This is a genomic window from Nocardiopsis sp. B62 (assembly GCF_018070675.1).
GTDB classification, from domain to species: Bacteria; Actinomycetota; Actinomycetes; order Streptosporangiales; family Streptosporangiaceae; genus Nocardiopsis; species Nocardiopsis prasina.
Genome location: NZ_JAGPXK010000022.1, coordinates 1 through 57,671, shown reverse-complemented (window position 1 = coordinate 57,671; position 57,671 = coordinate 1). Strand labels below are relative to the sequence as shown.

Genomic DNA, 57,671 nt, shown 5'->3' with positions numbered 1-57,671 from the left:
AGGGCCTGCTCGGGGGTGAGGCCGGTCCGGGCCTCGTCGGGGCGGTAGACGTTGGTCAGCGGCAGGGCGTGCGAGCTCGGCGGGATGTCGCCCTGGGCGACCTCCTGCACCTTGGCCACGGCGGTGAGGATGTCACCGAGCTGGGCGGCGAGCGTGTCGAGCTCGCTCTCGTCGAGCGCCAGCCGCGACAACCGGGCGAGGTGCGCGACCTCATCACGGGTGATGGCGGTCATCAGGTGAGAACCGTTTCTTCGGCGGACGGGTGATCAGGACAATCCTATTGTCCCGCCGCCGGTCCCGGTGCCGCTCTCCCTCACCTGAGGCCCATGACTCCCGCCTGACCGTCGGCCACGTACGCGACGGCCACGGCCCCGGGAACACTGATCGCGTTGATGACCGAGAGGCCTACCGCGTCGTCCCAGGTCAGCACTACGGAGTCCTCGAGTCCCTCGAAACGCGCGAACCCCTCCGGATCGGAAGCATCCTCCATCCAGTCCTCCAGGTAGAGGACACCTTCCTCCAGTCCCACTCTGTGACCCTCGACCACCATGTTCTCCTTCATGGACACGACCTGGCGTTCCAGGACCCGTTCGACGTTCCCCGAGAGATCCTCGATCCGATACTGACCGGTCTCGGTGTCCCACACGCCCAACCGGGTTCCGTCCGGGGAGGTCCAGACGAGTTCACCCGTGTCCAGATGGATCGCCGCTCCGTCCTTGATATCGAGGAGAGAGTCCCCGATACCTCGGTAGTGGAAATCGGTGTGCACGAGTCCTCCCGGACGCGAGCTGATGGTGCGTTCCAGGGATTCGTGGGGCATGCGGCCGATGGAGTGTTCCACGCGCCACAGCTCCTCACCCGTGTCCGGCGAGAGTCCGACCAACTCGGAGGTGAAATCCTGCCCCACCGTCCAGGCCACGCTCTCCTCGCCCTCAGGTTGTTCGAAGCAGGTGGTGGCCGCGACCACCACGTCCGTCTGCACCGTCAGGCTGTCCACCTGACCCGCGTCGGAACAATCCGGCACGTTCGGCACGGACCACAGCGGCTCCCCCGTGGAAAGTTCGTAGGAGCTGACCGAATCCTCCCAACGCACGATCCAGGTCTCCCCCGAGATGCCCCGCAGAGCGGATTCCAGATGGAACGGCTCGTGCTCACGTGTGTATTCGACACCGGACAGATCGGACTCGAACTCGTGAGAAACACGTCCGGTGGCCATCTCCATCAGCGTGGTGCGCGACGTGTCCTTGTCATACAGAACGACATGTTCTCCGCTGTCCGTCACCTCACTCACCAACGACTGCCCCCGGTCTCTGTATGACCAGAGCTCCTCGCCCGACTCCCCCGACAGGGCGTGGACCCCGTCCGCAGTAAGTACGGCGATGCCCTCGTCCATTTCTCGGAGACGGACGTCACGAAGATCCCCAGGAGGCTCCCAGGTCCAGGCGATCTCAGTGACGGACGACCGGTACTCCGGGGGCTCACCGGGCTCCCGCGCAGTGTGCTCCGGCCCGAGCACCGAGCAGCCGACCATGGGAACCATCAATACGAGACCGGAGAACGTCACAAAGCATCGCGCGAAGGGGCGGGCGAACAGGATGGAACCCCGAATCCTTGCAGGAAGGCTTGGGCTCCGTTTCAAGTGGCACCGAAAGCGGCGTCTTGAACGTTGACGCCCAGTTCGTGTCCAGGCATGGAGGTGCCTCCGTCACTGCGCCGGGAATGGGGCGGTGAGCACGTTATCAGCACCACTGCGGGTCACTTCCCGCCTCTGCGGGCAGGTGACGGCCCGAAAGGTCAGGCCTCCCTCTGGGCTGCGGTTTCAGCGGAGCCCCAACCCGTGGCCACCTTCGGTCAAGGCCGAAGAGCGTGGCCCACCCGGGTCACGTGGGCGTCAGACGGGGGTGCCGGTGTCGTGGGCGGCCACCCAGGTCATCACGTCGCGGGCGATCATCGGCCGGGCGAAGTAGTGCCCCTGCGCGGACTGGCAGCCGGTGTCCCGCGCGGCCTCGGCCAGTTCGCGCGACTGCACCCCCTCGGCGACAGCTCTCATGCCCAGGGCGCGGACCAGGGCGATCGCCCCGCGCACCACCGTGTGACCGTTGGCCGTGCCGTCCACCAGGCGGGCGGTGAAGGACTCGTGGATCTTCACCTCGTCCAGTGGCAGACCGGCCAGTTGGGCGAGGGTGAAGTGGCCGGTGCCGAAGTCGTCCAGCGTCAGCCCCACGCCAAGGACGCGCAGGCGTCCGACGGCCGCCGTGGCGGCGTCGGGGTCCTCGATGAGCGTGCGCTCACTGATCTCCAGGACCAACTGGTTCGGCGGGACACCGTGCTCGCGCAGGGCGGCGGCGACGGTCTCGGGCAGGTCCGGGTCCAGGAGTTCGCGCACGCCCAGGTTGATCGCCACGGGGAGGGTCTGGCCCTGGTTCCGCCACAGGGCCGCCCTGGCCAGGGTGATGTCAAGGACCTGCCCGGTGAAGGCCCGGAACAGGTTGGAGTGCTCGACCACCGGCATGAACTCGTCCGGGGTGAGCAGGCCGCGGACGGGGTGCCGCCACCGGGCCAGCGCCTCCAGGCCCACGGGCCGTTCGTCGGCCAGGTCCACCTTGGGCTGGTAGTGCATCTCCAGCGCGCCCTCGGCCAGCCCTCGGCGCAGCTCGCTGTACATGCTCAGCCGGGCGGTGGAGTTGCGGTCCTTGCCGGGGTCGTAGCTCTCCACGCCGGTGCGGTCGGCCTTGGCCACGTACATGGCGACGTCGGCTCGCTGCATGAGGAGCTCGAAGTCGGGGGCGTCGTCCGGGTACAGGGCGATACCGGTGCTGACCTGGAGGTCGAAGTCCATGCCGTCCAGCCGTACGGGTTCGGCCAGGGCGCCCTTGAGCCGCAGGGCCACCTCACGGGCGGTGGCGGCGTCGCGCACCTGGGGGAGGAGGATGGCGAACTCGTCGCCGCCCAGGCGGGCCACGAGGTCGCTCGGGCGCACGCTGTGGATGAGCCGTCGGGCGAGGGTCTGGAGGAGGCGGTCGCCGGTCGGGTGGCCGAGGGTGTCGTTGACCTCCTTGAACCGGTCCAGGTCGAGCAGCAGCAGGCCGACGCGGTTGCCGCGCTGGTGGGCCTGGTCGACCTCGCGGCGGGCGCGGACGGTGAGGAGCTTGCGGTTGGCCAGTCCGGTGAGTTCGTCGTGGTTGGCCTGGTGGTCGCGCTTCACCAACAGCAAGGCGCTCGAGTAGAGGGCTCCGAGGGGGAAGGCGAACAGCGGCACGTAGAGCACCGAGTGGGTCATCGCGATGACGATGAGCGGCGACAGGCTCAGCAGGACCGCGTTCACGTACACCTGCTGGCCCAGGCCCTTGAACATCACCTGGCGCAGGGGCACGCGTTCGTGCATGGCCACCGCGCAGAGCACCAGGACCCGGTTGACCAGGAACGAGGCGGCACCGGCGAGGGCGACCCCGACCAGTTCTCCCCCGGCTGGCACCCAGGGGGAGGTGACGATCTCGGGGAGTGTCAGGCGCAGCACGGCGTCGGCCACGCCGAGGGAGAGGACGTACTGGGCGCCGTTGAAGGCGGTGCGGTGGGGCGCGTGGCCCCGGGCCACCCCGGCGACGACGGTGGCGACGCACTGGATGAGGGCGGCGACGGGCAGCCCGTAGAAGATGACCAGCGCGAACGTGAAGGGCAGTGAGGTGGGCGCACCGCTGCCCGGCGCCTGGCCGGGCATGGCGATGGGTCTGAGCTCACCGAGGATCACCATGCACAGCAGCACCCAGACCAGCGGTTCCCTGGCCAGGTTGATCAGCTGGTCGAGGCCCAGTTCGACGCTGGACACTGCGAGCAGCGCCGCGCCCGCGGCGGTGGCTGCCGCCATGTAGAGCCACAGCGGCGTCCCGACCCGGGGACCGATGTCCCGGGTACTGATGGGGTCCTTCATCGGTGTCCTCGTGACTGATGACCGTTATCCCGGATAGGGCTCTGTCCGTATCCGGTGGTGTTGTCGCACAGCTTACGGGGTTTCGTCACCAACTGTCGCATCACATGAACTATCCGTGAAGAGATTCGCGAGCCACAAAGGGCAGGGACCCGTCTCGGGTCCCTGCCCGCGCCCCGGAAGGGGCGCTCGCGATCAGGTCCACGGCACCGGAACGGCGCCTGGTACGCGCCAGGCGCGTACCAGGGGTGTGCGGCGGAGCCTACCCCTCCGGAGCCTCCTCCACTGGGTTGATCCGCAGACTCCCGGCGGCCTCGGGGCCGTCCTCCAGCAGGACCCGGAACCCGGCCTCGTCGAGCACCGGGACTCCGAGCTTCACGGCCTTGTCGTACTTGGAACCGGGCGCGTCCCCCACCACCACGAACCCGGTCTTCTTGGAGACCGACGCGGTGGCCCGGCCGCCGCGCTCGGCGACGGCCTCCTTGGCGCCGTCCCTCGTGAAGCCCTCCAGCGAACCGGTGACCACGACGGTGACGCCCTCCAGGACCCGGGAGCCCGGCTCCTGGCCCTCGTCCTCCATACGGACACCCGCGGCCGCCCACTTTCGGACGATCTCCGCGTGCCAGTCCACGGCGAACCACTCGTGGATGGACCGGGCGATGGTCGGGCCGACCCCGTCCACCGACGCCAGTTCCTCCTCGGAGGCGGCGCGGATCGCGTCCATGGACCGGAAGTGGCGGGCCAGGTCCTCGGCGGCGCGCGGGCCCACGTGGCGGATGGACAGGGAGACCAGAACCCGCCACAGCGGCTTGTCCTTGGCCTCCTCCAGCTGCTCGAACAGCTTCTCGACCGTCTTCTTCGGCTCGCCCTTCATGTTGGCGAAGAAGGAGACCACCTTGGGTTCGCCGGTCTTGGGATCGGTCTTGGGCTCGGTGGTGTCCGGGTCCAGGACGTGCGTGCGGATCGGCAGCAGCTGATCGACGGTGAGGTCGAACAGGTCGCCCTCGTCCCTGAGCGCGGGCTCGACGGGCTCCAGCGGCTGCGTGAGAGCGGTGGCCGCGACGTAGCCCAGCGCCTCGATGTCCAGTGCACGTCGTCCGGCGATGAACGCCACCCGCTCGCGCAGCTGTCCCGGGCAGGAGCGGGCGTTCGGGCAGCGCAGGTCGACGTCGCCCTCCTTCTGCTGACCGAGCTCGGTGCCGCACTCGGGGCAGCGCTCGGGCATGACGAACTCGCGTTCGGTGCCGTCGCGCAGGTCGAGCACCGGGCCGACGATCTCCGGGATGACGTCGCCCGCCTTGCGCAGGACGATGGTGTCGCCGATGCGCACGCCCTTGCGGGCCACCTCCTGGGCGTTGTGCAGGGTCGCGAACTCGACCTCGGACCCGGCCACCAGGACCGGCTCCATCACGCCGTACGGGGTGACGCGGCCGGTGCGGCCCACCCCCACCTTGATGTCCACCAGCTTGGTGGTGACCTCCTCCGGCGGGTACTTGTAGGCGATCGCCCACCGGGGCGCGCGACTGGTGGAGCCCAGCCGACGCTGGAGGGAGAAGTCGTCCACCTTGACCACGATGCCGTCGATCTCGTAGGCGGGATCGTGCCGGTGCTCCTGGTAGTGCGCGACGTACTCGCGGACCTCGTCCATGGTGCCCACGACCTTGTAGCGGTCGCTGAGCGGCAGCCCCCACTCGCCGAGGAGGGTGTAGGCCTGCGACTGGCTGGTGAAGGCCGTCCCCTCGCCCCCTTCGGCGGGTGTGTAGGCGCCGACGCCGTGCACGATCATCGACAGCGGCCTGGTCGCGGTGACCCTCGGATCCTTCTGTCGCAGCGAACCGGCGGCGGCGTTGCGGGGGTTGGCGAACGGGGCGTGGCTGCCGTCGAGGGCGATGCGCTGGTTGAGCTTCTCGAAGTCCTCCACCGGGAGGAAGACCTCGCCGCGCACCTCCAGCAGCTCGGGGGCGGGGCGGGTGCTCTCGTCGAGCTGTTCGGGGACCACGCCGATGGTGCGGACGTTGAGCGTGATGTCCTCGCCGACCCGGCCGTCGCCACGGGTCGCGGCCCGGATCAGGCGTCCGCGCTCGTAGACGAGGTCCACCGCCAGGCCGTCGATCTTGAGTTCGCACAGGTAGGCGTCGACCGGTACCTCGGCGGAGGCGCGGTCGGCCCAGGCGGACAGCTCCTCGGAGTCGAAGGCGTTGCCCAGGCTCTCCATCCGGACGAGGTGCTCGACCTCGGCGAAGTCGACGCTGATGGGCGCGCCGACCTTCTGGGTGGGCGAGTCCTGGCTGACGAGGATCGGGTGGCGCTCCTCGATGCCGCGCAGTTCGAGCATGAGCTGGTCGTACTCGGCGTCGGAGACGATCGGGTTGCCCAGGTAGTACCGGTAGCTGTGGTCGTCCAGCTCACGGCACAGCTCGGCGTGGCGGGCGCGTACCTCGTCGGGGACGGTGGTGTTGTCGGGCGCGCTCACTGCTGCCTTTCTTGTCGCTCTCACGGGGCCGGATCGGGGGGTGTCGGACGGGGCCGGGGGGCTCTTCGGAGGTCGGGGGCGGCCGGGTCCGAGTTCCGCTGTAGCTACCTGCGGGGTTCGTCCCGCAGGACCCGTGCCCCGCCCCGGGCAGCTTCCAGGGCGGCCCTGGCGTGCCGGGGGGAGGCCCCCGCCAGCCCGCAGGTGGGCGTGGTGACGACCACCCGGGACAGCAGGTCAGGGCTGAATCCCAACCGGTTCCAAAGCTCTCTTACGGGGTCGACGATAGTCGCCGGGTCCGACATTCCGGGGGACCTGCGAGCGGCGGCCGTGGCGGCGTCGGCGGCGGTTCCGGAGGCCCCGGCGGGGCCGGGTTCGGGCTGGTCCGTCGAGGGGACGACCCCGAGGAGGAGGCCGACACCCGACTCCACGGCGTCGCCGACCATCTCGTCGTGCGCCCGCCCGAGCAGGCGCGCGTTCATGCTCAGGGCCCGGGCACCGCTTCGACGCAGGAGGTCGATGGGTGCCCCGGCCGCGCAGCAGTGCGCGGCGGGCACGGCGCCGGCACCGTCGATCGCGGCGAACAGAGTGCGCAGGACCGCCTCGACCCGGACGCGGTCCACAGCGCGCAGGACACTGAGACCGCTGGCGGTGGGCAGGCTGCCCATCAGCACGGCGGGCAGGGAGGGCTCGTCCACCTGGACGAGCACCCGGGCACCCGGGACGCGGCGTCGCACGTCGGCGACGTGCGCGAGGACCCCCTCCAGGTGGGACTCGGCGAGGTCGCGGTGGGCGCCGGAATCGGAGACCACGCGCTGCCCGTTGCGGAGCTCGATCGCGGCGGCCAGGGTCCAGGGCCCGGCCACCTGCACCTTGAGCGGGCCCTCATAGGCGTGGAGGTGCTCGGTGAGCGCGTCCAGGTCGTAGGAGAGGAAGCTTCCGGCGCGGGCGAGGTCGCGGCCGGGGGTGTCCACCACCCGCCATCCGGTGGGCTGGACCTCGACGGGCAGGTCGACGAGGAGGCCCGCGGCGCGCCCGATCATGTCGGCGCCGACTCCCCGCGCGGGGAGCTCGGGCAGGTGCGGGAGGTCGGGGAGCTCGCCGACGATGGTCCTCATGGCCTCGTCGGGGTCCTCCCCCGGCCAGGAACCGACTCCGGTTGCGGACGCGACGGGCCAGGGTTGGGGCTGCTGTTGACTCACGTTGCCCAAGGTTAGGGCAACCGGCCCGTCTCGGCTCGTCTGTGGAGTCAGGGGGTACTCAGGACCAGTTCGCCGCGGGTGGTCTCCAGCGTGCAGAAGGTGAGGTTGTCGACGAGCTCGGTGGCGCCGAGCCCCTCCAGGTCGGTGCGGCTGTGGGAGGTGGCCACGGCCAGCACGGCGGCGCCGGAGGCCAGGCCCGCGCGGACCCCGGCGGGTGCGTCCTCCACCACGAGGCAGCGTGCGGGGTCGAAGCCGAGCCCGGCGGCGGCCCGGAGGTAGCCCTGGGGGTGGGGTTTGCCCTCGGTGACGTCGTCGGCGGTGACGAGCACCTCGGGGACGGGCAGGCCCGCTGCCTCCAGGCGGGTGCGCATGAGCCTGCGTGAGCCCGAGGTGACGGCGGCCCAGCGCTCGGTGGGCAGCGCGGTGAGGAGTTCGCGGGTGGCGGGCAGGGCGGTCACGCCGTCGAGGTCGGCCAGCTCCAGCTCCTCCAGTTCGGCGGCGGCGTCCGCCACCTGGTCCTGGGGGAGGAACATCGCGATGGTGTCCTCGGAGCGCCTGCCGTGGGAGACGGCGAGGATCTCCTCCGGGTCGATGCCGTGGGCCTCGCCCCACAGGCGCCAGGTCCGCTCGACGGCGCCGGTGGAGTCCACGAGGGTGCCGTCGATGTCGAAGAGGACGGCGTCAACAGAGATACGCATGCCCCCACGCTAGAGGTCGCGGGAGGCTCGGGGGCGGCTCGGTCCCCCACGGAGTGTTCGCGGTGCGCGGGGGTCAGCGATCCCGGTTGCGCGCTCCGCCCGGACCGTGTCCGCAGAGCGCGGGGCCACGGGGGTTGTCGGAGAACGCGGAGGCCCCGGGGGTCAGTCGGTTCCGTGTTCCGCCCGAACCGTGCTCACGGGGCGCGGGTCAGGGGGGTGTGAGGGTTTCGCGGAGCGCGGAGGCCCGGGGGTTTCGCGGTGCGCGGGGGTCAGCGATCTCGCTACCGCCTTCCGCCCGGACCGTGTCCGCAGAGCGCGGGGGTTCAGGTGCGGGGGGAGTCCGGGTCGACTCGCTCGGCGGCCTCGCCGACGCGGACCGGCTCCGCGTCCGGCGTCCCCTCGGTGTCACGGGAGCGGTTGGCCACGCGCGAGCGCACCACCAGCACGGTCACCGCCACGACGGCGGCCGCGACCACGCCCACCGCCGTCCACGGGGACTTGAGGAAGAGTTCCAGCCAGGTGCCGACCAGTCCGGCGATCACCACGCCCCACAGACCCGCCCAGGCCAGACCGCCCACGAAGACGGCGGCGAAGTAGCGGGGGAAGCGCATCCGCACGGCGCCGGCGGAGAAGTTGATCGCCGTCTGCATGCCCACGGTGAAGAAGCTGAGCGTGACCACGGGCGCGCCGTAGCGGTCGATGCGCCGCTTGGCGGCGTCGAGCTTCGGGCCGAGGCGCTCACCCATGCGGCTGCGGGTGACCCCGGCGCCCAGCCCCCGGCCGATCCAGTAGGTCGCGGGGGCGCGCAGCAGGATCACCACGAGCAGGGTGCAGTAGATCACCCAGAAGGGCTGACCCTCGAGAAACGCGAACTGCGGCATGGACCGGACCCCTTACACCTTGACCCCACAACTTTGCATTGCCTTACCTAACTTCGGCAAGGGTCGCGGGCGAGAAAGCGCGTGTTATGTGTCCTACTGTGACGGTTTCGCCGGTGTTCGACCACCGAAGGTCACGCCGACGCGGCTCCCCGGGCCGCCTCCGAACGCGCGGTCGACCGGATGGTCGCCGATCCCAGCACGGTGTCGCCGTCGTAGACCACCACGGCCTGGCCTGACGCGACGCCGCGCGCGGGCTCGGCCAGACGGACCAGCAGCTCCGGACCGTCCTCGGCCTCACGCTGGACGACCGTGGCCGCGTACACCTCGCCGTGCGCCCGCAGCTGGACGTGGCAGTCGGTGGGCTCGGTCAGCGGACCGCCGCCGCTCCAGACCGGTCGCGTCCCGACGATCTCGTCGACCCGAAGAGCCTCGCGCGGACCCACGGTCACCGTGTTGTTCACCGGCTCGATGGACAGCACGTACCGAGGGTTCGGTGCGCCGCCCAGCCCGAGGCCCTTGCGCTGGCCGATCGTGAACGCGTGCGACCCCTGGTGGGTGCCCACCACGTTGCCGTCCTCGTCCTGGATCGGACCCGGCTTCTCGCCCAGGCGCCGGTTCAGGAACCCGGCGGTGTCGCCGTCGGCGATGAAGCAGATGTCGTGGCTGTCCGGCTTGTCCGCCACCGAGAGCCCACGGCGCTCGGCCTCGGCCCGCACCTCGTCCTTGGTGCAGTCGCCGAGCGGGAACATCGCGTGGTCGAGCTGTTCGGCGTTGAGCACGCCCAGCACGTACGACTGGTCCTTGCCCTCGTCGACGCTGCGCACCAGACGGCCGTCGACCTTGCGGACGTGGTGCCCGGTGGCGACAGCGTCGAAGCCCAGCGCGACGGCCCGGTCCAGCACCGCCTCGAACTTGATCTTCTCGTTGCACCGCAGGCACGGGTTCGGGGTGTTTCCCGCCTCGTACTCGGCGACGAAGTCCTGGACCACCTCGCGGTCGAACTCCTCCGACATGTCCCACACGTAGAAGGGGATGCCGATGACGTCCGCCGCCCGGCGGGCGTCGTGGGAGTCCTCCACCGTGCAGCAGCCCCGGGCGCCGGTGCGGTAGGACTGTGGGTTCTTGGAAAGGGCCAGGTGAACGCCGGTGACGTCGTACCCCGCCTCGGCCACACGGGCCGCGGCTACCGCGGAATCGACCCCGCCGGACATGGCGGCCAGTACACGCAAAGTCATAACGCCCTCCAGCCTATGCGCCCCGCGGAGGAGGGTGCCACGCACGGGCCCACCCGACGGTGTGCTCTGGGACGCGCCCGCCCCGGGGGGCGAGGGTGGTCGTCTGGTTCTGCGAAAATCATGTGCATGGCTCTGTTCCGTCGTCGCCGCTCCGCCGACTCCTCCGACTCCAACGCGTCCACGGCCGCTGTCACGGCCTTCTGGGACGCCTGGCCCACCGTGCGCTCGCCCCTGGCCGAGTCCGTCGAGTCCGACGCCCCGGCCCCCGCAGAGGTGGCCGAGCGGGTCTCCGCACTGGTGAAGGCGATCCATCCGGATCTGGACTGGGAGGTGGGGCCCGCGCCCCAGCCGCAGGGCGGGCTGGAGGACCTCGACCTGTCGGCCGATGTCGACCCGGCCAAGCTCCTGGAACAGCTCGCGGCCCTGGACGACCCCTCCAAGCTCACCGACGCTCCCTCCTACGCGCTGACCCTGCGCCCCGGTGTCTCCGAGGAGGCGCGCGTCCAGTCCGAGCGCTGGTCCCGGTCGGCCCCCGAGGATTCCGAGTGGCGGTTCCTGCCGGTCCGCCCCGCCGACCACGACCAGCTCGGCAACACCGTGCGCTGGGACGACCACGAGCTGGACCTGTCCCACGTGTCCGTGTCCATGCGCGTCAACCAGGGCACGAGCAGGATCGAGGTGGGTGTCTACCACCCGGACAACATGTTCCTGTCCGGCGAGACCCGTCAGGCGGTCGCCGAGCACGTGACGCTGCTGGCCCTGGGCGAGGACCAGTTCGTGCGCTGGGTCGGGAAGGTGACGTCGCTGGACGAGCGGCCCATGGACCCGCTTCCGCCGACCTCCATGCCGGCCGTGGCCAAGCAGATGGGCGACCTCCTCGGCGGGACCGACGGCTGGGTGACGCTGCACGGCAGACTTCCCTTGCAGGGCCCGATCGAGGTCCTGGTCCGGCACCCCGTGACCCGCCGCGACTTCCCCGCCCTGTCCCTGTTCGTCCAGGTACTGGTTCCGTACGCGGACGCCGACGCCGACCGGCTCCCCCAGGAGACCTCCCTCGTGTCGCTCGCCGACCTGGAGGCCCGGGTGTCCGGCCTGCTCGGTGACAACGGCGCGCTGTTCATGCAGCAGACCGTCGCCGGGCAACGGATGTACGTCTACTACCTCGATCCGGACTCCGGGGTGCTGCCCGAGTTCGAGCACCTCCTCATGGAGTGGCCCGAGGGCAAGGTGCAGCTGCGCACCCAGCTGGACCCCAGGTGGCAGCAGTTCGACCAGGCCAGGCGCCCGTACGTACGCAAACTGGGGCACTGAGACCGGACGAACCGCCTGCGGGTGCCAAACCTGGTTCTCGCACCTGGCGTCCGAGCGACGACAGGCGTAACGTGGCGTCCCCGCGTAGGAGGATGGTTCGGGTCTGATGGAGGGCGTGCTCACACGAGCGCCAACGGGCCGACCCCGGGTCGCCGCGGTCGGCGCGATCCTCTTCGTGTGCCTGGTGGGCGCGCCGCTGATCTCGCTGTTCCCCGTCGCCGTGTGGGAGCTGGCCCTCGGCCTGGACCTGGGACGGCCGGAACTCGAAACCCTGCTGGTCACCCCGGTGGCGGTTGGCGGCGCGGTGCTGATGGTGCTGATCGCCGCTGGCCTGCTCGGCGGCGCGGGGGTGCGTCACCCGGCCCTGTGCGCCTGTCTGGTGGCGGGGACCTCCCTGGCCACTCCCCTGGTGATGAGGCTCCTGTCGCCAACGTTCGCCCCCGTACCGGGCGACTCCCAGGTCAACGGCGCCGTGGTCAGCGCCGTCGTGGCCACGGCCGCGCTCGGTGCGTGCGTCGTGTTCGGCCGCGGACGCCACCGGCACGGTGTCCTGCCCGGAGTGGCGGTGGCCGCCGCGGGACTCCTGCTGCTGCCGATGGCCGCGGACCACACCCGTGACCGGTCCACCGAACGGCGATCGATCAGCCAGATCAGCGGGTTCGGGCACACGATCGCGGTCCTGGACCACCCGAAGTGGTCGCCGGTCCGGGTCCACGAGGTGCACGGCGGCCTACGGATGACCTACGTGGCCGGGGAGGAGGCCGACCCCCTCGGCACGGAGCCGGAGCGCAAGGTCCCGCCGCGCTCGGAGGGCGGCGCTGCCCCGGCCCTGGACGGCCCCGAGGGGTCATCGGCTGCCACCAGGGAGGTCGCGGCGGGACCGGGCATTGGCTCTGACCGGCCCGTGGAGAACTCGCCGAAGTCCCTGCACGTGCTGAGCTGGACCCCGGAGCAGCGGGCGTCGGGCATCCACGACGGCTGCGGCTTCCCCGGTGTGGAGTGCTCCGAACAGGACTCCATGGTGGTCGTCCACCGTGGCACGGACAACGGGTGCGGCCCCCACCTGAGCGAGGTCCGCACACGCCTGGACGACGGGGCCATCGCGAGCGTGCACCCCAGCGGCACCGTCGCACCGGAACAGCTGTTCGCCGTGGCCAACGCCCTGCGCGCCGAGACGTCCGGTGAACGCGACGCCCTGATCGAGGAGGTCCTCCGGGGCTGAGCCCACGGAGCGCCCAGGGGAGCGGGCGGACGCCCTCGTTCACGAAGAGTTCCCCGAAACCCCAACCGTCACCGCGAGCCTCCTTCGAACCACTGACCTGGGATAGCGCAAACGACGGGGTTGACTCCCCTCCGTGATGGGAACTGGATCGACCGAAACCCCTTTGCCCCCGGGGTTCCCGAGTCCCGATCGGGGCATACGACACGTAAGCACGCTGGGCGCGCGACTCCCTCGGACCCCGGGAAGGGTGTGGCTGTTGAGCTCTGGCCACGAACACGGCAACGGCAAGGCCGCGGAGGACCACCACCTCGGCCCACGCCCCGACCACCCCGTCCCTACGGGCACGCCAACCTCTGGAACTGACTTCCACACCAGCCGAAACCCGGTGAACTGGCCGATCAGCGTGGGGTTGGTACCGGAACCCGCCGAACACCACCGGCGGCGTGCCCTCTCCGACACCCTTGAGGAGGTCCTGGGCGGGTTCGGCTTCCCCTCCGCGCACCAGGTGCTGTCCGGTGGGAGCGGGGTCGGCAAGTCCCAGCTCGCCGCCCACCACGCCCGGTTCCTCAGCGGCCACCCCGTGCCGAACCAGCGCCCCGAGGTCCTGCTGTGGGCGGACGCCACCACCCGGGACGGGGTCGTGTTCGCCTACGCACAGGCCGCCCGGCAGCTGTTCGCCCGGGTCCCCGACGACCCCGAGCTCGCCGCCGGGCAGTTCCTGTCCTGGCTGCACGACCCCGTGGACGCCGAGGAGCACCGCTGGCTGGTGGTGTGGGACGACCTCGCCGACCCGGCCGAGGTCGAGGACCTGTGGCCGCCGCCGGAGCGCGCCCACGGCCGGATGCTCGTCACCACCCGCCACGACCTCGCCCCGCACGGGCACCCCCCGCACACCGTCCCCGGGTTCTCCGAGGCGGAGGCGGGCGGCTACCTTCGGGCCGCACTCGTGGAAGCCGGGATCGCGCACACCGGCGACGAACTGCGCCAGCTCGCGACCGCCCTCGACCACCTGCCCCTGGCCCTCTCCCAGGCGACCGCGTACATGGCCGACCTCCAGCTCTCCCCCGCCGCCTACCTGGCCCTGTTCCACCGCCGCGCGGCCGAGCGCGGGGAGTCCTTCCCCCAGTGGGACACCGACTCCCCGGTCTCCGCCACGTGGGAGCTGGCCGTGGAACGCGCCGACGCCCACCGCCCCGAGGGGGTGGCCCGCCCCCTCATGGGGCTGATCGCCCTCCTGGACTCCGCCGCGACACCGGAACAGGTCGCCGTCTCCCGCCCGGTCCGCACCTACCTGGGGCGGCGCACCTTCCCTGCGCGCACCCTGAGCCGCCACGAGGTCCGCCTCGCGCTGGCCTCACTGGAGCGCCTCAACCTCGTGGCCCGGGACACGCCTCTGGTGATCGGCGCCCACCACCTCACCCAGCGCGCCACCCTCGAACACACCCGCACCAGGCCCACCAGGGAAGCGGTCCGCGCCATCGCCGACGGGCTGGTGGACGTGTGGCCGGACACCGCCCGCGACTCCGCCCTGGGCCGCCGTCTGCGCTCGAACACCGCCGTGCTGCGCGAACGCACCACGGGACGGGTCCGGGTGTGGAGCTGGCTGTGGGAGGAGGGCATCCACCCGGTGCTGTTCCGCGCCGGGAGCGGCCTCGACTCGTCCCGGCAGGTGGAGTGGGCCGTGACGTACTGGGAGGTGCTGACCGAGGCGGTCGCGCACACCCTGGAACCCGCACCGGTCAACCGGACCGAGCAGACGGGGAACTTCTTCCGGCACGGCGGCCGGGGCGGGTCACCCGTCATCACGGACCCACTCGCCTACTGGACGGGCGCGACCGCCGACCTCTCACAGGCCCAACGCGCCTTCGAGGACCACTACGAACGCCAGCTCCGGGTCCTGGGCCCCGACCACCTGGACACGCTGCGCACCCGGCACGGGCTCGCCTACCTCCGCGCGCAGGCGGGCGACACCGCCGGGGCGATCACCCTCTACCGGAGACTCCTCGCGGACCTGGACCGCGTGGTGGGCTCGGACCGGGTGGAGACCCTGAGCACGCGGGGCAACCTGGCGGTGTGCCAGGCCGAGTCCGGAGACCTGCCCACGGCGGTGCACGCCTCCCGCTCGCTCCTGACCGACCAGCGCGAGCACCTGGGACCCGACCACCCCAACACCCTCAGCACCCTGCACAACCTCGCCCACTGGCGCGGTGTCGCGGGGGACCCGGAGGGCGCGGTGAGCGATCTCCGCGAACTCGTCGAGGTCCAGGAGGAGGTGCTGGGCGCGGACCATCCGGGCACACTGACCAGCAGGCACAACCTGGCGTGCTGGCAGGCGCGCGCGCACGACACCGGCGGTGCCGTCCGCGCTCTGGAGGACCTGGTGGCGGACCGCCGCCGCGTACAGGGACCCGAACACCCCGACACCCTGTCCAGCCTGCGTCAGCTGGAGAGGCTGCGCCGCGAGCTGCGCTCCCGCGCGCGGAGCCACCCCAGCGACCGCGACCCCGACAGCGGCGCGCGCGAGGACGGGACCAACGGAAACGGAGGCAACCACGAGGTCGACCCCAACGACGAGCCCACCGGCCCGCAGGCCCTCAACCAGTCCTGGATCTGAGCGCCTCAGTCATGCAGGGGCGAACCGACCACGGTGAAGCGATCCCCGCTGGTCCGGCCGCTCAGCAGGGGCCGGGCCTCGGCTATGGCGGCCCGGACGCTGGACAGCTCGAGGGAGGCGCGGTGCGCGCGCTCCGACTCCCAGAGTTCGATGACGAACACCGTGTCCGGGGCGGCGTCGTCGACGCCCACCTCGTACGACAGGCAACCGGCCGCACGCAGTTCGGGGTTGGGGCGGGTCAGGACGGCCACGACCTCGTCCCGCCTGCCCGGGGCGGTCTCCAGGGTGCCGACGTTCGCGAAGGTCATGGACGGCACACTACCGACGTCCCCCTCGCGTCTGCCCGGGCGACACGGGCCCGGCGCGCTCAGAGCCGGTACTCGGACCTCAGTTGCGCGGCGAGCCTCGGGTACTCCTCCAGGATCTGGTCCTGTTCGGCGGCGGTGAACTGGGAGACGGTCTTCTCGACCTCTCCGTGGTAGCGCCAGAGCCGGTCGAACTCGCTCCACTCCAGGGAGCCGCGCTCGGCGCGGTGCCGCAGGCCCTGGTAGATCAGCCGCACGTCGGTGACGCAGCTGTCGAGCCGGTCCCGGCGCTGGACTCTGGCGACGTGCTCCCGGTACTTGCGGTCCCGGTCCCGTTGCCTGGAGGTCCGGCCGTCGTCTTCGGGCTCAACGTGCATCGATGTCGCTCTCTCTTCAAGCAGGGGCACACAGCGGCCCGCTGGCCTTCCGTCCCCGTCGTTCCTATACCGCTTTCGCCTCGGAGAACAGAGAAAACCCAAGATCGAGGCCGACCCAGAACCTTCTCGCCACCAAACAGACGCCCAGCGCTACACAGGATGTTCCCACCCTAAACGGACACTCCGATCGGCGCCCCCACCCCGGACCGGTTCGGGCTCTGTCCGAGAGCGCTCAGTGAGCCCGTTCTCGGGTTCGGTCCGGGTGGGCGGTCCGGAGCTGGGGCCGCCCACCGGGGCCCTTGACGGGCCGACCGTGCGCTGCTCGGTACGTGCGGTGCTCGGGCGGGCATCACGAGGCGCGCGCCGGGGCGCGGGTTCACCGGAGGTCCGTGTCCTGCCACGTCGTGCGACCGACGGAGGACGGTTCAGAAGGGGCTTCGGGGGTCCAAGGACACTCCCTGCCACTCTCAACTTATAGCTCACCCCGGGGCTTGCCGCAAGACCCCCTTCTCCCCTCAGAATGGTCGACCGTGAGCAGAACCAACGACACGGGGGACGTTGTGAAACAGCAGGCCAGAAGCGTCTTCGAGCTGCCCGACCACCTCTCTCCCAAGGCCGACCCGGCCCTGGTGTCCGACGACGAGCGGCACCTCGCGGCCATCCGGGACACCCTCGAACGGTCCGTCGTCGACCTCTCCGACCGACTGGACGAACGACGCAGGGCACCCACGGGCAAGGTGCGCGAGGTCATGGACCGGGACATGGAGGTGCACCGGCTCTCCTCCCGCCTGCGCACGCTGCGGCGGTTCGGTTCGGACCTGTGCCTGGGACGCATGGTCGGCGCGGACGACCTCGAACCCGTCTACGTCGGGCGGCTCGGTCTCACCGACGAAGAGGGCGAGCGCCTGCTGATCGACTGGCGCTCCCCCGCCGCCGAACCCTTCTTCGCGGCCACCCACGCCAACCCGATGGGCCTGGCCAGCCGCCGCCGGTACCGCTGGAACCTCGGCCACGTCAGCGACTACTGGGACGAGGTGTTCACGGAGGACGGCTTCGAGGGCCACGCCGCGCTCGACGACCAGTCCGCCTTCATCGCCAGCCTGGGCGCCAACCGTTCGGGCCGGATGCGCGACGTGCTCAGCACCATCCAGGCAGACCAGGACGCCATCGTCCGCGCCGGGGCGAGCGGCGCCCTCGTGGTCGACGGCGGCCCGGGGACGGGCAAGACCGTGGTCGCCCTGCACCGCACCGCCCACCTTCTCCACTCGGACTCGCGTCTGGGCCACCGCCGGGGCGGTGTCCTGTTCGTCGGCCCCCACCAGCCGTACCTGGCCTACGTCGCCGACGTCCTGCCCAGTCTTGGCGAAGAGGGCGTCCAGACCTGCACGGTGCGCGACCTCGTACCCGAGGGCCGCACCACGAGGACCGAGACCGATCCCGAGGCAGCGCGGCTGAAGGAGTCCGTGGACCTGGTGGGCGCGATCGAACCGGCGGTCCGGTTCTACGAACGGCCGCCCAAGGCGGGGATGACGGTCTCGACCCCCTGGTGCGACCTCTGGCTGAGCGCGGCCGACTGGGCCGAGGCGTTCGGGTCGGTGGACCCGGGCGTCGCGCACAACGACGCCCGGGAGCACATCCTCGACGAGCTGGTGGAGATCCTCTCGGACCAGGTGGCCGACCGGCACGACGAGGAGATCAGCCCGCCGATGCTGAAGGGGACGCTGCTGCGGGACGGCGAGCTGCTCGACACCCTGCACCGGTCCTGGCCGCTTTTGGAACCGACCGACCTCGTCGGGGATCTGTGGTCCGTCCCCGCCTACCTGCGGCTGTGCGCGCCCTGGCTGGAGACTGACCAGGTCAGGAGGCTCCAGCGCGAGGACGCCCAGGCCTGGACGGTCTCCGACCTCCCCTTCCTCGACGCGGCCCGCCAGCGGCTCGGCGACCCGAAGGCCTCCGAACGCAGGCGCCGCAGAGCGGCCTCCGTCGCCGCCGAGCACGAGCGCAGGTCGTCCGTGATCGAGAACCTGCTGGAGGCCGACGACGACGGGGAGGGGCTGGTGACGATGCTGAACCACCGGGACCTCCAGGACACCCTCATCGACGAGGACGGGCTGCCCGGCACCGACCCCGACCTTCTCGCCGGGCCGTTCGCGCACATCGTGGTCGACGAGGCCCAGGAGCTGACCGACGCGGAGTGGCGGATGCTGCTGCTGCGGTGCCCGTCCAGGAGCTTCACCATCGTCGGCGACCGGGCCCAGGCCCGGCACGGTTTCACCGACGGACAGGGCCGGGCCGAGTCGTGGCACGAACGCCTGGAGCGCGTGGGCTTGGACCGGGTCACCCTCGCGTCCCTGAGCGTCAACTACCGGACCCCGGAGGAGGTCATGGCGGAGGCCGAGCCGGTCATCCGCGCCGTACTGCCGGACGCCAACGTCCCGACCTCCATCCGCGGCGGCGGAGTGCCCGTCCAGCACGGGCAGCGCACGGAACTGGACGCGGTCCTCGACTCCTGGCTCGCCGAGAACGCCGAGGGAACCGCCTGTGTCATCGGCGACCCCGCGTTCCGGGCCACGGCGAGGGTCCGCTCACTCACCCCGCAACTCGCGAAGGGGCTCGAGTTCGACCTGGTCGTCCTTGTCGACCCGGAGCGCTTCGGGGAGGGTGTGGAGGGGGCCGTCGACCGCTACGTCGCGATGACCCGAGCGACCCGGCAGCTGGTCGTCCTGACCGGCCCCTGACTCAAAGCGGCAGGAGCGCCGGTCGGGCGGCTGGGTACCGCCCAACCGGCGCGGGTCGCGGTGGGCCCGGGGCGGTTCACCCCGGGACATGGGCTATTCGCGGTTCCAGGGTTCGGGGAGCGGAGCGCGTTCCGTCAGGGCCCTGTCCAGCCGCTCCCAGGCCCGAGCCGCCGCACGGAGCGCCCGCCACGCGACGACCACTCCCCCTGTCTCCCTCAACTCCTCGCTCACCGTGTCGTAGCACTGGGTCGCGTACTCGTGAGCGATCCCGTGACGCACGCGGGCCTCGAAGGGGTGCGAGGACGCCCGCCAGGTCGTCGGCAGGAGCCCACCGGAGATGACCAGGCGATCCAGTTCGGAGAACAACAGATCCGCCCGCGCGAGGGTGCGGGTCGCGTGCGCGGGCCGCCCCGGGTTGTCGAGGACCCTTTGGATCTCCGCGACCAGATCGTCGGCGCTGGGGCCGGATCCAGAGCGGAGTGACTGCCGCGAGTGGTGCTTGGAGGCGGTGCGCTGCGGGAGACGGTGACGGGTTCCGGACCCGAACGGGGTGGGGGCGTTCACGCGCAGCACACCCTCACGGCCTCGGGGAGGGTGTCCGCGTACCGACGCACCCGTCGGGAGCGTCGTCGCAGTTCCGCGACCACTCCCCGGGTGAAGCCGTAGGGGGAGGTGTGGAGGCCGCGCGTCGGGCGTGCGAGCCGCACGGGTACGGCGAGCACGGCCAGGAGGCCCAGTAGGATCTGCATGTCGTCCTGCTTTCTTCAGGTCGGCCATGGCCCCGGGGCGTGTGTCCGCACGTCGCCGGGGTTTCTAGTTCAGGTGCATGTAACCATACCTTGACCATGCCATGCCTGGCCATAGCCTGCCCCAGACAAACTAGCTTGACCACTGCATGCCAGCCTCGGGTACATGGCAGAAGCGAGCATTCCCGCTGGTTACAACGCCGATAGCGAGTTGGACTACGAAGGTCCAGATCCTGTGTGGCTACAGCTGGCCGCCGTACTGATCGCGCGGATCGAGCGTGGCGACTATCCACCAAACAGGCAGATCCCGAGCATCACCGGACTCGTCCAGGAGTTCGGCCTGGCACGAGGGACCGTCCGAAAGACGACTGGCTTTCTCGAGGAACGCGGCTATGTTCGCATCGTCAACGGCAAGGGAGCCTTTGTCCTCCCTCGCGACTGACAACGTCAGGAGGTGAGGGAGCGGAAGGAGATTGGGACGGATCTCCAAAAATCTCCCCCTGACGCTCCGGCCCTTCCATCGCTCAAGGCGAGGGTGCCAACACGAACCACCGCCCTGACCTGACCGGGAGCGGAGCCGGGTCAGCCCGAGCCGCCCCCCGAGGACTCCTGGCCGGACGGTGGATCCCCGCCGTCCCCGACGGAGACCTTGGCAGTGGCGTCCTGAGCGTCGCCGCCCTCCGCCCCGAGGCGGTCCTCGAGTCGGCGCACCTGTTCGCCCAGCTCGGCGAGGCGGTCCATGACCGCGTTGTGCTGCACCAGTTCGAGTTCCTGGTCCTCCGCCCAGCGACCCTTGCTGAACTCCTGCTCCATCGACGTGACGATCACACCGATCACCAGGTTCAGGATGATGAACGCGGTGAGCACGATGTAGATGACGAAGAAGATCCAGGCGGACGGATGGTGCTCCAGCACCGCGTCCGAGACGTCCGGCCAGTTCTCCGTGGTCATGAGCAGGAACATCGTGTACAGGGTGGTGCCGAGGTTCCCGAAGAACTCCGGGACAGTCTCACCGAACATCTGCTGGGCGAGGATCGCGGACGTGTAGACGACGATGAGCAGCAGCCCGATCACCGTGCCCATGCCGGGGACGGCCTTGAAGAGCGCGCCTATGATCTGGCGCATCTGCGGGACCGCGGTGACCACGCGCAGAACGCGCAGGACCCGGAGGATGCGCAGCACCGCGAAGGGACCGGTCGCCGGAATCAGCGAGATCACGACCACCGCGAAGTCGAACCAGTTCCAGCCGTCCCGCCAGAAGCCCCCGCGCCAGGCGTACAGCTTGAGGAACATCTCGACCACGAACAGGCCGATCACGAACCGCTCGACGCCTTCGAGATACGGAAGGGCAGAACCCCCATAGGTTGCCCAACCCAATATGACGGCATTGGCCAGAATCACGGCAAGCATGGCGTTGGAGAACCCACGGCTTTCCACGAACTGGGTGACCTGATCCCGCCGCAACGTCACTTTCCCCCTCACACCGGCACCTTGAATGAGTACCAGGCGCGCCCAAATATATCGAAGCCGTTTCGGACGCTTCCAAGCGCGTCCATACTTGGCGCGGAATCCCGAACCACCACAACCAGGGAGCGCCGATGGTGACCGATCGGGCCCCGCAAGGGAACCGCGCACCCCAGGACGGTACTCTCCCCCGCCTTCCGCCTCGTCACGAACCCACATCCACGCGAGCGCACCCACCGCGTGCTACTTCCCACAAGCAGAGTCAGCCGGTTTCGGGCCGGTCCCAAGGCGGAGCGCACAAGCCCCGCAACAGCCCGTGAAACCCACACCGAAACCGCGATCACGAGCGGTAGGAGCCCGGACGGGTGTGAACGGCCCCCGCTCCCCGCTGGTATCTTCGCTGCTGGCCTCGGCGGCAGTCCGGGCCTCCCCCAAGCAGCGCCCGCGACCGAGGAAGAGACATGGCGGAGCTGAAGTACTTCACCGGTTCGATGAACTCGGGCAAGAGCACCATGGCACTCCAGGAGCACCACTCCCGCGGGGGTGAGGGCGTCCTGTACACGAAACAGGACCGCGCGGGCTCGGGGATCATCTCCTCCCGACTGGGCCTGACCTCACCGGCCGTCGAGGTCGGCGACTCCCTGGACCTGTACGACGACGTCGCCGAGCGCAAGGCGTCCTACGTCATCTGCGACGAGGCCCAGTTCCTGTCGTTCAAGCAGGTGGGTCAGCTGGCGGGCGTCGTGGACGGCATGGGTATCGACGTGTACTGCTACGGGATCCTGACCGACTTCCAGGGCGCCCTGTTCCCGGGGTCGAAGCGTCTGGTGGAGCTCGCGGACAAGATAGAGATCCTGCCGGTCTACGCGCGCTGCTGGTGCGGGAACCGCGCCACGCACAACGCCCGCGTAGTCGACGGAGTCATGATCTACGAGGGCGAGCAGGTCCACATCGGCGGGAACGAGTCGTACACGACCCTGTGCCGCCACCACTTCATGGCAGGCGTGGCCTAGGGGCACGCTGGACAGCCCCGATCAACCTCAGTCGTCGCGCCCCGGGATCCAAAGCTCGAATTCGATCACCGATATTCTCACCAGCTTCTCGGCTTCCTTTTGCATCGGAATCAGAGGAACCAGCACATCACCCTCGGCGGAGTCGCCTTCGGCTTCCAGTCGAATTTCGTAGACGGCACTTCTGGTTTGCGCGAGAAGCACATAACCGCTCACTCCTGGCCTGACTTCGCCGTAGACAAACTCCGAACGGTCAGCGAATCCCGCTTCACCTCGGTCCTCAACACGATCAAAATCCGACCCAAGCCCACCCACAGCGTCATCAAATTCCGCCGAGGCCACCGCAACTCGATCCCCCTCCGGAGAATCGATCACCGCGTTGTATGAGTAGATCAGATCCCAACGTTGTGTGGCATTGTACTCACTGACCATTTTCCACTCACAACGATCTCGGACTCTGCGCTCTCCATTCTCCACAGAGTCGGTGTACTCTTCTGCACTGTCACTTCGAGTCAGATTGACCTGCGGAGACGAAGACAGATTTCTTGAGCAGAGATCCAGATCCCCTGGGTCAATGGAAGCCTGAGGTTCTCCGATCATCTCGATCGGGCTCTCACCCTTCGTGGATTCGGAGACGCCAGTGGCAGCCGTTCCTATAATCAGACTTAGAACGCCGACGATCACACCGAAAACACCGAAGGCCGCGAGCGTGCCGCACCCGAAGACCGCAAGCGCTGCCTTCCAGCCGTGTAGGCCCTTCTTCGCTGGCTTCCCGCGCTTCGAATCCGTTTCCTCGGTCTCCACCACGATTACGCCTGCGCCTCCAGCTGAGCCTTCACTTCGGGGTGCTCAAGCGGACGGGTGAACCCCACGATGTCCGCACGATTGGGGTCATCGTACTCGCGCACCGCGATCGGTCCACAGTTGGTGCACCAGGCCTCGACCATCAGGCCGTCCCCGATCACCATTGCCATGTGGCCGGGCCCAGGCGGCTCTCCAGCTCGGGTCACGTCAAAGAAGACCAGGTCACCGGGTTGTTCCTCACCCAGGGGAATCTTCGGCCCGAAGTTCCACTGGTCCTGGGAAACACGTGGAACCGTCACACCGATGCTCTCGTAGGCCTTCATCGTCAGACCGGAACAGTCGTAACCGTCCGGCCCGGTCCCTCCCCAGATGTACGGCTTTCCACGCTGGTCAAGCGCCCAGTCCACAACCGCCTGGGTCAGGTCGTCCGGTGCCCGCCCGATCGGCACTCCGTCCTCGTCCAGCTCACAGAGAACCGCGGTCCGAATGGAGTCCGAGGTGTTGAAGTCGCCGTCGGCATACCGTTCCGCCCACTCCATCACATCGTCCACGTACCACCAGGCATGGTTGTAACCGAAGATCGCCTGGCGAACGTCGTCCTCGAGGCCGTGCGCCAGGAGGTAGTCGGCGGCTGCGGGAATGGCGTCGGCAGGGTCGTAGACATTGACGACCCCGTCGTCGTTGCCGTCCACTCCATAGCCCACCTCCGGCCGCTCCTCAACCGGCTGGATCGGCTCGCCGCCCCAGCTGTTCCCCGCCGCGGAACCGTCCAGCGACCCGAACTGCATGGGCCCGGAGGCTCCCCAGTCGTTGTGGCCCTCGGTGATCCCCGGCCCCTCCCAACGACCGTGGTGGGACTCCACCTGCCCGATGCCCGCAAGGATGTTCCACGGAACCCCCCGGTCCTCCCCCGCCTCCTGGTACAGCTCCAGGTAGTTCTCCGGGATGGTGTCCATGGCGTAGGCGCTGCTGTCCGGCTGGTCTGCGTCGGCGTTGGGTGCGCAGACCACACCCGAAGCCAACCAGGAGGCCACCTGAGTGTTGTTGGTGAGGGCTGGAATCACCATGAGTGTCAGGAACACCAGACCTGCCACACCGATGGCCGCCAGTACGGCGACCCTGGTCAGGCAGGAACCCGTCCGACCGTCGGGGGCGGCGGTGCGAAAAGCGGAGATCAAGCGGTCACTCCTCCCCGAACTGTCCGGCGTCGGCTGGCTGGAAGTCGAAGACCGCCCAGGTTCCGCCGTCGCGAACCACCGTGACGGCGAAGTCGCCGAGGTCCTCGTCGAACTCGGAGTCACCGGTCTCGGTGATGGACTGAGTGGTGACCACGAAGGTGAGCGAGTCAGTGCCGAAGGTGCGGATCTCCTGAACCTCCGCGCGTCCCTCCGCGACCGCCTCGGCCTCGCTCATCTCAGCCCAGAAGGCCCCCACCCGGTTCGCGTCGGAGAGCACCTCCGCGTACTCGTCGGTCGCCAGCGCCTCCATGGACGCGTAGTAGGTCTCGGGGTCCTGTGAGTAGTCGATGGTCCCGTAGGCCTCAGCGAAGGCCTGCGCGGTCGCCCCCGCCGCCTGGAGCTCCTCTTCGGCGAACGGAAGCCAGTCAAGGACCTCCAGGTCCTCTGCGGCGGTGGTCGGAATCGGACTGGGCGGGACGGTGGCCAGCCCTCCCGGGTTGGAGGAGGGTGGCTCGGCCTCCCCTTGAGCGGTCCCGGGTTCACGCGGTGGACCAGCGGGGTCCTCCGTCTGGTCGCCTCCGAACCCGCCGAGGCTGAAGTAGATCCCGAACCCGGCCAGAGTGGCGATCAGGCCGATGACGACCAGTCGCTGGGTGCGTTCGGGGAGAGGGTTGGGCATGGTGGTCGGTTGCCTTGTCGTTTGCTCAGTGACCGGGTCACTAGTCGTCGTTCAGCCAGAAGGGGACGTCTCGCTTACGGTCCCGTGTGCTGGAGGAGCCGCCCTCCCCCCAGAAGGGGGTGATGGGAGCGTTGTCCTTGCTCTTGCCGGACCCGGTCAGCCAGCCGCCCTCACCGTCGCCGCGCCTTCCGCGATCAGCGGGGGCCGGTCGTGCGGGGCGCTGCGGAGCGGGCCGCTCACGCTTCTCCTTCGGACCGCCCCAGCGCGAACCCCGGCCGAGGTTTCCGTGTGCCGGGGTGTCCTCGCGGCCGTTGAAGATGCCGCGCCCCGTGCTGGGCTCGGCGCGATCAGCACTCGCCGCTCGGGAGTTGCTCGTTCCGCCACCGAACACGCCGCCTCCGGAGCGTGTGCCGGAGCCGGCGCCGTCGTTGCGGTTCGGGCCGTTGCCCCCACCGCCGGTACCGAAGACGCCCGCCCATCCACTGTCGCCGGTGCCGGTGTAGCCGCCAGCAGGCCGGGGCGGAATGGGGCCGCCGCTGCCTGCACCACCGCCGGTGCCCGTGCCACCGTTCCCAGAAAGACTCGGCGCCTGGTCACCGCTCCGGGCACCGGTGGTGGGGCGCTGCGAACCGGGCCCACCGCTCCGACTGACGTTGAGTGGCGGAGCGTTGTCGTTTCCTCGGACCCGTCCGTAGCCCGCAGTCCCTCGGACACGGGCGCCCTCGGCACGGGTGCTGCCACCGCTCTCCGGAACCTCTTCCGCGGTTTCGGTGGCGCCTGCGGAAACGCCTCCGCCAGCGGGAACCCCTGCGGCCGCACCAGCGATCATGGCGCCGTGACGGCGGCCCCAGTTCTGCGTCTTGAGGTAGGCGACCGGGGGAAGAACCATCGCGCTCTTGTCCAGTGCCTGGCTACGAGCCGCGTCGGTCACGATGCGCGAGGTGAACGTGTTCGCGTTGACCGAGGCGAAGAGGTAGGCGAACGTCTTGCGATAGATGAACAGCGCCAAGGTGAAGAGGGCGAGCAGGATCATCTGCAATCCCCACCCGAGCGGAGTCGACATGACCATGCCGTAGCTCATGACCAACAAGGCAATCAACAGAACAACAAAGATCTGTTTGAGCAGGAACCCAACCATGAGTTCCACCCACCTGAGGAGCACCATCCGACCATAGCCCGGGTGAATACCAATCAGCAGAAACACAGGCGACAGCATGAAGAGCAGCATGAAACCGATCTTCAACACGATAAGCGCCACAGAACCCGCAAGGATCAGCCCACCAGCGAAGAGCGACGCAAAGAGCGCCAGAGTTGCAACCCCAAGACGACTACCCTGGTCGTCGCCCGAGAACAATGGGTAGACACTCGGGTAGGAGGATTCGACACTCGATGCGATCTCTTCGTAAGATTCCTGCTTCTCCGCGATCAGAGCATTGGCCTCAAGGTCACCATCAGCGATTTGCTGTTGTTCGATCCGACTGATCCCCTGTACAGCAATGAGGTCGCCTGCGTGGTGCATAGCCGCATTCTCAGCGATCTCCCCACTACCAAACTGGCCCGCTGTCCAGGGCTGACATACCAGACTCGACCACATCATGTCCGCGTTCCTGCGAACCTGGAAATCAGCTTCAGACTCCCAACTGGCACGTTCTGGAGGCTCAGCACCTGCGGGGCATGCTCCCGACCCACCCCCATATGGAACCTGCCCTACAGCGCTGGTTACTAGCTGAGTTCCGGAGTTGACCAACGTACTCCCCAGACCCATTACCTGGGATGGGTTTACAAGGATCCACATTCCGAGCGCCGTTGCGGCAACCATCCACACTGAAGACTCAATCGTCAGAGTCATTCGCTTACGGATGAGCCCATACCAGCCAAGCCAAATAGCGCCAAGGATAACGATCGTGGGGATCAGGGGACGCCAGATCCCCTCCCGGAGGGCGACAACCACGTTCTCTACCGTTTCCGTAAAACTGGCGAGAAGGCCGTCGGATGTCGCCGCTTGGTAGACAGTGATGGTGGACTGATTGATGGTCTTCGACAGGTCCCAGGCGGAGTTCGCGATCGTGGCCTGCGCACCCAGTCCCATCTTGTCCACGCAGGATTCAGTGATCATGTGCCACTGTTGACCAGCGGTGCCGTACTGGCCGTACATACTGGCGTCCGGAGGCATTCCGTCAGGGGATCCCTCAATCGCGGAACGCGACTGCGGCGGCACCAGGAGCCCGTCCGAGCCGCTGCCAGCGGACTCCGGGAGCGGTGCCGGGTTGCCGGGGCACATCGGGTTCGCCTGCGCGGAGCTCAGCGGGATGAGGATGAGTCCACACAACATCAGGAACGTCATCAGTATGCGTCGCCAACCCCGCCGGTGGACGTGCTGATGAGTCATCTGCTGAGCTCCTGCGTCGTGGTTCGTGCGGGGAAATCGTTGGCAGACACCAGGGCCTCCCGACCGCACGCCCGCCGCGACACCACCTGGCGCGCGACCGCACACGGCCCCAAGGCCCCCGCATGTCTTTACCCCATCCTCTATGGTGCGTCATCACGGGGTTGGGAGATGGCTGCAACGCGACCGGTTTTTCGGTCGTCGCCCCCGAACGGGCCGGAGACTCATGGCCAAATGCGGGTGTTCTCCTCATTTGTGCAGGTAACAGGCTTCTCGGGGCGGCCGTAACACCCAAAATCCTCAAGGCCACAATTTCCTCACCAGATGTGGACTATGAGGGGCGTCACAGAACCTTTCGCAGCCAAAAGTGGACATACAGCAATCAAGCGGACTGAGACCCGGTACCAACCTGGTCTTACGCGGAACCCGCAGTCCCTATTGGAGGAGGACCGAAACGGAGCACGGTCCACGTGCCCGCCTCGGCCGAGCGCCAGCGGCTTGACCCTCACGCGGCGTGAGGCTCCACGATCAGCCTCATGAGCGAAACCTTCCACGCGTTCAGCGTCAGCCCCGTACCCCAGCCCGGCCCCGACTCGGCACCCCCCGAACTGTTCCGGGGCATCTACGGCATGCCGATGTTCGTGACCGTGCCCACGCACGACCTTGAGGCCTCCAAGGAGTTCTGGATCAACGGCCTCGGGTTCTTCGACCTCTTCTCCGTCCCCGGTCAGGTCGTCCACCTGCGGCGCTGGGCGTTCCAGGACGTCCTGCTCGTACCGGGCGAGCGCCCCGAGCAGACTCCCTCAACGAGCGTGAGCTTCTCCTGCGTGCTGAACCAGATCGACGGCATCGTGGCGGCCTGCGAGGAGCAGCTGCCCGGGTCCACCACCGGTCCTCGTCGGATGCCGTGGAACTCGGTGGAGGTCGAGATCCGCACCCCTGAGAACGCCCGGGTGATCATGACCGCGGCACGCCCGTACGACCCCCAGGACCCGGAGACCGCCCGGTACCTGCGGGAGAACGGGATCGAGGGCCCCGAGGTCCGGAGCCGCGAGAACTAGGGACAAAGACCGAGAGCCGGGGTCCTGGTTCCCAGCTGTCCGGGAAGCAGGACCCCGGCCCCACGGGTCCTCAGGGACCTGCTTCGGTCTGTGGATAGCGTGGATCAATGAACTACGGCGCGAGGACGGTCGGCGCGGTGGCCGCGTTCGTCGGGGTCACCGTCAGGACCCTGCACCACTGGGACGAGATCGGTCTTGCCGGTCCGAGCGAGCGTTCCGCCGCCGGTTACCGGCTCTACACCGCCTCGGACGTCGCCCGCATCCAGCGGGTGCTGGTCTACCGCGAGCTCGGCGTCTCGCTCGAGGAGACCGCGAAGCTCCTGGAGGCGGACGCCGACGAGGCCGCCGACTCCCTGGTCAACCAACGCGACCAGCTGCGCGCACGCATCCACAGGCTGGAGCGCATGGCCGACGCCCTGGACCGCCTCGCCGAGGCCAGGCGGGAGGGCGTCCTGCTTCCGCCCGAGGAGCAGGTCGAGATCTTCGGTGACACCTGGCGGCCCTCCTGGGCCGCGCAGGCCCGCGAGCAGTGGGGTGACACCGCCCAGTGGGCGGAGTTCGCCGAGCGCGCGGCCGACCGCTCCGCCGAGGACTGGCGACGGATCGCGGCGGGGGTCGAGGCCCTGCACGCCGACCTGGCCCAAGCGGTGCGCGAGGGTGTCGAGCCGGGGAGCCGAAGGGCCGACGCCCTGGCCGAACGGCACCGGGAGGCGATGAGTGAGTACTTCGACTGCACCCACTCCATGCAGGTGATCCTCGGCCGCACGAACGTGGACGACCCCGGGTTCCGGTCCAACTACGAGGCCATCGAACCCGGCCTGTCCGTGTGGCTGCGCGACGCCATCGACGCCAACGCCCGCGCCCACGGCGTCGACCCGGAGACGGCCGCCTGGGAGTGACGTGGTGGTCGCGGGAGTGGCCACCTCACGCAAACGAAGCCACCTCCCACCAGACCATCTGGCACCCACCGGGCCACACCGGAACACAGCGGCCCCACCAGCCCCAACCGGGTCCAGCCAAGCCCCACCGGGCTCCCTGCTCGTTTCCGGATGCGGGACGACGAGGTCCTTACGGGGTCCCGGAAATCCGACCCACACGGGAAAGCGCCGGTGCTGTTTGTGACTCTCGGCACTAAAGGCGTTCCTCTCCGTCCCCGTCTGCGGACTCGGTGCCGTTTCTCCGGGGGGCGGAGTGGGCTTTGACCGCTATCGGTCACCTTCTTCGGCTCTGGTACGAGGGGTTGTGGGCAGGCTTACTCTTGGAGTTCGCCGGACCTTCCGCATCGATCGGCCCCCGCAGGCCCGGCTCGTACCCACGGCGTCCCCTTTCCGCGCTGCGGAACGGTTCCCCCCCACACCGCCAGAAGGGAAGCACCCCCATGCCGACCCCCGGGCGTACCTCCGTCGGCCGCTACGAGTTGCGCGAGAGGTTGGGCGTGGGCGGCATGGGCACCGTCTGGCACGCCTGGGACCCCGCCCTGCAAAGGGACGTGGCGGTCAAGGAGGTCCTCCTCCCCCAGGGGATGTCAGCCGAGGACAGGGCCGAGGCGCACGCCCGCACGCTCCGGGAGGCCCAGGCGACGGCGCGCATCAGCCACACGGCGGTGGTGACCATCCACGACGTGCTGGAGCACGACGCCAGCCCGTGGATCGTGATGGAGCTGCTGAGCGGGACCTCGTTGCAGCACCACATCGACGCCGGGGGGCCGATGCCGGTCGAGCGGGTCGAACAGGCCGCCCGCTCACTGCTGGGCGGGTTGGCGGCGGCGCACGCGGTGGGGGTCACCCACCGGGACGTCAAGCCCGCCAACATCATGTTCACCGCGGACGACCGGACGGTTCTCACGGACTTCGGGATCGCGAACGTGGACGGCGGCGCGGCGCTCACCCAGACCGGTGTGTTCATCGGCTCTCCCGAGTACATGGCCCCGGAACGGTTCGAGGGCGAACGGGCCCTGCCCGCCTCGGACCTGTGGAGCCTCGGGGTGACCCTGTACTGCCTCATGGAGGGGCGTTCACCGTTCAGGCGGGACAGCATCACGGGGATGATCAGCGCGGTGATGACCGCCCCGGTGCCGAGGCCGTCGAGGAACGAGGCCGCGAACTCCCCGAGAAGCCTGGCCCTGCTCGCCCTCATCGCGGCTCTGCTCACCAGGGACGCCGCGGCCCGGCCGAGCCCTCGGGAGGCCCTGGAACTGTTGGAGCGGGAGCGTCACGCGACACAGGGGCTCGTGGAGACGCGCCGGGGCCCGTCGCCGGGCCCGGAGGCCTCGGGGGCGCGTCCCTCGTTCGGTCCCACCGGCGGCACCCAGCCCGCGTACCCCAGGAGCGGGACGGCCGGTGGGGGCCATCCCACGCCGAACCCGGTACTGCCGACCAACGGCGCCCCCTCCGGCCCTCGACCGCACCCGAGCGGACCCCCGGTGGTGGGGTATCCGGGGTCGACGGCCGCCGCGCCCGCGCAGAACTCCAGCACCCGGTTCGTGCACAGCACCGGGCACACCGGCGCCCGCCCCGCCGAGCGGAACCACCGGGAGAAGCCCACCGCCGTCCTCACGGTCATGGCCATGCTGGCGCTCAACGCCCTGGTGTTGTTCGTGCTCACGGCGGTGAACCTGGGGCGGGTGGCGGACGACGACACCGCCGCTGGCTGGGGCACCGTGGCCTACCTCGGGGTGTGGGGCGTGCTGTCGGCCTTCGCCGCCTTCGGTCTGCTCACGAGGTCACGCCTGGTGTTCGGTCTGGTGGTGGTTGTTCAGGGGATCGGCGCGGTGACGCTGGCGATGAGCATGTTCACGGTGTTCATCTACACGCCCGAACTGATGGTCATCTACGCGTTGATGCTGATCTACACCCTGACGATCGGTGGGCTGCTGCTCGTCCCCGCCGGGTCTCGGGCCTACTTCGGCCTCGGTTAGTGCTCGGGGAGTTCGGCGAGGCCGGTGGTGGCGGCGTGGACCCTGGCGACGCTGTCGTCGCGCACCCGGCGTGCCACCTCGGCGGTGTCGGCGAGGTCGGCCACCTCCGATGACGGGACCGACATCAGGGAGGCCTCGGCCCGTAGGTCCGCGTAGGCGTCCGTGGCGGCCAGGGCCTCCTGGCACTGTTCCCACTCGCGGTGGGCCAGGACCGACTCGTCCACCAGGCGCCCGTATTCGGTGATCTGGTCGACCCTGGCGCGGATGTGCCCCTCCACCGCGGTGAGGTGTTCCCGCTGGGGGCGCAGGACCTCACGCACACGGGGTGAGGAGGCCTGCTGCCAGCGCCGGACGTACCCCCGCCGCAGTTCGCGCTGGCGGGCCAGCAGGGAAGCGATCCGCCACTCCTGTTCCCGCAGGACCGAGAGACCCCGCGCGGTGTCCAGGGTGTCGGAGGAGCCCAGTTCCACGCGGGCGTCGGTGACCCTGTCGATGGTCTGTTGGACCGCCACGAGGAGACCGTGGTCGGTCGCGCTGATGTCGTCCGGTAACAGGACGCGGTCCCGGTATTGCTCCTCCGGGGGTTCGGGCACCTGGGCCGTGAGCGTGTCGGCGGTGACCAGGCCCACCAGGAGGCCGAACAACAACCATGGGACGCCGCCCGGCGGGTCCTGCGGGAGCAGGTCGAACAGCCACAGGGGCGCGGCCGCGAAGGCGCCCGCGCCGATCGCACCGCCGACGGCCCGCACCAGCGGGTCGGCCTCCTTGCGTACGGCCAGCGCGCCCACGTAGGCGATCAGGCCGATGCTGACGATCACCATGCCGAGGTACCAACCGGCGGTGAGCAGGGCCAGGACGAGGGTGAAGCCGACCCCCAGCAGTTGCACCCCGCCCTCACGCAGGCGCAGGGCCCGGCTGGCGGCCTGCCCGTCGTCGCGCGCGTGTCTCGACTCCGGGGCGACGGCCTCCCGGAGGAGGTCCTCGCGAAGTTCCTCGGGCAGGCTGGTGTCGACGACGGGGCGCGGCCGGATGACGTCCTCACTCATGGGCGATCCCTCGTGAGTGTCGGTCGGGGGGTGCGGGGAGGCTGGTTCAGCGGGCCGGGATCGGAGGGCTGGGGGTAATCTCCTTGATCCCCATCCTCGTCATGCCCGAACCCGACTTCCCCGCACCCTTTGTCATCCGATGTCCGCCCGTGGTCGCGGTGGCCGCCGCTGACCTGCTTCGGAGCCGCGTGCTACTGCTCGCGGCCGTTAGCGGACACCAGGGGGTCCCCGGCGGGCCGCTCGCGGGTGGGGTTGGTGTCCAGCCAGCGCAGCAGCCCCTCGGAGACCAGGTCGACGCCGATCCGCCCGGAGCGGCCGTCGAGGTCGCGGAAGAGGCACTCACCGTTGCCGAGGTTGCGCAGCACCGCCATGTGGTCCTCGTTGACGTCCACCCCGAGCAGCGCCATGACGTCGGCGACCTCGTGGGCCTCGCTGGAGCGGAAGGCGAACACCGAGGACAGACAGTTGGTGACCTGCTCGTTGAGCATGTCCCCCGCGTTCTGGGACACCAGGATGAGCGCGGTGTTACGGGAGCGGCCCATCCTGGAGACCTCGGGGACGAGCTTGGCCCCCTCGGGGGTGGAGGTGACCGCCCACGCCTCGTCGAGGAAGATCGCCTTGGGCAGGCGCCGGTCCAGACCGTTCATCAGACGCCGGGCGAACTGGGACACCAGGTAGAGGAGCGCGACGGACAGGCGCTGCTCGTAGGAGTAGTCGTCGCGGTTGACCCCGGAGTCGGGCAGCGTGAGCCCGCCCAGGGTGAACACGGTGGTCCACCCCTCGGTGTCGATGCGCGCCTCCCCCTGGGGGTCGAAGCACAGCGACGCCAGCCGCATCTCCGCCATGGAACCCAGGACCGCGCCCAGGTTGCGGGAGGCGGCGTCCTCGGCGGAGACGAGGTGGTCGACCACCTTGGCCAGGGACGGCTGGGGCTGGTTGGCGACGGTGGCGACCGCCTGGATCATGGCCGACTCGCGCTCCTCGCTCATGCGGGGCAGCAGGAGCCGCAGCGTCTCGGTCGCCATGGTCTTCTTCGCGGCGAGGTCGTCCCCGAACGCGAAGGGGTCGAGCAGGCCGGGCTGGGCCGATCCGAGCGACATGACACGGGCCTTGCGTCCCCGGTGCTTGAGCAGCTCCACGAGGGACTCGGCGTCGCCCTTGGGGTCGATGGCGGCCACGGTGACCCCGCGCAGGGCCAGCTGGTAGATCATCAGCAGCGCGAGGGTGGTCTTGCCGCCGCCGGGCTCGCCGGTGATGGCGATGGCGGTGGGGCGGTTGCGGGCCGCGGCGACCATGGGGTCGAAGTGCACGATGGACCGGGCCCGGCCGATGGTCTCCCCCACGTACGGGCCGACCCAGCCGCCGCCGTGGTGGTCCGTTCGGTCACCCACGTCCACGGTCGCGGTGGGCATGCCGCCCGCGATGGTGCGCAGCGGCTGGCGCTGGGCGTAGGCGTTGAGGCGGATGCGGTCGCCGGGAAGCGACTCGTTGAAGAGGGAGAACTGGTCGCCGGTGGAGTTGATGACGTCGATGCCGATGTCGCGGTAGTGCTCCACCACGGCCTCGACGTGCTGGCCCAGGAGGCGCTCGGTGGGCGCGGACACCATGAGCCGGTGCCACCCGTAGACGAACGGCAGGCGCTCCTTGGTGATGCCGTGCTCCAGCATGCGGGCGGCGTCGATCTGCTCGGCCAGCGCGATGGGCGCCTCCACCCCGGCCTCGCGGATGTGGGCGTCCATGTCGCGGGCGTGCGCGAGCTTTCGGCCGACGTCCTTGGAGGCCTTCGCGGGCGGGATGAGCTTCATCCGCAGGGAGATCTCCACGGGGAACGGCAGCGCGTCCGCGTGGTGCAGCCAGGGTTCGCCGTCGGGGAAGGGCATGAGGTCCGGGAAGCGCGCGAACGACAGGAACGCCACGTGGGTGGAGCCCGCGGGCTGTTCGAGGCGCAGCGTGGAGCGGCCGTTGTGGATGACCCCGTCCACGAGCTGCTCGATCTCGCCCCGGCCCCAGGTGCGGCGGCCCGTGGCCGAGGGGCGGATCTCCTCGGCGGTGCCGCTCACCGCGTGCCGGATGAGCCAGGCGATCTCGTCGGAGGTGGCGTGCCGGGCGTGCAGGGAGCTGGCGGCCAGGGCGCGGCCGAGGCGCTCGGACTGGTCGGTCCAGCGCGCGATCTCCTTGTCGTCGATCGCGTCGTCGTTGATCCCCAGGACCTGCTCGGTGCGCTGGTAGGCACCGAAGAGCTGGGAGAACAGACCCAGGCCCGCGCCGGCGTTGCGCAGCCCCAGGCGTACGCCGAGGTAGACCTCCTTGGTCCAGAAGTCCTTGGCCCACACGTGCCGGTACATCTCTTCGAGGTAGTCGTACCAGCCGGGCCCGGCGTCGGCGGTCTCGTCCAGTCTGGTGGCCCACTGGGCGGCCGGGTAGGTGCGGTGGGCGACGCGCAGGTGCACCTCGGCGTCGTTCATGCGGATGGCGGCGAGGGCGATGGTGATGTTGGTGGCCAGTGCCTGGCGTTCCTCGGGAGTCGTGAACTCGTAGGACACCGTGGGGAGCCGGAAGTAGGCCCAGGCCTCGTTGTCGCTGAAGAGCACTCGGTCGTCGAAGTAGCGGACCGCGAGGCGGGTCGCGCCCCGGGTGCCCCTGGTACCGGTCATCTGCTAGCCCTTCCTCGTGACGGCGCTGACGAGTTCCGCCCCGTAGCCATCACCCATAGTGCTGCATGAGGCCGGGGGGTGAGAAGCGGAGGCGTCGGTGTGCCAGAAACCGGAGGCGGTGCGCGGCCGGGGGGCGCGGGCGCGGCCCGGCCCCTTGCGGGTGCCGGGCCGCGTCACTCTCCGTCGTGTCCACGGAGGTCAGCCGACGTCGCCGACTAGCAGGCGGTGTCGAGGGTGCTCTGGAGGGTGGACTCCTCGGTCGAGGTGATCGTGAGGTCGTAGACGTGCTTGACGTTGATCCAGGACTTCACGTAGTCGCAGTGGACGGCCGTGTTGGTGGGCATCCACTCCGAGGGGTCCTTGTCGCCCTTGGCGCTGTTGCTGGAGGGGGTGGCCAGCCACAGCTGGGAGCTGGTGACGTCGTTGGCGAAGTCGGCGCGCTGGCTGGTGGACCAGTCGGCGGCGCCGGTCTTCCAGGCCTCGCTGAGCGGGACCAGGTGGTCGACGCTGATGTCGCCGGGGACGTCGTTCACCCACTCGTCGTCGAAGGCGCTCCACCAGCTGCCCGCGGTGGGCTGGCAGTTGGAGTCGGTGACGACGTCCTGTCCGTCGCGCTTGAGCACGACCTGGCGGGCGGTGCAGGGGCTGTCGACCACGTTCCAGTGCGGGAACAGGCTTCGGTCGTAGCCGGACTGCGGGCCCTTGGCGGCGACGGTGAGCGAGTTGAGCTGGGTCTGGGCCGCGGAGTCGCTGGGGATGTTCGGGGGCAGGGTGTCGGCGGCGGCGGGTGCGGCCCAGACGAGGACCATGGCCACCGCGGCGGCCGAGACGGTCGCGGCGGTGCGTGCGAGCACACGGGGGAAGGGGGGCACTGTGTTTCTCCTCTTGAGCGGGTCGAGGAAATCCGGACCCCACTACTGTGGAGTAACGAAAGCCCGCACGCCAGCCCCCACGCGAGAATTCCGGGTGAATCGGAGGTCACTTGGGAATAACGACCGGAGCGCGGCCGTGTTACGTTGCACCGAGCCCTGCGTCAAATGCTCGTGAAATAGATCACACGATCTCGGCCCGACCAACACACAAAGGGTTGAGCGATTCGTCGAGCAAGGCGATGAGCTGCAATGATGGCGCTCCGTGAGGGGAACTCGGCGACGCGCGGCCCAGGCGGGGGATCGCGCAGGTGAACACCCGAGAAGAAGCCAACCAGCGATTCGGAGCCCGAAAGCGTAATCTCCGGGTCGCCGTTTTTCGCCCATATAGTAGACGAGTAATACCCAGATGGTGAACTCGTAAACACGGCGGAAGGAACTCGACCCCCTTTGTGAAATCCGGGTTTGTTAGGTTCACATGTCGTACGAGGAACCCCGAGCCGAGAGGAGCACCCCAGCCGAGGGGAGCGCCATGACTCTGCAAATGGAACTTCCGACCGCGGACGACTACCCCACCCGTAAGGCCCCCGAGCCCGCGCTGCTCTACCGCCGGGACCCCGTCGTCTGGCCCGGTGCGGCCGACGGCCCCTTCACGACCGAACAGCTCGACGGCTACGACCGCCGCGGCTACACGCAGGTCGAGTCGATCGTCAATCCGGTGGAGATCGAGGCCTACCGCGCCGAACTGCGACGCCTCAGCGCCGACCCCGCCCTGAGGGACGACGAGCGCGTCGTCGTCGAACCGACCTCCGACCAGGTGCGCTCGGTGTTCGAGGTGCACAAGGTGAGCCAGGTCTTCCACGACCTCGTGAACGACCCCCGTCTCGTCGACCGCGCCCGGCAGATCCTCGGCTCGGACGTGTACGTGCACCAGAGTCGCGTCAACTACAAGCCCGGCTTCGGCGGCGGCTCGTTCTACTGGCACTCCGACTTCGAGACGTGGCACGCGGAGGACGGCATGCCCCGGATGCGCGCGGTCAGCTTCTCCGTGGCGCTCACCGACAACTACACGCACAACGGCGCCCTGATGATCATGCCCGGGTCCCACCGGACCTTCGTCTCCTGCGTGGGCCGGACTCCGGACGACCACCACCGCTCCTCGCTGAGGAGCCAGCACGTGGGAACACCCGACCAGGCGTCACTCAACCTGCTGGCCGACCGGCACGGCATCGACGTGCTCACCGGCTCGGCGGGCGACGTCACCGTGTTCGACTCCAACTGCATGCACGGGTCGGGCGGCAACATCACGCCCTACCCGCGCTCCAACGTGTTCGTCGTGTTCAACAGCGTGGACAACGCGTGCGCGAAGCCGTTCAGCGCCAGCCGGGCCCGTCCGGAGTTCCTCGCCGCGAGGGATACCACCCCCGCCGGACGCTGACCCCGGGGCGACACCGTGGCCCGCACCCGACAGCGGATGCGGGCCACCGTGTCAGGTGGCGGGTGCGAGGGCGTTGACCAGGACCCCGCCCAGGGCGCCGTGGGCCCGCTTGGTGGCGGGCCGCAGGGCGCCGACGTCGATCTTCGTGTACGAGGAACCCAGGTGGTCGTCCCAGGGGATGCGGACGATAGCCCGGCAACGGCCGCGCGCCACCCGCTCGGCGGCGTCCACGTCCTGGAGGCTGCGCTTGCTGACCCCGTTGACCACCAGGATCGAGTTGGCCCGCAGCGTCGCGTACCCGTTGCCGTCCAACCACTCGAAGGTCATCGACACCGCGCGCTCGGCGTCCGCGCTGGCCGGAGCGACCAGGACGAGGCCGTCGGCGACCGGCAGGGCCCGGGCCACGCCGGTGGCCGCCGGGTCCAGCAGCGTCACACCGTAGAACCCGCCGAGCAGCCCGGCGAGCTGCCCGTAGTCGCGGTCGTCCAGGGTCTGGACGTAGGGGTCGTCAAGTGTCTGCACGACCTCCAGTCCCGTCCCGGCGCGGCCCGCGTAGGCGCGCATCCGGTCGTACTCGTCCACGGAGTCGGCGTTGGCCAGCAGCGCGGTCAGGGTCTCCGGTGCCTGGGCGCCGACGCGGCGGGACAGGCCGTTGGGGCCGGGGTTGACGTCGACCGCCACCACCCGGTCGTCACGGTGCGCGGCGAGGGTGTGGCCGATCATCAGAGCGGTGACCGTCTGCCCCGCGCCTCCCGTGCAGCCGAGGACGACCAGGGACCTGGGTTCGGCCAGCGGGGTGCGCAGCCGTTCGATGTCGCTGGTGGGCAGGTCCGATCGGACCGGCGTCGCGCCCCCGGTGACGACCTTGGCCAGTCGGCGCCAGCCCCGGGTGCCGCCGGAGGTGCTGGGGTCGCCGGACTCGTGGTCCACCTCCTCCGCACGCGGAACCGGTTCGGGCCGGGGCCGCTGGGAGGGCACCCCCTGGGGGGTGTCGCCCAGCCGGGCCTGTTCACCGGTGCCGTGGTCCAGTTCGAGGTCGGGTTTCGTGGTGTCCTCGGAGGACCCGGAGTCGCCGCTCGCGCGTGGCTCGGGCTCCTCACCCGGGGTGGGCTGTCCGAAGAGCTGACCGATCCGACGAGCGTTCTGGGCGACCCGGTGGAAGACCCCGTCGTGGGGGTCGTGGGTCTCCGTGCCGCCAGCGGCCTCGTTCTCCCGCTCGGACGGCTCCGGGGCCGACGCTGCCCCGACGGGCTCTTCCCGAGCGGCCTGGGCGCGGCGGGACCGCAGTGCCGCTGCTTCGGCCTCGGCCAGTTCGGTCTCGGTGGGCCGGTCAGCGGAGTCCTTCGCCGAGGGACGCGGGGTCGGGCCGCGGGGGTCCTTGCGGACCTCCACGAAGCTCACGAGTTCACCCGTGCCGTGGTCCAGTTGGGTCGGCGGCTTGGGCCCCTCGGTGAGGACCACGGAGCGTGGTCCGGGCTGCACCCGCGTCCCGGTCTCCCCAGCCCCGTGGGGAGTCTGTGCAACTCGGTTGGCGGCCTCGGCCCCCGCACGGTCAGCCCGCTCGGGGGTCTCCCGAACTCCCTGGGCATCCCGCGACGCGTCAGCAGCAGGAGCCGCCTCCGCACCCTGGAACTCCGCAACCTCACCAGCAGCCTCGGCCTCACGCGCCTCGGCACTCCCGGTCTGCTCCGGCTCCCTCTGGGTCACCTCAGTTCCCACTGACCCCTGGGGCTCAGCAGACTCGCCGGAGGTACCGGGCTCGGTCCGCCCCGACGTCTCCTCAACTCCCTGGGCAACCTGCGCCACGTCAGCAGCAGGAGCCGCCTCCGCACCCTGGAACTCCGCAACCTCACCAGCAGCCTCGGCCTCACGCGCCTCGGCACTCCCGGTCTGCTCTGGCTCCCTCTGGGTCACCTGAGTTCCCACTGACCCCTGGGGCTCAGCAGACTCGCTGGAGGTACCGGGCTCGGTCCGCCCCGACGTCTCCTGAACTCCCTGGGACCCCGCAGCCTCACCGGCAGCCTGGGCCTCACGCGCCTCCGCGCTCCCAGCCCGCTCGGGCGTTTCCTCAGTCCCCAGAGTTCGTTCGGCCTCTCGGGTCACCGAGGCGTCGTGCGCACCTTGAGACTCCAGAGCCTCTTCAGCCGTCTGCGCAGCCTGGGCGGCCTCCGGAGTCACAGAAGCCTTCTCCGACTTCTGGGTCTCCTCCACATCCTGGGATTCCTGAACCCCATCAGCACCATGTGGATGCGCAACGTTCGGCGCCGTGTCGCCCGCAGAAGCCGTCTCCGTCTCCTGGAGCTCCCCGACCTCTCCGGTGGACTTGGCCTCGCGGGCCTCAGCACTCCCAGCCCGCTCGGGCGCCCTCCTGGTCTCCTGAGTTCCTACCGCTCCCTGGGACTCCTCGGGCTCCTCGGGCGCCTGCTTCCCGGCTTCCCTGCGCCTGGCCTCCTGGCGGGCCTCGGCGGCGGCGCGGCGCTCCTCGCGGAGCTCGCTGACCACGATCACCGGGTTGTCGCGGTCGCCCACCTTGGGCTGGTCCGGGTGGCGGCGCTTGCCGTCGTCGAACCAGTCCGCCGGGTCGCGGCGCTCGCTGTCCCGCTCCTTGCTCGGCACGGCGTCGGCGAACTTGGGCCGGGGCGGAGCCGGGGTGTCGGCCTTGATCAGGTGGCGGTCGAGCACGGACATGTGCTCGTTCCACCGGGTCCCGTGCTCGGCCGCCTGCCCGCCGCTCTCCACCGGCATCGCCTCGTGCTCACCGGTGCCGTGGTCCAGCTGCAACGGCGGCTTGGGCGCGTCCTCGGTGGCCGGACGCACCAGGCCGTGGGTGGCGTGGGAGACCTGGGGTCCCGCCTCGGAACGGCCGATCGGCTCCTGCTCCTCGGGGCTCTCGGGTTCCTCGGGGGTCGCCGCGGCCGGCGGCAGCCACGGAGCGGCCGACACGCTCCCGGCCGACGAGGGACGGCCCGTCGCGGCGGCGAAGCGGGCGGCGTAGTCGGACAGGTCCGGGTAGTCGGTGCGACTCCCGCCCTCGGGTTCGAGCGCCCAGGGGGTGGCGTGGGGCCGCCCCTCGCGGCGCTGCCGGGCCGGGCGGTCGTCCTCGGTACCGGCGGTGTCCGGCAGGGCGGTCCCCCGGGCACGCTCGGGCCTCGCGGGCGGGGCCTGCCGGGCGCGTTCGCGGGCGGGCTCGGGCTCATCCCGAACCCTGCGGTCGGCGTGGTCCCTGGCCACCTGGATGCCCTGGGTCCGTCCGCGCAGTCGGCGGGCGGCGGGCGACTCCTGCTCCAGTGACGCGGCCGTCATCTCCTCCGCGCGGCGCCGGGAGGGGTCGGGCTCGCGGGGCCCGACCGCCTCGGCGAGCTCCGCGCTGCTCATGGCACCGGTGTCGCTGTCGGAGTAGGCGCTCTTGGAGGTCAGTCCCAGGGGTGTCTCTCCAGAGGAGGCGCGCAGTCGGGCGAACCACTCGTCGCGGTCGCGCTGCTCGTCCTCCTCGGTGACGTACAGGGGCTCGTCGAAGGAGTCGCGGGGTTCGCCCGCGCCCTGTTCGGAACGCGCTTCCTCCTCGGCGGGCGCGGCGGACAGGCCAAAGCCGAAGTAGTTGAGGACACGGCGGCCGACGCCCCTGCGGGGCTCCTCCGAAGTGTCACTGGCCATCGCAGGGTGCTCGGACCGGCCCTCGTGCTCCGCCACGGCGTCGTCCTCCTGGGTCGAGGCGGTGTCGGTTCCGAGTCCCGCGGCGACGGCGACCGGAACCTTCCGCGCGGGGGTGTACTCGACGGAGTCGTCGTGTTCGACGACGGGGGCGGTCTGGCGTGCGGGCACGCCTCGCAGCGGAGGCGCGGCGCGGGGACCGCTCTCCGGGACGGGCGCCTCCTCGACCTCGGTCGCGGGCGCGGCCTCCAGGACGGCGGCCTGCTCGGCCTGCGCCCTACGGGCCGCACTCCGGGTCAGCGGCAGCGGCCCGGCCTCGGGGTCCCGGTGCCACACGCGCACCGAGACCCTGATCTCGGCGGGCTCGTACTCGGGTGCGAGCCGGGTGAACACGCGGGCCTCGGTAAGGAACCGGGCCTGCGAGATGAGCAGCTCGGTGAGGCGCTTGCCCTCGATCACCGGCCGGGTCGCCAGCACGGTGATCACCCCCGGCGGAACGACCCAGAGCACCAGGTGCCAGCCGTTGCCGAAGTCGAACGGGGCGTTGAGGATGCTGAGCAGCACCACCCACAGCGCGAACACGCCCAGGGCGACCCCGAAGGTCCCCACCGGGAGCGGCATGGGCAGCCGGAAATCGTAGAGCTTGTACAGCCGCTTCTCGATACGCCAGATGTTGGTGTACGTGGGCAGATCCACGATTCCGGCCTCCCTCGCCTATTCCGTCGATACGCCCATCGCTCGGGCGAGCGCCACCGCGATGACCTCGATGATGCCGGGCACGTAGAACACGATCCCGATGAAGATGGCCAGGATGATGAACTGCATGAAGCGGGTGATCTCCCTGGTGAACAGGAAGAAGATCGCCACGATGGACACGATGACGAGGAACAGCGGCCCGAAGAAGCCACGCAGGAAGTCCGCGAGTCCGCCGGTGTCGGGGGCGTTCTGCGCGGGGGTGGCCTCGACCGCGAGGGAGATCGGGTCGGCGGCGCCGAGGGCCGTCATGGTGTCGGCGGTGGCGGACAACAGGGGGAGCATGTCAGGCGCCTTCCTCCGCTGTCGTTACTGGTGTGCGCATGGTTCGTCTCGTCTCCTTGCCTACAGGCCCCGTCATCGGTTAGTCACCGAACGAGTGCGGGGCGCCCTGGATGTCACGCACGTACCACTCGTTTCCGGAGTTCACGACCGTGACCAGGTAGTTCTGCACCATCTGTCCGGCTTCACCCGCGCCGTCGTCGGCGTCGGCGGAAGGGAGGCCCCAGACCACGGTGGTCGCCACCTGTCGTACGTCATCATCCCCGGTCGAGGACTGGGATGGCACCGGCATAACGGACAGTTCGCTGAATTCGACACTGTTCGCCGGAAGTGGGGTGACAGTGGCACCCGGTTCCACGTAGCGGTCGAGGTGGCCGGCTTCCTCGGCGTAGGCCTCGAAGAAGCCGGTCAGCACGTCGCCGAGCTGCTCGGCGGCCTGGGGGTCGGTGTCGAAGGAGGGGCCCGGGGGCAGTTCCGCCTGGCTGGGCGCGGCGAGCAGCGCGGGGCGTCCGGAGAGCACCAGGGAGGCCCCGTCGCTGTACACGGGCACCTCCAGGCTCATGGCCTCGTCGTTGACGTCGGCGCGGATGGCCACGACCGCGTTGTGCTCGTCGCGCACGTCCACGGCGATGACGGTGAGGTTCTCACCGGCGAGGCTGTCCGCGGGGAGGTTGAGCTGGCTGACCTGTCCGTCGGGGACGAAGGCCGCGAGGGAGGTGAGTCGGGCCTCGGGGTCGGAGGTGTCGAGGTAGGACTCGGCGAAGCGGAGGGCGAAGGCCGCGGCGGAGGCCTCGGGGAAGTCGAGGCCGTCACTCACCTCGGGTTCGGCACTGCTGCTGGGAAGGGAGAAGCCGTTGCGGATGGGGAACCAGATGCCGTTGAAGATGACGACGATGATGAACGCCCAGAGCAGCACGCGGCCGACGCCGACCCACCAGCGGCCGCCCGCCCCGGCGCGGGGCCTTCGGGGGCGCGGAGCGTCGAGCTCGTGCTCGACGTCGTCCACCCGGTCACGCACCGCGGTGTCGCGCCGCGCCGTCTTGGCCATCCCCGCCTCCTGGTCCTGCACACAGTGACGCGTCGGCCATAGTGCCGACGCTCGGACTTCCGCGCGCCGTCGCCGACGCCTTCCGCCATGCCCTTGTCTACCCCATCCCTATAGTGAGGCATTGTGCGGGTTGGGAGCGGCCAGGACGGGTCCGTGTTTCCGGACCGGGACCACATTGACCCGGGTGAAGAAACCGCCTAAAAGGTGCAGAGTACGGCAATTCACCACTGACCACTTCCTAAGGATGTGCACGTCAGAGCCTTTCTGGCCGGACCGTAAAGGGATTGGTCACCGCTTGGTGAGCAAGATGTGTCCTGAGTGGTCAGGAAACCGTTGACCGGATGTAACCAGCGACACTCGGGCCCCACGCGGGTCCGCCCAGCGCCGAGGCCCGGGCAACGGGCCCCAGGGCACGTCCGCCGACCGCCGGGACCGGGCAACGGACCGTCCCCCGACCGCCGGGACCGGGGCAACGGGCCCCACCCCACTACCCGGGATGGCGCGCGATGACCCCCCACGCTCCCCTGGCGCGGGCCGCGCTTGTCCCGTTCGCCAACCTCGACGCGTTGGGCCGAGTCGCCCGGACCAGCGGCTCCGCTCACACCCAACGGGACCGGGGCGAACACGAAGGGGGCGGGCCGAGAGAACTCGGCCCGCCCCCTTGGGGTTCGTGCGGGTCAGACGTTGAAGCGGAACTCCACCACGTCGCCGTCGGCCATCACGTAGTCCTTGCCCTCCATGCGGACCTTGCCCGCGGCGCGTGCGGACTGCATGTCCCCGGCCGCGATCAGATCGTCGAAGGAGACGACCTCGGCCTTGATGAATCCGCGCTGGAAGTCGGTGTGGATGACCCCGGCCGCCTCGGGGGCGGTGTCACCCTTCCTGATCGTCCAGGCGCGGGCCTCCTTGGGCCCGGCGGTCAGGTACGTCTGAAGGCCGAGAGTGGCGAAGCCCACCCGCGCGAGCTGGGCCAGGCCCGACTCGGTCTGGCCGAGGGACTCCAGCAGCTCCTGGGCCTCGTCGTCCTCCAGCTCGGCCAGCTCCGCCTCGATCTTGGCGTCGAGGAAGATGGCCTCGGCCGGGGCGACCAGGTCCTGGAGCTTGCCGCGCAGGGCCTCGTCGGCGAGCTCGTCGCTGTCGAGGTTGAACACATAGATGAACGGCTTCACGGTGAGCAGGCTCAGCTCGCGCAGCCGGTCCAGGTCCACGTCCTTGGCCTGGGACAGGGAGACGCCCTCGTCGAGGATCTCCTGCGCCGCCCGGGCGGCCTTGAGGAGCTCCTGGGAGTCCTTGTCCTTGGCGTTGCGCTTGGCGTCCTTCTCCAGGCGCGGGATCGCCTTCTCCAGGGTCTGGAGGTCGGCGAGGATCAGCTCGGTGTTGATGGTCTCGATGTCGCGAGAGGGCTCGACGTCGCCGTCGACGTGGGTGACGTCGGCGTCCTCGAAGGCCCGGATGACCTGGCAGATCGCGTCGCTCTCGCGGATGTTGGCGAGGAACTTGTTGCCCAGGCCCTCACCGGTGGAGGCGCCGCGCACGATGCCCGCGATGTCGACGAAGTCCACCGTGGCGGGCAGGATCTTCGCCGACCCGAAGATCTCGGCCAGCTTCCCGAGCCGGGCATCGGGCACGCCCACGACTCCGACATTGGGCTCGATGGTGGCGAACGGGTAGTTCGCCGCCAGAGCGTCGTTCTTGGTCAGCGCGTTGAAGAGGGTGGACTTGCCAACGTTGGGCAGGCCGACGATCCCGATAGACAGACTCACAAGGTCAGAGTCTATGCGGACCGGCGGGTGGGCCGACCCGGGCACGTGCGGCCAATCATGGAAACAGAGTGCGCTGGAGCGGACACGCAGAGTAGGTTCGGGGTGCGGCCGGGCACCACGAGCAGGGATCGAGCCGACAGGACAGCGTCGAGCAGCTCCCGGCAGCAGTCATCACGGCTCCGTTCTCTTGGGGGGAAGACACCGTGGTCCAGGACCAGTTGCGCGCACTCGTTCACCGGTATCCGCTCGTGCGCTTCGCCACCCGACAGCTCCGCGTGCACCTGCCCAGGCGGTTGGGCGGCCTGGACCCGGCCCGGGTGCCGCCGCGCAACCGCAGGTTCACCCTGGACCTGCCGCGCCCCGAGGACGACCGGCGCCGGGTGGGAGCGGACACGATCACCCTCCAGCTGTCCGGCGACCTCACGGTCCCCCGCCGCCTCGCCGCCTCGGGTCTGTCCGGACACGAACCCGACAGCCTCGCCAGCTTCATGGCGATCCTCGACCACACCCGCCCCGGGGCCGTCCTCGACGTCGGCGCGGGGGTCGGTGTGTACTCGATGCTCGCGGCCGCGCGTACGCCCCGGCCGGTCTTCGCGTTCGAGCCCACCCCGGAGCTGGCCGCCGCCGCGCGCGCCGTCTCCGCCTCCGGCGACCTCGGTTTCGGCGTCGTCGACCTGGCCCTGAGCAACCACAACGGCAGCGGGCACCTGCGCCGCGCCCTGCACAACGACATGTGCAACCGGCTGGTGAACTCGACCCGGATGGGGCTCTCGCACATCACCGTGCGCACGGCCACCCTGTCGCGGTGGAACGAGACGGCGACGACCTTCCCGACGGTGGTCAAGATCGACACCTCCGGAACCGAGCCGGACGTGATCGCCGGGGGGCTGGAGGTGCTGCGCCGCTTCCGGCCCTGGGTGATGGCCAAGGTGCGTCCGGACCGGGGCGTGGAGGAGCGGCTGATGGCCCTCATGGACCCGCTGGAGTACCTGTGGTTCCCGATCAGCGGCGACCCTCCCTACGAGGCGCGCTCGGAGATCTCCGGCCGGGCCTCGCCCGCGTGGGAGCGGATGTGGATGTTCGCACCCGAGGAGCCGACCAGCGGGTTCTGGGACTCCGTCACCGTGTGGCGTACGGCCCTCGGTTCGTGCCGGGGAGCCCCCGCGGACCTGTGAGACCGCCGCTCAGATCCAGCCTTCCAGGGCCGCGAACAGCCCCGGGAGGTCGTCGCGGTGGACGTTGTGCCCGGCGCCCTCCACCGTGCGGACGGTGAAGCCGCGCTCGGCCAGGGTGCGGGCGCCCTCGGGACCGATCGGCGAACCCACCCCCGCGATCACCGCGAGGGAGGGCACCTCGGCGGCCTTGGGGAAGTTGTCCACACCGGCCAGGTGGTCGGTCACCCACGCGTGGAAGTCGGGGTCGGTGGCGGCGAAGCCCGCCAGCTCGATCCGCACGTCCTCGTCGCTCCACCCCGGGTGGAGTTCGCGCACCTGGTCGGCGTCGGCGGTGGCCAGCACCGCGCGCAGCCGATCGCCGGCGCCCTCGGGCTGGGGCGGGACGCGGAAGGCCGGGTCGACGTGGACGGCCTTCGCCGGGCGCAGGTGGTCCAGGGCCAGGGACAGCGCGAGACAGCCGATGGCGTGGCCCACGACCAGGTCGGCCCCCGTCGGGAAGGTGTCCACCAGGTCCTGGCGCAGGGCCTCGGTCGTGTACTCGCCGCGCGGGCTCTCGCCGTGGCCCCGCAGGTCCACCCCGGTCACCCGGTAGCCGCGCCGGACGAGCCGGTCCTCGACCGCGTGCCAGGTCCGGTGGAGGGACGTGCCGCCGTGCACGAGGAGGGCGAGGCGCTCCCCGGTTCCGCTGGTGTGGGTGGCGAGGCGCATGTGGGTGACCTTTCTCGGGGCGCCGCGTGGTGTGCGCGGTTGCCCCCGGTGTCGCGCCCCCGACGTCACCGGGGTTCCAAGCGTGGGTGTTGGCTCCCCCTCCGACAACCCCCGCCCGTGGCCGGTTCCGGTCAGGGCCCGCCGGTGGTCGGGCCTCGGGTTCGGCGCCCCGCCCGTGGAGGCGTGCCGTGGATCACCGCACGGTTGCGGTCCTGCGCGTTGGCGGGCACACGACCCCCGGGGGTTGAGAGCATGGCGCCATGGACGCCCTCGCACTCGTACTCGTTCTCGTCATCGGTCTGGTCATCGGCGCCGCCGTGGGCTGGCTGCTCGCACGCGGTCGCGACGCCGAGGCCCGCGCGGACGCCCGGGCGGCGGAGGAGCGCGCCGCCTACGTGGAGGAGCAGCTCGCGGACCGGTTCCGCGCGCTGTCCGCGCAGGCTCTGGACCAGACCAACCAGCGTTTCCTCGAACTCGCCGAGGGCCGGCTGCGTGCGGTCAGCGCCGAGGCCGGGGGCGACCTGGACGAGCGGCGCCGTGCCGTGGAGCGGATGGTGGAGCCCCTGACCGCGACCCTGAACCGGGTGGAGACCCAGCTCCGGGAGGTGGACGCCGGTCGGGCCGCCGCGCACGCGGAGCTGGCCAAGCAGGTCGAGTTCGTGCGGGAGGGCTCGGAGCGGCTGAGGGACCAGACGCAGTCTCTGGTGACGGCGTTGCGTAGGCCCGAGGCACGCGGCCGGTGGGGTGAGCTCCAGCTGCGGCGGGTGGCGGAGCTGGCCGGGATGTCCGCGTACTGCGACTTCGAGGAGCAGGCGGTGTCGGGGGCGCAGCGGCCGGACATGGTGGTGCGGCTGGCGGGCGGCAAGAACATCGTGGTCGACTCCAAGGTGCCGCTGGCGGCCTACCTGGACGCGGTGGAGGCCGGGGAGGGGGCGGCCTCGGAGCAGCGGCTGCGGGCGCACGCCAAGCACGTGCGCACCCACGTGGACCAGTTGGCGGCGAAGTCGTACTGGTCGGCGTTCACCCCGGCGCCGGAGTTCGTGGTGCTGTTCATCCCGGGTGAGGCGTTCCTGGCCCCGGCTCTGGAGTACGACCCCGGACTGCTGGAGCACGCGATGGGGCGGCGGGTGCACATCGCGACTCCGACGACGCTGATCTCGCTCCTACGGACTGCGCAGTACGCGTGGCAGCAGGAGGCGCTGAGCGAGAACGCCCGTGAGGTGTTCGACCTGGGCAAGCAGCTGTACTCGCGGCTGGCCAAACTGGGCGGGCACGTGGAGGGGCTGGGCCGGGCGCTGAACCGGACGGTGGGCGCCTACAACCAGACCGTGGGGTCGTTGGAGAGCAGGGTGCTGGTGACCGCGCGGCGGTTCGGTGAGCTGGGGCTGGTCGACGGTGACCTGGACCGGCTCTCCGGGGTGGAGGAGCGGCCGCGTACGGTGGCGGCACCGGAGCTGACGGAGGCGTCGGCGGGGATCGCGGAGCCGGAGGCGCGCGACACCGAGGTGTCGGACCTGAAGGTCGCGAGCGCGGCCGAGTACGGCGGTATTCGGCATGGGGATAACGGCCACAACGGTTCGACCCAAAAGGAACCAGAGGGAGTCGTTCGCGGCGAGTGACGCTCGGCCACCTCTCCGGAACCAGCCGGAACCAGGAGGGGAGATCTCGGCGTCCAAGGGGTGGAAGCCACGATCCCCCCGGAAGGGGCAAGTGGCCGAAATGGCGACACGATCCCAGGAATGACCCCCGAAGTTTCACGAGAAGTGACAGACTGAACACTGTGAGTAACAAACTGGGGAGGCGCACGACCATGCCCCCGCGCAAGTCGGACGGTCCGGAACCCGGACAGGCCCCGTACTTCGTGCGGTCCAACGGTCGCGGTCGGGAGGCGGCGGGCGCGGACAGGCCCGCGCGCAGCCACCCGAACCCGGACAGGACAGCGCGCAGTCACCCGAAGACGACGGCCGCCCCCTGGCGCCCACCACGGCTGACCGGCCGGGGCGGAGTGCTGCTCATCGTCGTGTCCAGCTTCGCCGGGACCATGATCGCCCACCTGATGTCGACCCCCGCGGCCCCCGGGCTGGCCTTCACCCTCGCCTGCCTGGTCACCGCGGCCCTGGTCAGACCCGGCGACCTGCTGTCGCTCTCGGTGAGCCCGCCCATCGCCTACTTCGTCGCCGTGGTCGCCGCCGAGAGTCTGCTGGCCCTGGGCAACGAGGGGTTCGCCCGGGTCCTCATCCTCGGCCTGGCCTCCCGGCTGGCCGACGTCGCCCCGTGGCTGTTCCTCGGCACGGCGCTGGTGTTGGTGGTCGCGGTCTTCCGTGGCCTGCCCGGCAACCTGCGCAACCTCGGCGACGAACTCAACGGCCGCAAGTAGGTCCCACCCGGGCCCGCGACGCCCACGGAGGCCGGAGGCGGCACGGCACCGGCGGACCGCTCACGAGGCCGGGACTCCGCCCCGGGACCAGTGGCGGAACGGACCTCAGAACGGGGTGTCGTCGTCCCCCGGCTCGTCGGCGCGGCGTTCGTCCATGGCCGCGGCGAGCTTGGCGCGGGCCCCCTCCAGCCAGTGCTCACAGACACGCGCGAGCTTCTCGCCGCGCTCCCACAGCTCCAGGGACTCCTGGAGGGTGAGGCCGCCCGACTCCAGTCTGCGGACGACGTCGTTCAGCTCCTCCCGGCTCTCCTCGTAGCTCAGTTCCGGGGCCTCGCTCTGGTCGGCCATGCCTACTCCCCCTCTGTGGTGGCTGCGTTGTCCGTGGTGTCCTCGGCGGCGGGCGCCGCCTTCTTCTTCCTGCCGCGCGAGCCGCCGGTGGCCGGCTTCTTCCCGGCCGGGCGCGGTTCGGGCTCCGCCTCGCCGTCCAGGGCGTCGACGGTGGCCCTCAGTCCGTCCTCGGCGAACCGCACGCGCAGGGTCTCCCCCAGCGCGGGTTCGGTGGCGGAGCGGACCACGGAGCCGTCCTCGCGCTGCACGATCGCGTAGCCGCGCGCCAGCGTGGTGGCCGGGGAGAGCGCGTGCAGCCGGGCCTCGGTGTGGACCAGGGTGTCGGCCGCGCGGTCCACCGAGGCGGCGAGGCTCCGGCGGGCGCGGTCGCGCAGCTCCAGCACCTGTTCGGTGAGGCGCTCGGTCTCCCGGACCGGATCGGCCAGGACCGGGCGGGAGCGCACGCTCGCGAGCCAGGCCAGCTCACGGTCCACGCCGCCCCGGATCACGCGGCGGGCCCGGTCGCGGAGCTGGCGGATGATCTCCAGCTGCTCCCCGACGTCCGGGACGGTGCGCTTGGCGGCGTCCGTGGGGGTGGAGGCGCGCACGTCGGCCACGTGGTCGAGCAGCGGCGCGTCCTGTTCGTGGCCGATCGCGCTGACCACAGGGGTGCCCGCCGCCGCCACCGCCCGGACCATGGCCTCGTCGGAGAAGGGCAGCAGGTCCTCCATGGAGCCGCCGCCCCGGGCGATGACGATGACGTCGACCTCCGGGCGGGTGTCCAGGTCGCGCAGGGCCTCGATCACCTCGCGGGTGGCCCGGTCGCCCTGGACCGCGACCTGGCGCACCTCGAAGCGCACGGCGGGCCAGCGGCGGCGGCCGTTCTCCAGCACGTCGCGTTCGGCGGCGGAGTCGCGGCCGCAGATCAGGCCGACGGTGTTGGGGAGGAAGGGCAGCGGGCGCTTGCGGGCGGGGTCGAACACGCCCTCAGCGGTCAGGGTCCGGCGCAGCTGCTCCAGCCTGGCCAGGAGTTCTCCGATCCCCACGTGCCGGATCTCCCTGGCACGCAGGGAGAAGGTGCCCTTGAGCTGGTAGAAGTCCGGCTTGGCGTGGATGACCACGCGGTCGCCCGGGCCGGGGGCCGGTTCCTGGCGGCGCAGGACGGAGGTCTCGCAGAGCACCCGGATGGAGGCGTTGGCGACAGGGTCGCGCAGGGTCATGTAGGACATGCGGCCGCGCGAGTTGAGCTCGGCGATCTGCCCTTCGACCCAGATGGCGCCCAGTCGGTCGATCCAGCCACCGACCGCCTGGAGTACGGTCCTGACCGGCTGCGGGGACTCCGCCGAACTCTCCATACCCATGGCTCCAGAGCCTAGGCCAGGGTGCGGACACTTCGGTGAAGGAGGGGGCGCGCGGCCCCGGAGACGATGCGTTCCCGGACGTGTGTCCGGACCTCGGCCTCCGGGGCTGGCACGGCGGGGGTGGTTCGGGACGCGCCCACGGACGCGACCCCGCTCAGACCTCGGACTCCAGCTTGGCGATCCGGTTGTCGTACATCTTGATGAACTCGGGGCGGGCCTCGTGCGCGACCTCGTAGGCGCGCAGGTCGCGGACCTGATCCATGGTGAGCTTGCGCAGGCGGGCCCGGATGGACGGCAGGCTGAGCTCGTCGTAGGTGGGCACGGCCAGGTCCTCTGCGGCGGGCGCGGCCTCCTTGCGGACCCGCTCCAGGACGTCGTCGCTGGCGACCGTGGTGTGGGCCTCGGCGGCCTCGAGCTCCTCGGCCAGGGCGGAGCCGTCCTCGGGGAGGTCGGCGGTCGCCGGGACGGAGGGCTCGTCCCTGGGCTCCTCGACCAGCGGGGCGGCGTCGGAGGTGGTCTCGGCGGGGGTCTTCGGGGCGGCCTCCGGGGCTGCGTCGGCAGCGGTCTCCGAAGAGGTCTTTGCGGGGGTCTCCGGGACGGCGTCCACAGGGGTCTCGGCGGTCGCCGCGGGGGCGGTCTCGGCCTTCTCCTCGGCCTTCTCGGCCTGCTTGACCGTGTTCTCGGACGTCGCGTCCGTGGCCGCGGGGGTCTCGTCCTTCTTGTCCTGCACGGTCGTGACGACCGGGTCCTTGCGCCCGAAGATGCCCCTGACGAGGGTGGTCAGCTTCGTGACGATGGTCGGGTTCGACATAGGACGGGGGCTCCTGGTGCTCTCGGCGTGGGCCGGCGGCGCGCGTCCAGCGAACAAGGCAAGGCCGAGTTGAGGGCGAACCGCCTCATAACAGATGCGATGGTGACCCAGGATAGAGGAGGGAGGAACAGCATGAGCGGGCGAGAAGTGAACGATTTCGCCACTTCGACGCCGGATCGCGTGCGTTCGGTCGCGCCGACGTCACCTGCCTGCGGTCCCGCCGTGGATGTACCCACGTCGGTGCCCTTTCCCACACCCGGACCCACGGCGCCGGATCACACCTAGGATGTGTCCCATGAGTGCGATGACGACTGCCACGAACCAACGCCGTGTGCTTCTCGCCAACCCGCGGGGGTACTGCGCCGGAGTCGACCGGGCGGTCATCACCGTCGAGAAGGCACTGGAACAGTATGGCGCCCCGATCTACGTGCGCAAACAGATCGTGCACAACACGCACGTCGTGCGCACCCTGGAGGAGCGCGGCGCGATCTTCGTCGAGGAGACCGAGGAGGTGCCCGAGGGCGCCATCGTGGTCTTCTCCGCTCACGGTGTCTCGCCCGCCGTCCACGAGCAGGCCCAGCGGCGTCAGCTCAAGACCATCGACGCCACGTGCCCCCTGGTCACCAAGGTGCACAAGGAAGCCCAGCGCTTCGCCTCCGAGGACCGCGACATCATCCTCATCGGCCACATCGGCCACGAGGAGGTCGAGGGCACCAGCGGTGAGGCCCCGGAACACATCCAGATCGTGGAGAGCCCAGACGAGGTCCACAAGGTCGAGGTCCGCGACCCCGACAACGTGTCCTGGCTGTCCCAGACCACCCTCTCGGTGGACGAGACCAACCAGACCGTCGACGCCCTCCGCGAGCGGTTCCCGAACCTGCTCGACCCGCCCAGCGACGACATCTGCTACGCCACCTCCAACCGCCAGGACGCCGTCAAGGCCATGGCGCCCGAGTGCGAGCTGGTCATCGTGGTGGGCTCCGACAACTCCTCGAACTCCGTGCGCCTGGTCGAGGTCGCCCTGGACGCCGGCGCGAACGCCTCGTACCTGATCGACAACGCCACCCTGATGGACGAGGCCTGGCTGGAGGGCGTCACCACGGTGGGCGTGACCAGCGGCGCCTCGGTGCCCGACATCCTGGTCCGTGAACTGCTCGACAAGCTGGCCGGGCACGGTTTCGGCTCGGTGAGCCCGGTGACGACCGCGGACGAGACCCTGACCTTCTCGCTGCCCAAGGAGCTCCGCCGGGACCTGCGCGCCGAGTAGGCGCCTCCCGACGCTCCCGACATCGAGGGCCCCGCCGAACCGGACGGTTCGACGGGGCCCTTCGTGTGCGGGGTGGACCGTGGGCTTGGGGGGTGTCCTTTGGATCGCTCCGCCCACCCGTGGCCACCTCAACGGACTCCTGCGGCGAGGTGTTCTCGCGTCACCACCAGGCTGCTCGCCGCACCGATGAAGCTCGCGCAGCGCACAGTGGGCGGGCCCCGCCGTGCGGCTCCGCGGAGCCTGCGTGGCAGCGCACAGTGGCGGCGGTCCCGCTCCACCACCTGCGAGAGATGGCGGCCCCCCGTTGTGCCTGCGTGGCAGCGCACATCAGGGGACACGGCCGCTCGCGGCGGTGGGGCTCCGCCGCCACCGGCGAAGGCATCCGAAACGCCCTAGGAGTCGGCGTCCGCTGCCTCGGAGGCCTCGGCGCCGTCGCCCTCCTCGGTGTCCTCGGTGTCCTCGGGATCCGGGACGGGGAAGGTCTCCAGGTGCTCGGCCAGCTCGGCGAACTCGTCGACTCCGGCGCTGCCAGCGACGACCAGGGTCCGGTCCTGCCCGCGCAGCACGAGCGCGCCCCAGTCATCGGACTCCAGGTGCTCCCACTCCTGGTCGCCCACCATGACGGTGCCCACCGGCTCGGCGTCCTTGACGCTGTCGCGCACCACGGTGTCGGGGTCGTCGTCACTCTGGACCAGCCTGGCGTGGCTGTCCTTCGGGGTGGCGAACCCCACCGTCCACTCGACCGGGCCGTTCAGGTCCAGGGTGGAGCTGGTGGGCGTCCAGCCCTCGGGGAGGTCCTCGTCGGGGGCGGTCACCGGATACTCGGCGCTGCTCCTGAGCACCTCGATGTCCGGGCGGAACTGCACTTCGGGGATGCGTTCACCCGATCGTGTGGAGACCACGAACGCCATCACCAGGATGATCGCGACGACGACCCCGAGGGAGATGGCGTAGTTCTTGAAGGTGGCGTTGGCCCGGCTGTATGAACTCATGACAAGACCAGCTTGCCCCAGCTCCCGGGCCACTTCGACCTGGGGTGCGGTTAGCGGGCGCGAGCGGCGACCGGCCCCGGACGGGAACCGGGGTCGGCTGTCCGGGCTTCATCGGCGCGGCGGGGCAGCCTGGTGGGTGACGCGAGGGCACCGCGCCGCAGGCGTCCGTTGAGGGTGGTGGAGGGTGACGAAGAGGGCGAGCACCGCGCCGCAGGCGTCCGTTGAGGGTGGTGGAGGGTGACGGGCGGGCGGAGGGAGCGAAGAAACCCGCCCTAGTCCCGCTGCCGGTGGCGCGGTTCGAGTTCGGTGAGCAGCCCGGTGATCTCGTCCGCGAGCCGGTGGGCGTCGGCGTCGTCGCGGCGCACGACCTCGGCGACGGCGAGGAGCATGGAACCGCTCACCACGATCAGCAGGGCCTCGTCGACGGGCTCGTCCGCCTTGCGGAACAGGGCCACGTTGCGGTCGGTCCACTGGGTGAGCCTCGACCGCAGCTGGTAGTCGAACCCGGGCGGGCCGTCGCCGCTGAAGAACAGCCGCGCGGTGTCGCGCTCCTCGATGCACCCGAGGAGGTAGGCGTGCGCGGCGATGTTCATCAGCCGTGTGGGATCACTCTCACCATCGGACCGGGCGTCGCGGACCGCCTGGTGGGTGCGTTCCTGCTGGCGCTGCTGGAACTCCTCGTACAGGGCGACGTACAGGTCCGCCTTGCCGGTGAAGTGGTGGTAGAGGCTGCCGACGCTGGCCCCCGCGACCGAGACGACCTCGCTCACACCGGCCTTGGCGAACCCCACCGTGCGGAACACCTGGGCCGCCGCCTGCAGCAGGGCACTGCGGGTGGCCGCGCCACGCGGCGAGACCCGCGCGGGCCTGTCCGTCTTGTCCACTGTCACGCCCTCACTCCTGTCCGGGTCCCCACGAGCCTGGAGCGTTCCCCCGGGAGGCCCCGGGAACTCCCCCCTGCCTCGCGGCGACGGGCTTGACGCGACCGGCGCGCCTGACGACTGCTCTCCCGGCAGCCGGGACCGCCACGGCGTGGCCGATCCGGGTCAGGTGCACGATGTTACGGGCCACGTCGCGCTCGGTGATACCCGACCACCCGCACCCGGATCAGCCGGGCGCGCCCGTGATCGGCCCCCGCTCGGGCGTTCGTCCGGCCGGGTGGCGTCCGACACGCGCGCCGTGCTCCCCGGGGACCGCGATAAACGGAGGTCACGTCGGGTGACTACCCTAAGAGAGAACCCCACCCTGTTTCCTGACGGAAGGTGTCACGTCCATGTCGCAGCCCAGTAACCCGTCCGCGCAGCACTCGGCGCCCGACCGTAACCTCGCGCTGGAACTGGTCCGCGTCACCGAGACCGCCGCGCTGGCCGCGGCCCGTTGGGTCGGCAAGGGCGACAAGCTCGGCGCCGACGGCGCGGCCGTGCGAGGCATGCGCCACATGATCAGCACCGTGTCGATGAACGGCACCGTGGTGATCGGCGAGGGCGAGAAGGACAACGCCCCCATGCTCTACAACGGCGAGCGGGTCGGCGACGGCGGCGGCACCGACTGGGACGTCGCGGTCGACCCGATCGACGGCACCACCCTGACCGCCATGGGCATGCCCAACGCCATCGCGGTGATCGCGATGAGCCCGCGCAACACCATGTTCGACCCGTCCGCCGTGTTCTACATGGAGAAGCTGGCCACCGGCGCCGAGGCCGCCGACGTGGTGGACATCGCCGCGTCGCCCGCCGAGAACATCCGCGCGGTGGCCCGCGCCAAGGGCAAGTCGCCGCAGGACGTGACGGTCGTGATCCTGGACCGTCCGCGTCACAAGCAGCTGGTCCAGGACGTGCGCGACGCGGGCGCCCGGATCAAGTTCATCAGTGACGGCGACGTCGCGGGCGCCATCATGGCGGCGCGCCGGGGCACGGGTGTGGACCTCATGCTGGGCATCGGCGGCACGCCGGAGGGCATCATCACCGCGTGCGCCATGAAGTGCCTGGGCGGGGTCATCCAGGGCCGTCTGTGGCCCAAGGACGACCAGGAGCGCCAGAAGGCGGTCGACGCGGGCCACGACCTGGACCGCGTGCTGCTCACCGACGACCTCGTCTCCTCGGACGACGTGTTCTTCGCCGCGACCGGCATCACCGACGGCGAGCTGGTGGGCGGGGTCCGCTACGAGTCGACCGGTGTGACCACCGACTCCCTCGTCATGCGCGGCCGCAGCGGCACCGTACGCCAGGTCCGCAGCGAGCACCGGCTGAGCAAGCTGTCGGCCTACAGCGGCGTGGACCTCACCTCCGCCCCGGAGTAGTCACCGCGCGACGGCGGTGCCTCGTCCTCCTGGACGGGGCACCGCCGTCGTGCTCTCGCGGTCCTGTGTGAACAACTCGGTGTTTCCCCGCATCAGACTCGTTGTTGGCCCCGCGCCCGCGCCTGTCCCGAACACCCTCGTCGGAGGTCCGATGTCCTACCCAGATCCCCCACAGCAGCCCCAGTGGCAGCCGCCGCAGCAGCCGGGCCAGGGGTTCCCCCAGCAGCAGGGCCCCGGCCAGCCGCACTTCGCCCCGCACCAGCCCGCTCCGCAGCCTCCCGGCGGCCAGTACCCGGGGCAGCAGTACCCGGGCCAGCAGTACCCGGGCGCGGGTGGACCGCCCCAGCAGGGGCCGGGCACTCCGATGGGACCCGGCGGACCCGGCGCCCCCATGGGCCCCGGCGGTCCCGGTCAGCCGCCCTACGGCGGCCAGTACTCGGGCGGCCAGGTCCCGCCCTCGGGCGGCGGCCGCAAGTGGCTGATCCCGGCTGCGGCGGGTGTGGCCGTCGTGGTCATGGGCGGCACCCTGTGGGCGGCCGTCTCGCTCGTCGACTTCGGTGGACCGCAGCCCGAGTCCGTGCTGCCCGGCAACTCCGTGGCCTTCGGCAAGGTCGACCTGGACATCGACGGTTCCCAGGTCATGGACCTCATCAGCTTCTCCCAGAAGCTCCCCGCCGAGGTCACCGAGGAGACCGGTGAGGTGGAGGAGGACACCACGGGTGTCTTCGCCGGGGCGTTCGCCGAGACCTTCGAGGTCGAGGAGTCCGAGGTGGAGGAGTGGATCGGGCAGAAGGCCGGTGTCGCCGCCTGGCCCGCCAGCGACCCCGAGGCCGCCGTGGAGGACGACATGGCGCTCGTGCTGGCGCTGTCCGTGACGGACGCCGGTGCCGCCGAGGGCACGCTCGGCGGGCTCCGCGAGGACGGTGACCTCGACTACACGATGGTCGACGACTTCGTGGTCATCGCCGAGGACGAGGTCCAGATCTCCGAGTACAACGACCAGATGTCGGCCCACGGCGACCTCGAGGGCAACGACACCTACACCGGAGACCTGGGCGACGTTCCGAGCGGCAGCATCGCGCTGGCCTGGATGGACCTGGGCGCGTTCAGCGAGCTGACCGGGATGGACCAGGAGCTGGCGGCCGAGTTCGGCACCGGGCTCGACTCCGCCGTCGAGGGGCGCATGACCGCATCCGTGCGAGTGGACGGCGACTACCTCGAGGCCCGGATGGACGTCTTCGGCTTCGAGGTGGAGGACGAGGCCCTGACCTGGCTGGCCGACGCCCCCGGCGCGAGCATGGAGGCCATGGGCGGGCTGCCCTCCGGCACCGTGGCGGCCTTCGCCGGAAGCGGCATGGACCAGTCCCTGAGCACCGCCTGGGAGAACGACGACCTCCCGTTCCTCAACGAGGGCGACCGCACCGAGATGGAGTCGTTCTTCAACTCGGTCGGCGCTCCGCTGCCGGACGGGTTCACCTCCCTGCTGGGCGGCTCGACCGCCTTCGGCCTCACCTCGTTCGACCCGGACGGGTTCTCGGATCCGTCCTTCCAGTACCACGCTGTCGGCGGGGACCAGCAGGCGATCGAGGGCTTCCTGGACGAGGCCTTCGGTGGCCCCTACTCGACC

General features: G+C 70.3%; 46 protein-coding genes (1 of these 46 running past the window's edge). 16 read left to right on the top strand and 30 right to left on the bottom strand.

Annotation, left to right across the window (positions count from 1 at the left end; genetic code table 11):
• The 8 genes from gatC to mnmA form a co-directional block, all read right to left on the bottom strand.
• On the bottom strand, window positions 1-233 hold the 5' portion of the coding sequence (gatC, locus tag KBX21_RS20500) for an Asp-tRNA(Asn)/Glu-tRNA(Gln) amidotransferase subunit GatC (protein WP_017545799.1). 67 nt of this gene lie to the left of the window's left edge; the window shows 233 of its 300 coding nt (coding positions 1-233); it begins with the start codon at window positions 231-233; the stop codon falls past the left edge of the window.
• 80 nt (window positions 234-313) lie between these two features.
• On the bottom strand, window positions 314-1,540 hold the full coding sequence (locus tag KBX21_RS20495; protein WP_247666063.1) for a PQQ-binding-like beta-propeller repeat protein: 1,227 nt from the start codon (window positions 1,538-1,540) through the stop codon (window positions 314-316).
• A 351-nt stretch (window positions 1,541-1,891) separates the two neighbouring features.
• Entirely contained in the window at window positions 1,892-3,928 is a 2,037-nt protein-coding gene (locus KBX21_RS20490; RefSeq protein WP_049568457.1) for a bifunctional diguanylate cyclase/phosphodiesterase, read from the bottom strand.
• 259 nt (window positions 3,929-4,187) lie between these two features.
• Window positions 4,188-6,398, bottom strand: a complete 2,211-nt coding sequence (gene ligA, locus KBX21_RS20485) for an NAD-dependent DNA ligase LigA (protein ID WP_210843105.1) — start codon at window positions 6,396-6,398, stop codon at window positions 4,188-4,190.
• Between the two features lie 104 nt (window positions 6,399-6,502).
• Entirely contained in the window at window positions 6,503-7,606 is a 1,104-nt protein-coding gene (locus tag KBX21_RS20480) for a methionine synthase (protein WP_210843103.1), read from the bottom strand.
• A 38-nt stretch (window positions 7,607-7,644) separates the two neighbouring features.
• On the bottom strand, window positions 7,645-8,295 hold the full coding sequence (locus KBX21_RS20475; protein WP_049568810.1) for an HAD family hydrolase: 651 nt from the start codon (window positions 8,293-8,295) through the stop codon (window positions 7,645-7,647).
• Window positions 8,296-8,618: 323 nt separating this feature from the next.
• Window positions 8,619-9,176: a DedA family protein gene (locus KBX21_RS20470; protein ID WP_049568806.1), complete on the bottom strand. Its 558-nt coding sequence runs from the start codon at window positions 9,174-9,176 to the stop codon at window positions 8,619-8,621.
• A gap of 131 nt (window positions 9,177-9,307) precedes the next feature.
• Window positions 9,308-10,411, bottom strand: a complete 1,104-nt coding sequence (gene mnmA / locus KBX21_RS20465) for a tRNA 2-thiouridine(34) synthase MnmA (RefSeq protein ID WP_247666062.1) — start codon at window positions 10,409-10,411, stop codon at window positions 9,308-9,310.
• Between the two features lie 126 nt (window positions 10,412-10,537).
• Here mnmA and KBX21_RS20460 point away from each other — a divergent pair, with 126 nt between their 5' ends.
• The 3 genes from KBX21_RS20460 (at window position 10,538) to KBX21_RS27155 (ending at window position 15,558) form a co-directional block, all read left to right on the top strand.
• Window positions 10,538-11,722, top strand: a complete 1,185-nt coding sequence (locus KBX21_RS20460) for a DUF695 domain-containing protein (RefSeq protein WP_049568801.1) — start codon at window positions 10,538-10,540, stop codon at window positions 11,720-11,722.
• Between the two features lie 106 nt (window positions 11,723-11,828).
• On the top strand, window positions 11,829-12,944 hold the full coding sequence (locus KBX21_RS20455; RefSeq protein ID WP_210843101.1) for a hypothetical protein: 1,116 nt from the start codon (window positions 11,829-11,831) through the stop codon (window positions 12,942-12,944).
• Window positions 12,945-13,329: 385 nt separating this feature from the next.
• Window positions 13,330-15,558, top strand: coding sequence for a tetratricopeptide repeat protein (locus tag KBX21_RS27155; RefSeq protein WP_210843099.1), 2,229 nt, complete (start codon window positions 13,330-13,332; stop codon window positions 15,556-15,558).
• 5 nt (window positions 15,559-15,563) lie between these two features.
• Here the strand turns inward: KBX21_RS27155 and KBX21_RS20445 are convergent, their stop codons facing one another.
• The gene (locus KBX21_RS20445) at window positions 15,564-15,866 is read right to left on the bottom strand and encodes a putative quinol monooxygenase (RefSeq protein WP_210843097.1); all 303 of its coding nucleotides are present in this window, start codon (window positions 15,864-15,866) and stop codon (window positions 15,564-15,566) included.
• A 59-nt stretch (window positions 15,867-15,925) separates the two neighbouring features.
• Window positions 15,926-16,240 (bottom strand): hypothetical protein, encoded by a 315-nt coding sequence (locus KBX21_RS20440; RefSeq protein ID WP_049568789.1) that lies wholly within the window; start codon window positions 16,238-16,240, stop codon window positions 15,926-15,928.
• A 560-nt stretch (window positions 16,241-16,800) separates the two neighbouring features.
• Here KBX21_RS20440 and helR point away from each other — a divergent pair.
• Window positions 16,801-18,978 (top strand): RNA polymerase recycling motor ATPase HelR, encoded by a 2,178-nt coding sequence (helR, locus tag KBX21_RS20435; RefSeq protein WP_210843127.1) that lies wholly within the window; start codon window positions 16,801-16,803, stop codon window positions 18,976-18,978.
• A gap of 93 nt (window positions 18,979-19,071) precedes the next feature.
• On the opposite strand, the gene KBX21_RS20430 is transcribed toward helR, so the two are convergent.
• Both KBX21_RS20430 and KBX21_RS20425 read right to left on the bottom strand, forming a co-directional pair.
• On the bottom strand, window positions 19,072-19,542 hold the full coding sequence (locus tag KBX21_RS20430; RefSeq protein ID WP_307869243.1) for a hypothetical protein: 471 nt from the start codon (window positions 19,540-19,542) through the stop codon (window positions 19,072-19,074).
• Window positions 19,539-19,727: a hypothetical protein gene (locus tag KBX21_RS20425; protein WP_210843093.1), complete on the bottom strand. Its 189-nt coding sequence runs from the start codon at window positions 19,725-19,727 to the stop codon at window positions 19,539-19,541. The genes KBX21_RS20430 and KBX21_RS20425 overlap by 4 nt, the downstream gene beginning before the upstream one ends.
• Before the next feature lie 163 nt (window positions 19,728-19,890).
• On the opposite strand from KBX21_RS20425, the gene KBX21_RS20420 reads away from it, so the two are divergent.
• Complete coding sequence (locus tag KBX21_RS20420) at window positions 19,891-20,166, top strand: GntR family transcriptional regulator (protein ID WP_026129477.1); 276 nt, start codon at window positions 19,891-19,893, stop codon at window positions 20,164-20,166.
• Window positions 20,167-20,306: 140 nt separating this feature from the next.
• Here the strand turns inward: KBX21_RS20420 and KBX21_RS20415 are convergent, their stop codons facing one another.
• Window positions 20,307-21,134, bottom strand: a complete 828-nt coding sequence (locus KBX21_RS20415) for an ion transporter (RefSeq protein WP_156208033.1) — start codon at window positions 21,132-21,134, stop codon at window positions 20,307-20,309.
• A gap of 515 nt (window positions 21,135-21,649) precedes the next feature.
• Between KBX21_RS20415 and KBX21_RS20410 the strand changes: the two genes are divergently transcribed.
• Window positions 21,650-22,201: a thymidine kinase gene (locus KBX21_RS20410; RefSeq protein ID WP_017545815.1), complete on the top strand. Its 552-nt coding sequence runs from the start codon at window positions 21,650-21,652 to the stop codon at window positions 22,199-22,201.
• Window positions 22,202-22,228: 27 nt separating this feature from the next.
• Here the strand turns inward: KBX21_RS20410 and KBX21_RS20405 are convergent, their stop codons facing one another.
• From KBX21_RS20405 to KBX21_RS20390, 4 genes are read right to left on the bottom strand one after another with little or no spacing between them, the layout of a single operon-like run.
• Window positions 22,229-23,005, bottom strand: a complete 777-nt coding sequence (locus tag KBX21_RS20405) for a hypothetical protein (RefSeq protein WP_156208032.1) — start codon at window positions 23,003-23,005, stop codon at window positions 22,229-22,231.
• A gap of 2 nt (window positions 23,006-23,007) precedes the next feature.
• Window positions 23,008-24,180, bottom strand: coding sequence for a bifunctional lytic transglycosylase/C40 family peptidase (locus tag KBX21_RS20400; protein ID WP_049568774.1), 1,173 nt, complete (start codon window positions 24,178-24,180; stop codon window positions 23,008-23,010).
• Window positions 24,181-24,184: 4 nt separating this feature from the next.
• On the bottom strand, window positions 24,185-24,859 hold the full coding sequence (locus KBX21_RS20395) for a hypothetical protein (RefSeq protein ID WP_199776485.1): 675 nt from the start codon (window positions 24,857-24,859) through the stop codon (window positions 24,185-24,187).
• 40 nt (window positions 24,860-24,899) lie between these two features.
• Window positions 24,900-27,248, bottom strand: coding sequence for a type IV secretion system protein (locus tag KBX21_RS20390; RefSeq protein WP_049568770.1), 2,349 nt, complete (start codon window positions 27,246-27,248; stop codon window positions 24,900-24,902).
• 533 nt (window positions 27,249-27,781) lie between these two features.
• Here KBX21_RS20390 and KBX21_RS20385 point away from each other — a divergent pair.
• The 3 genes from KBX21_RS20385 (at window position 27,782) to KBX21_RS20375 (ending at window position 31,223) form a co-directional block, all read left to right on the top strand.
• Entirely contained in the window at window positions 27,782-28,306 is a 525-nt protein-coding gene (locus KBX21_RS20385) for a glyoxalase/bleomycin resistance/dioxygenase family protein (protein ID WP_049568767.1), read from the top strand.
• Between the two features lie 107 nt (window positions 28,307-28,413).
• Complete coding sequence (locus KBX21_RS20380) at window positions 28,414-29,205, top strand: MerR family transcriptional regulator (protein WP_049568764.1); 792 nt, start codon at window positions 28,414-28,416, stop codon at window positions 29,203-29,205.
• A 479-nt stretch (window positions 29,206-29,684) separates the two neighbouring features.
• The gene (locus KBX21_RS20375) at window positions 29,685-31,223 is read left to right on the top strand and encodes a serine/threonine-protein kinase (RefSeq protein ID WP_053107254.1); all 1,539 of its coding nucleotides are present in this window, start codon (window positions 29,685-29,687) and stop codon (window positions 31,221-31,223) included.
• Here KBX21_RS20375 and KBX21_RS20370 read toward each other — a convergent pair.
• From KBX21_RS20370 to KBX21_RS20360, 3 genes are all read right to left on the bottom strand, one after another.
• Window positions 31,220-32,269 (bottom strand): hypothetical protein, encoded by a 1,050-nt coding sequence (locus tag KBX21_RS20370; RefSeq protein WP_049568761.1) that lies wholly within the window; start codon window positions 32,267-32,269, stop codon window positions 31,220-31,222. The genes KBX21_RS20375 and KBX21_RS20370 overlap by 4 nt on opposite strands.
• Before the next feature lie 191 nt (window positions 32,270-32,460).
• Entirely contained in the window at window positions 32,461-34,923 is a 2,463-nt protein-coding gene (locus KBX21_RS20365) for an ATP-binding protein (RefSeq protein WP_049568758.1), read from the bottom strand.
• A gap of 215 nt (window positions 34,924-35,138) precedes the next feature.
• The gene (locus KBX21_RS20360; RefSeq protein WP_049568755.1) at window positions 35,139-35,795 is read right to left on the bottom strand and encodes an HNH endonuclease family protein; all 657 of its coding nucleotides are present in this window, start codon (window positions 35,793-35,795) and stop codon (window positions 35,139-35,141) included.
• A gap of 529 nt (window positions 35,796-36,324) precedes the next feature.
• Between KBX21_RS20360 and thpD the strand changes: the two genes are divergently transcribed.
• Window positions 36,325-37,230, top strand: coding sequence for an ectoine hydroxylase (gene thpD, locus KBX21_RS20355; protein ID WP_234003851.1), 906 nt, complete (start codon window positions 36,325-36,327; stop codon window positions 37,228-37,230).
• A gap of 51 nt (window positions 37,231-37,281) precedes the next feature.
• On the opposite strand, the gene KBX21_RS20350 is transcribed toward thpD, so the two are convergent.
• From KBX21_RS20350 to ychF, 4 genes are all read right to left on the bottom strand, one after another.
• Window positions 37,282-41,577: a TcpE family conjugal transfer membrane protein gene (locus tag KBX21_RS20350; protein WP_210843091.1), complete on the bottom strand. Its 4,296-nt coding sequence runs from the start codon at window positions 41,575-41,577 to the stop codon at window positions 37,282-37,284.
• Window positions 41,578-41,595: 18 nt separating this feature from the next.
• A complete protein-coding gene (locus tag KBX21_RS20345) occupies window positions 41,596-41,919 on the bottom strand; it encodes a hypothetical protein (RefSeq protein WP_049568747.1) in 324 nt (107 codons plus the stop codon).
• 79 nt (window positions 41,920-41,998) lie between these two features.
• Window positions 41,999-42,964, bottom strand: a complete 966-nt coding sequence (locus KBX21_RS20340) for a conjugal transfer protein (protein ID WP_049568744.1) — start codon at window positions 42,962-42,964, stop codon at window positions 41,999-42,001.
• Window positions 42,965-43,641: 677 nt separating this feature from the next.
• On the bottom strand, window positions 43,642-44,727 hold the full coding sequence (gene ychF, locus KBX21_RS20335) for a redox-regulated ATPase YchF (protein ID WP_049568742.1): 1,086 nt from the start codon (window positions 44,725-44,727) through the stop codon (window positions 43,642-43,644).
• 203 nt (window positions 44,728-44,930) lie between these two features.
• On the opposite strand from ychF, the gene KBX21_RS20330 reads away from it, so the two are divergent.
• Window positions 44,931-45,902 carry an FkbM family methyltransferase gene (locus KBX21_RS20330; RefSeq protein ID WP_049568739.1) on the top strand — a complete coding sequence of 324 codons (972 nt, stop codon included), beginning with the start codon at window positions 44,931-44,933 and terminating at the stop codon, window positions 45,900-45,902.
• A 9-nt stretch (window positions 45,903-45,911) separates the two neighbouring features.
• On the opposite strand, the gene KBX21_RS20325 is transcribed toward KBX21_RS20330, so the two are convergent.
• Window positions 45,912-46,610, bottom strand: a complete 699-nt coding sequence (locus KBX21_RS20325; protein ID WP_049568737.1) for an alpha/beta fold hydrolase — start codon at window positions 46,608-46,610, stop codon at window positions 45,912-45,914.
• 260 nt (window positions 46,611-46,870) lie between these two features.
• Between KBX21_RS20325 and KBX21_RS20320 the strand changes: the two genes are divergently transcribed.
• Both KBX21_RS20320 and KBX21_RS20315 read left to right on the top strand, forming a co-directional pair.
• Window positions 46,871-48,229: a DNA recombination protein RmuC gene (locus tag KBX21_RS20320; protein WP_210843090.1), complete on the top strand. Its 1,359-nt coding sequence runs from the start codon at window positions 46,871-46,873 to the stop codon at window positions 48,227-48,229.
• A 191-nt stretch (window positions 48,230-48,420) separates the two neighbouring features.
• Complete coding sequence (locus tag KBX21_RS20315) at window positions 48,421-48,987, top strand: DUF6542 domain-containing protein (protein WP_049568732.1); 567 nt, start codon at window positions 48,421-48,423, stop codon at window positions 48,985-48,987.
• A gap of 105 nt (window positions 48,988-49,092) precedes the next feature.
• On the opposite strand, the gene KBX21_RS20310 is transcribed toward KBX21_RS20315, so the two are convergent.
• The 3 genes from KBX21_RS20310 to KBX21_RS20300 all read right to left on the bottom strand — a co-directional run bounded on the left by KBX21_RS20310 (window position 49,093) and on the right by KBX21_RS20300 (window position 51,486).
• Window positions 49,093-49,335 carry an exodeoxyribonuclease VII small subunit gene (locus KBX21_RS20310; RefSeq protein WP_049568729.1) on the bottom strand — a complete coding sequence of 81 codons (243 nt, stop codon included), beginning with the start codon at window positions 49,333-49,335 and terminating at the stop codon, window positions 49,093-49,095.
• A gap of 2 nt (window positions 49,336-49,337) precedes the next feature.
• On the bottom strand, window positions 49,338-50,675 hold the full coding sequence (gene xseA, locus KBX21_RS20305) for an exodeoxyribonuclease VII large subunit (RefSeq protein WP_210843088.1): 1,338 nt from the start codon (window positions 50,673-50,675) through the stop codon (window positions 49,338-49,340).
• 154 nt (window positions 50,676-50,829) lie between these two features.
• Window positions 50,830-51,486 carry a hypothetical protein gene (locus KBX21_RS20300; protein WP_210843085.1) on the bottom strand — a complete coding sequence of 219 codons (657 nt, stop codon included), beginning with the start codon at window positions 51,484-51,486 and terminating at the stop codon, window positions 50,830-50,832.
• Between the two features lie 295 nt (window positions 51,487-51,781).
• On the opposite strand from KBX21_RS20300, the gene KBX21_RS20295 reads away from it, so the two are divergent.
• Window positions 51,782-52,753, top strand: a complete 972-nt coding sequence (locus KBX21_RS20295; RefSeq protein ID WP_199776484.1) for a 4-hydroxy-3-methylbut-2-enyl diphosphate reductase — start codon at window positions 51,782-51,784, stop codon at window positions 52,751-52,753.
• A 392-nt stretch (window positions 52,754-53,145) separates the two neighbouring features.
• Here the strand turns inward: KBX21_RS20295 and KBX21_RS20290 are convergent, their stop codons facing one another.
• Together KBX21_RS20290 and KBX21_RS20285 are read right to left on the bottom strand one after the other, a co-directional pair.
• Window positions 53,146-53,745 carry a DUF4245 domain-containing protein gene (locus KBX21_RS20290; RefSeq protein WP_049568718.1) on the bottom strand — a complete coding sequence of 200 codons (600 nt, stop codon included), beginning with the start codon at window positions 53,743-53,745 and terminating at the stop codon, window positions 53,146-53,148.
• Window positions 53,746-54,017: 272 nt separating this feature from the next.
• Window positions 54,018-54,629 carry a TetR/AcrR family transcriptional regulator gene (locus KBX21_RS20285; RefSeq protein WP_049568817.1) on the bottom strand — a complete coding sequence of 204 codons (612 nt, stop codon included), beginning with the start codon at window positions 54,627-54,629 and terminating at the stop codon, window positions 54,018-54,020.
• Between the two features lie 389 nt (window positions 54,630-55,018).
• Between KBX21_RS20285 and glpX the strand changes: the two genes are divergently transcribed.
• Window positions 55,019-56,044: a class II fructose-bisphosphatase gene (gene glpX, locus KBX21_RS20280; RefSeq protein ID WP_049568715.1), complete on the top strand. Its 1,026-nt coding sequence runs from the start codon at window positions 55,019-55,021 to the stop codon at window positions 56,042-56,044.
• A gap of 151 nt (window positions 56,045-56,195) precedes the next feature.
• On the top strand, window positions 56,196-57,671 hold a 1,476-nt coding region (locus KBX21_RS20275), incomplete at its 3' end, for a hypothetical protein (RefSeq protein WP_247666061.1).

Coding starts and splice junctions, on each gene's coding strand:
- KBX21_RS20495 (WP_247666063.1), bottom strand. CDS start 1,540: ATGGTTCCCATGGTCGGCTGCTCGGTGCTCGGGCCGGAGCACACTGCG.
- KBX21_RS20490 (WP_049568457.1), bottom strand. CDS start 3,928: ATGAAGGACCCCATCAGTACCCGGGACATCGGTCCCCGGGTCGGGACG.
- KBX21_RS20475 (WP_049568810.1), bottom strand. CDS start 8,295: ATGCGTATCTCTGTTGACGCCGTCCTCTTCGACATCGACGGCACCCTC.
- KBX21_RS20470 (WP_049568806.1), bottom strand. CDS start 9,176: ATGCCGCAGTTCGCGTTTCTCGAGGGTCAGCCCTTCTGGGTGATCTAC.
- mnmA (WP_247666062.1), bottom strand. CDS start 10,411: ATGACTTTGCGTGTACTGGCCGCCATGTCCGGCGGGGTCGATTCCGCG.
- KBX21_RS20460 (WP_049568801.1), top strand. CDS start 10,538: ATGGCTCTGTTCCGTCGTCGCCGCTCCGCCGACTCCTCCGACTCCAAC.
- KBX21_RS20455 (WP_210843101.1), top strand. CDS start 11,829: ATGGAGGGCGTGCTCACACGAGCGCCAACGGGCCGACCCCGGGTCGCC.
- KBX21_RS20445 (WP_210843097.1), bottom strand. CDS start 15,866: ATGACCTTCGCGAACGTCGGCACCCTGGAGACCGCCCCGGGCAGGCGG.
- KBX21_RS20440 (WP_049568789.1), bottom strand. CDS start 16,240: ATGCACGTTGAGCCCGAAGACGACGGCCGGACCTCCAGGCAACGGGAC.
- KBX21_RS20425 (WP_210843093.1), bottom strand. CDS start 19,727: ATGCAGATCCTACTGGGCCTCCTGGCCGTGCTCGCCGTACCCGTGCGG.
- KBX21_RS20420 (WP_026129477.1), top strand. CDS start 19,891: ATGGCAGAAGCGAGCATTCCCGCTGGTTACAACGCCGATAGCGAGTTG.
- KBX21_RS20415 (WP_156208033.1), bottom strand. CDS start 21,134: ATGCTTGCCGTGATTCTGGCCAATGCCGTCATATTGGGTTGGGCAACC.
- KBX21_RS20410 (WP_017545815.1), top strand. CDS start 21,650: ATGGCGGAGCTGAAGTACTTCACCGGTTCGATGAACTCGGGCAAGAGC.
- KBX21_RS20395 (WP_199776485.1), bottom strand. CDS start 24,859: ATGCCCAACCCTCTCCCCGAACGCACCCAGCGACTGGTCGTCATCGGC.
- KBX21_RS20390 (WP_049568770.1), bottom strand. CDS start 27,248: ATGACTCATCAGCACGTCCACCGGCGGGGTTGGCGACGCATACTGATG.
- KBX21_RS20385 (WP_049568767.1), top strand. CDS start 27,782: ATGAGCGAAACCTTCCACGCGTTCAGCGTCAGCCCCGTACCCCAGCCC.
- KBX21_RS20380 (WP_049568764.1), top strand. CDS start 28,414: ATGAACTACGGCGCGAGGACGGTCGGCGCGGTGGCCGCGTTCGTCGGG.
- KBX21_RS20375 (WP_053107254.1), top strand. CDS start 29,685: ATGCCGACCCCCGGGCGTACCTCCGTCGGCCGCTACGAGTTGCGCGAG.
- KBX21_RS20370 (WP_049568761.1), bottom strand. CDS start 32,269: ATGAGTGAGGACGTCATCCGGCCGCGCCCCGTCGTCGACACCAGCCTG.
- KBX21_RS20365 (WP_049568758.1), bottom strand. CDS start 34,923: ATGACCGGTACCAGGGGCACCCGGGGCGCGACCCGCCTCGCGGTCCGC.
- thpD (WP_234003851.1), top strand. CDS start 36,325: ATGACTCTGCAAATGGAACTTCCGACCGCGGACGACTACCCCACCCGT.
- KBX21_RS20345 (WP_049568747.1), bottom strand. CDS start 41,919: ATGCTCCCCCTGTTGTCCGCCACCGCCGACACCATGACGGCCCTCGGC.
- KBX21_RS20340 (WP_049568744.1), bottom strand. CDS start 42,964: ATGGCCAAGACGGCGCGGCGCGACACCGCGGTGCGTGACCGGGTGGAC.
- KBX21_RS20325 (WP_049568737.1), bottom strand. CDS start 46,610: ATGCGCCTCGCCACCCACACCAGCGGAACCGGGGAGCGCCTCGCCCTC.
- KBX21_RS20320 (WP_210843090.1), top strand. CDS start 46,871: ATGGACGCCCTCGCACTCGTACTCGTTCTCGTCATCGGTCTGGTCATC.
- KBX21_RS20315 (WP_049568732.1), top strand. CDS start 48,421: ATGCCCCCGCGCAAGTCGGACGGTCCGGAACCCGGACAGGCCCCGTAC.
- KBX21_RS20310 (WP_049568729.1), bottom strand. CDS start 49,335: ATGGCCGACCAGAGCGAGGCCCCGGAACTGAGCTACGAGGAGAGCCGG.
- xseA (WP_210843088.1), bottom strand. CDS start 50,675: ATGGGTATGGAGAGTTCGGCGGAGTCCCCGCAGCCGGTCAGGACCGTA.
- KBX21_RS20300 (WP_210843085.1), bottom strand. CDS start 51,486: ATGTCGAACCCGACCATCGTCACGAAGCTGACCACCCTCGTCAGGGGC.
- KBX21_RS20295 (WP_199776484.1), top strand. CDS start 51,782: ATGAGTGCGATGACGACTGCCACGAACCAACGCCGTGTGCTTCTCGCC.
- KBX21_RS20290 (WP_049568718.1), bottom strand. CDS start 53,745: ATGAGTTCATACAGCCGGGCCAACGCCACCTTCAAGAACTACGCCATC.
- glpX (WP_049568715.1), top strand. CDS start 55,019: ATGTCGCAGCCCAGTAACCCGTCCGCGCAGCACTCGGCGCCCGACCGT.